The sequence below is a fragment of the Dyella acidiphila genome (genome assembly GCF_014863405.1).
GTDB lineage: Bacteria > Pseudomonadota > Gammaproteobacteria > Xanthomonadales > Rhodanobacteraceae > Dyella_B > Dyella_B acidiphila.
On record NZ_JACZZA010000001.1, the window covers coordinates 109,142 to 166,280 of the forward strand.

General features: G+C 64.8%; 50 protein-coding genes, 1 tRNA gene and 1 riboswitch (1 of these 52 only partly in view). Of the genes, 23 read left to right on the forward strand and 28 right to left on the reverse strand.

What is annotated here, in order from left to right; all coding sequences use genetic code 11:
* Window positions 1-2: 2 nt before the first annotated feature.
* The 4 genes from IGX34_RS00615 to ribD form a co-directional block, all read right to left on the reverse strand.
* Window positions 3-2,195, reverse strand: coding sequence for a beta-glucosidase family protein (locus IGX34_RS00615; protein ID WP_338015409.1), 2,193 nt, complete (start codon window positions 2,193-2,195; stop codon window positions 3-5).
* Window positions 2,196-2,456: 261 nt separating this feature from the next.
* A complete protein-coding gene (gene ribBA / locus IGX34_RS00620; RefSeq protein ID WP_192553731.1) occupies window positions 2,457-3,551 on the reverse strand; it encodes a bifunctional 3,4-dihydroxy-2-butanone-4-phosphate synthase/GTP cyclohydrolase II in 1,095 nt (364 codons plus the stop codon).
* Window positions 3,552-3,709: 158 nt separating this feature from the next.
* Window positions 3,710-4,351, reverse strand: a complete 642-nt coding sequence (locus IGX34_RS00625) for a riboflavin synthase (protein ID WP_192553732.1) — start codon at window positions 4,349-4,351, stop codon at window positions 3,710-3,712.
* 127 nt (window positions 4,352-4,478) lie between these two features.
* Window positions 4,479-4,654, reverse strand: a riboswitch (FMN riboswitch).
* A 54-nt stretch (window positions 4,655-4,708) separates the two neighbouring features.
* Window positions 4,709-5,767, reverse strand: a complete 1,059-nt coding sequence (gene ribD, locus IGX34_RS00630) for a bifunctional diaminohydroxyphosphoribosylaminopyrimidine deaminase/5-amino-6-(5-phosphoribosylamino)uracil reductase RibD (RefSeq protein ID WP_192554473.1) — start codon at window positions 5,765-5,767, stop codon at window positions 4,709-4,711.
* 155 nt (window positions 5,768-5,922) lie between these two features.
* On the opposite strand from ribD, the gene cysK reads away from it, so the two are divergent.
* Window positions 5,923-6,879: a cysteine synthase A gene (gene cysK / locus IGX34_RS00635; RefSeq protein ID WP_192553733.1), complete on the forward strand. Its 957-nt coding sequence runs from the start codon at window positions 5,923-5,925 to the stop codon at window positions 6,877-6,879.
* Window positions 6,880-7,000: 121 nt separating this feature from the next.
* Here the strand turns inward: cysK and nrdR are convergent, their stop codons facing one another.
* Window positions 7,001-7,540 (reverse strand): transcriptional regulator NrdR, encoded by a 540-nt coding sequence (gene nrdR, locus IGX34_RS00640; RefSeq protein WP_192553734.1) that lies wholly within the window; start codon window positions 7,538-7,540, stop codon window positions 7,001-7,003.
* Window positions 7,541-7,566: 26 nt separating this feature from the next.
* Window positions 7,567-8,820: a serine hydroxymethyltransferase gene (gene glyA / locus IGX34_RS00645; protein ID WP_192553735.1), complete on the reverse strand. Its 1,254-nt coding sequence runs from the start codon at window positions 8,818-8,820 to the stop codon at window positions 7,567-7,569.
* 144 nt (window positions 8,821-8,964) lie between these two features.
* Between glyA and IGX34_RS00650 the strand changes: the two genes are divergently transcribed.
* Together IGX34_RS00650 and IGX34_RS00655 are read left to right on the forward strand one after the other, a co-directional pair.
* Window positions 8,965-10,041, forward strand: coding sequence for an alpha/beta hydrolase family protein (locus IGX34_RS00650; RefSeq protein ID WP_192553736.1), 1,077 nt, complete (start codon window positions 8,965-8,967; stop codon window positions 10,039-10,041).
* Window positions 10,042-10,062: 21 nt separating this feature from the next.
* Window positions 10,063-10,662: a WHG domain-containing protein gene (locus IGX34_RS00655; protein ID WP_192553737.1), complete on the forward strand. Its 600-nt coding sequence runs from the start codon at window positions 10,063-10,065 to the stop codon at window positions 10,660-10,662.
* A gap of 64 nt (window positions 10,663-10,726) precedes the next feature.
* Here the strand turns inward: IGX34_RS00655 and IGX34_RS00660 are convergent, their stop codons facing one another.
* Window positions 10,727-11,590, reverse strand: a complete 864-nt coding sequence (locus IGX34_RS00660; protein WP_192553738.1) for a DUF817 domain-containing protein — start codon at window positions 11,588-11,590, stop codon at window positions 10,727-10,729.
* Between the two features lie 225 nt (window positions 11,591-11,815).
* On the opposite strand from IGX34_RS00660, the gene ettA reads away from it, so the two are divergent.
* Window positions 11,816-13,477, forward strand: a complete 1,662-nt coding sequence (gene ettA, locus IGX34_RS00665; protein ID WP_192553739.1) for an energy-dependent translational throttle protein EttA — start codon at window positions 11,816-11,818, stop codon at window positions 13,475-13,477.
* 145 nt (window positions 13,478-13,622) lie between these two features.
* On the opposite strand, the gene IGX34_RS00670 is transcribed toward ettA, so the two are convergent.
* On the reverse strand, window positions 13,623-15,155 hold the full coding sequence (locus IGX34_RS00670; RefSeq protein ID WP_192553740.1) for a glycosyl hydrolase family 79 C-terminal domain-containing protein: 1,533 nt from the start codon (window positions 15,153-15,155) through the stop codon (window positions 13,623-13,625).
* A 75-nt stretch (window positions 15,156-15,230) separates the two neighbouring features.
* Here IGX34_RS00670 and pyrF point away from each other — a divergent pair, with 75 nt between their 5' ends.
* The 3 genes from pyrF to IGX34_RS00685 all read left to right on the forward strand — a co-directional run bounded on the left by pyrF (window position 15,231) and on the right by IGX34_RS00685 (window position 18,854).
* Window positions 15,231-16,049 (forward strand): orotidine-5'-phosphate decarboxylase, encoded by an 819-nt coding sequence (gene pyrF / locus IGX34_RS00675; protein WP_192553741.1) that lies wholly within the window; start codon window positions 15,231-15,233, stop codon window positions 16,047-16,049.
* A 132-nt stretch (window positions 16,050-16,181) separates the two neighbouring features.
* Window positions 16,182-16,685 carry a hypothetical protein gene (locus IGX34_RS00680; RefSeq protein WP_192553742.1) on the forward strand — a complete coding sequence of 168 codons (504 nt, stop codon included), beginning with the start codon at window positions 16,182-16,184 and terminating at the stop codon, window positions 16,683-16,685.
* A gap of 201 nt (window positions 16,686-16,886) precedes the next feature.
* Window positions 16,887-18,854: a S1 family peptidase gene (locus tag IGX34_RS00685; protein ID WP_225737125.1), complete on the forward strand. Its 1,968-nt coding sequence runs from the start codon at window positions 16,887-16,889 to the stop codon at window positions 18,852-18,854.
* A gap of 39 nt (window positions 18,855-18,893) precedes the next feature.
* Here the strand turns inward: IGX34_RS00685 and IGX34_RS00690 are convergent, their stop codons facing one another.
* The gene (locus IGX34_RS00690) at window positions 18,894-20,063 is read right to left on the reverse strand and encodes an acyltransferase family protein (protein WP_192553744.1); all 1,170 of its coding nucleotides are present in this window, start codon (window positions 20,061-20,063) and stop codon (window positions 18,894-18,896) included.
* Between the two features lie 100 nt (window positions 20,064-20,163).
* On the opposite strand from IGX34_RS00690, the gene IGX34_RS00695 reads away from it, so the two are divergent.
* A complete protein-coding gene (locus IGX34_RS00695; protein WP_192553745.1) occupies window positions 20,164-20,994 on the forward strand; it encodes an undecaprenyl-diphosphate phosphatase in 831 nt (276 codons plus the stop codon).
* A 42-nt stretch (window positions 20,995-21,036) separates the two neighbouring features.
* Here IGX34_RS00695 and def read toward each other — a convergent pair whose 3' ends face one another.
* Window positions 21,037-21,576, reverse strand: coding sequence for a peptide deformylase (def, locus tag IGX34_RS00700; protein ID WP_192553746.1), 540 nt, complete (start codon window positions 21,574-21,576; stop codon window positions 21,037-21,039).
* 481 nt (window positions 21,577-22,057) lie between these two features.
* Here def and IGX34_RS00705 point away from each other — a divergent pair, with 481 nt between their 5' ends.
* The 3 genes from IGX34_RS00705 to IGX34_RS00715 all read left to right on the forward strand — a co-directional run bounded on the left by IGX34_RS00705 (window position 22,058) and on the right by IGX34_RS00715 (window position 24,938).
* Entirely contained in the window at window positions 22,058-24,115 is a 2,058-nt protein-coding gene (locus IGX34_RS00705; protein ID WP_425598770.1) for a carbon starvation CstA family protein, read from the forward strand.
* Entirely contained in the window at window positions 24,112-24,306 is a 195-nt protein-coding gene (locus tag IGX34_RS00710; RefSeq protein ID WP_192553748.1) for a YbdD/YjiX family protein, read from the forward strand. The genes IGX34_RS00705 and IGX34_RS00710 overlap by 4 nt, the downstream gene beginning before the upstream one ends.
* A gap of 119 nt (window positions 24,307-24,425) precedes the next feature.
* Entirely contained in the window at window positions 24,426-24,938 is a 513-nt protein-coding gene (locus tag IGX34_RS00715) for a DUF2127 domain-containing protein (RefSeq protein WP_192553749.1), read from the forward strand.
* Window positions 24,939-25,031: 93 nt separating this feature from the next.
* Here the strand turns inward: IGX34_RS00715 and IGX34_RS00720 are convergent, their stop codons facing one another.
* The 7 genes from IGX34_RS00720 to xerD all read right to left on the reverse strand — a co-directional run bounded on the left by IGX34_RS00720 (window position 25,032) and on the right by xerD (window position 34,312).
* The gene (locus tag IGX34_RS00720) at window positions 25,032-25,940 is read right to left on the reverse strand and encodes a DMT family transporter (protein ID WP_192553750.1); all 909 of its coding nucleotides are present in this window, start codon (window positions 25,938-25,940) and stop codon (window positions 25,032-25,034) included.
* Complete coding sequence (locus IGX34_RS00725; RefSeq protein WP_192553751.1) at window positions 25,937-26,803, reverse strand: glycosyltransferase family 2 protein; 867 nt, start codon at window positions 26,801-26,803, stop codon at window positions 25,937-25,939. The genes IGX34_RS00720 and IGX34_RS00725 overlap by 4 nt, the downstream gene beginning before the upstream one ends.
* Before the next feature lie 25 nt (window positions 26,804-26,828).
* Window positions 26,829-27,584, reverse strand: a complete 756-nt coding sequence (locus tag IGX34_RS00730; protein WP_338015390.1) for a hypothetical protein — start codon at window positions 27,582-27,584, stop codon at window positions 26,829-26,831.
* Window positions 27,572-31,432: a phosphoribosylformylglycinamidine synthase gene (purL, locus tag IGX34_RS00735; protein WP_192553752.1), complete on the reverse strand. Its 3,861-nt coding sequence runs from the start codon at window positions 31,430-31,432 to the stop codon at window positions 27,572-27,574. Before purL ends, IGX34_RS00730 begins: the two co-directional genes overlap by 13 nt.
* Before the next feature lie 108 nt (window positions 31,433-31,540).
* Complete coding sequence (locus IGX34_RS00740) at window positions 31,541-32,404, reverse strand: DNA ligase (RefSeq protein WP_192553753.1); 864 nt, start codon at window positions 32,402-32,404, stop codon at window positions 31,541-31,543.
* 65 nt (window positions 32,405-32,469) lie between these two features.
* The gene (locus IGX34_RS00745) at window positions 32,470-33,255 is read right to left on the reverse strand and encodes a thioredoxin fold domain-containing protein (RefSeq protein ID WP_192553754.1); all 786 of its coding nucleotides are present in this window, start codon (window positions 33,253-33,255) and stop codon (window positions 32,470-32,472) included.
* Between the two features lie 121 nt (window positions 33,256-33,376).
* Window positions 33,377-34,312 carry a site-specific tyrosine recombinase XerD gene (gene xerD, locus IGX34_RS00750; protein WP_225737126.1) on the reverse strand — a complete coding sequence of 312 codons (936 nt, stop codon included), beginning with the start codon at window positions 34,310-34,312 and terminating at the stop codon, window positions 33,377-33,379.
* Between the two features lie 44 nt (window positions 34,313-34,356).
* Between xerD and IGX34_RS00755 the strand changes: the two genes are divergently transcribed.
* Together IGX34_RS00755 and IGX34_RS00760 are read left to right on the forward strand one after the other, a co-directional pair.
* A complete protein-coding gene (locus IGX34_RS00755) occupies window positions 34,357-34,857 on the forward strand; it encodes an RDD family protein (RefSeq protein WP_192553756.1) in 501 nt (166 codons plus the stop codon).
* Window positions 34,858-34,997: 140 nt separating this feature from the next.
* Window positions 34,998-36,263: a polyhydroxyalkanoate depolymerase gene (locus tag IGX34_RS00760; protein WP_192553757.1), complete on the forward strand. Its 1,266-nt coding sequence runs from the start codon at window positions 34,998-35,000 to the stop codon at window positions 36,261-36,263.
* Between the two features lie 49 nt (window positions 36,264-36,312).
* Here the strand turns inward: IGX34_RS00760 and ltaE are convergent, their stop codons facing one another.
* From ltaE to lptF, 4 genes are all read right to left on the reverse strand, one after another.
* The gene (gene ltaE, locus IGX34_RS00765; protein ID WP_192553758.1) at window positions 36,313-37,329 is read right to left on the reverse strand and encodes a low-specificity L-threonine aldolase; all 1,017 of its coding nucleotides are present in this window, start codon (window positions 37,327-37,329) and stop codon (window positions 36,313-36,315) included.
* A 67-nt stretch (window positions 37,330-37,396) separates the two neighbouring features.
* The gene (locus tag IGX34_RS00770; protein WP_192553759.1) at window positions 37,397-37,873 is read right to left on the reverse strand and encodes a PIN domain-containing protein; all 477 of its coding nucleotides are present in this window, start codon (window positions 37,871-37,873) and stop codon (window positions 37,397-37,399) included.
* Complete coding sequence (gene lptG / locus IGX34_RS00775; protein WP_192553760.1) at window positions 37,866-38,969, reverse strand: LPS export ABC transporter permease LptG; 1,104 nt, start codon at window positions 38,967-38,969, stop codon at window positions 37,866-37,868. Before lptG ends, IGX34_RS00770 begins: the two co-directional genes overlap by 8 nt.
* Window positions 38,969-40,072 (reverse strand): LPS export ABC transporter permease LptF, encoded by a 1,104-nt coding sequence (gene lptF / locus IGX34_RS00780; protein ID WP_192553761.1) that lies wholly within the window; start codon window positions 40,070-40,072, stop codon window positions 38,969-38,971. The genes lptG and lptF overlap by 1 nt, the downstream gene beginning before the upstream one ends.
* A gap of 96 nt (window positions 40,073-40,168) precedes the next feature.
* Between lptF and IGX34_RS00785 the strand changes: the two genes are divergently transcribed.
* Together IGX34_RS00785 and IGX34_RS00790 are read left to right on the forward strand one after the other, a co-directional pair.
* Entirely contained in the window at window positions 40,169-41,656 is a 1,488-nt protein-coding gene (locus tag IGX34_RS00785; protein ID WP_192553762.1) for a leucyl aminopeptidase, read from the forward strand.
* A gap of 64 nt (window positions 41,657-41,720) precedes the next feature.
* Window positions 41,721-42,143, forward strand: coding sequence for a DNA polymerase III subunit chi (locus IGX34_RS00790; protein WP_192553763.1), 423 nt, complete (start codon window positions 41,721-41,723; stop codon window positions 42,141-42,143).
* Window positions 42,144-42,173: 30 nt separating this feature from the next.
* On the opposite strand, the gene IGX34_RS00795 is transcribed toward IGX34_RS00790, so the two are convergent.
* A complete protein-coding gene (locus IGX34_RS00795) occupies window positions 42,174-45,779 on the reverse strand; it encodes a hybrid sensor histidine kinase/response regulator (RefSeq protein ID WP_338015391.1) in 3,606 nt (1,201 codons plus the stop codon).
* 309 nt (window positions 45,780-46,088) lie between these two features.
* Here IGX34_RS00795 and IGX34_RS00800 point away from each other — a divergent pair, with 309 nt between their 5' ends.
* The 3 genes from IGX34_RS00800 to IGX34_RS00810 are packed head-to-tail and all read left to right on the forward strand — an operon-like array spanning window position 46,089 to window position 47,841.
* Complete coding sequence (locus IGX34_RS00800; RefSeq protein WP_338015392.1) at window positions 46,089-46,709, forward strand: YceI family protein; 621 nt, start codon at window positions 46,089-46,091, stop codon at window positions 46,707-46,709.
* Window positions 46,706-47,287 carry a cytochrome b gene (locus IGX34_RS00805; RefSeq protein WP_192553764.1) on the forward strand — a complete coding sequence of 194 codons (582 nt, stop codon included), beginning with the start codon at window positions 46,706-46,708 and terminating at the stop codon, window positions 47,285-47,287. Before IGX34_RS00800 ends, IGX34_RS00805 begins: the two co-directional genes overlap by 4 nt.
* Window positions 47,284-47,841, forward strand: coding sequence for a YceI family protein (locus tag IGX34_RS00810; RefSeq protein ID WP_192553765.1), 558 nt, complete (start codon window positions 47,284-47,286; stop codon window positions 47,839-47,841). The genes IGX34_RS00805 and IGX34_RS00810 overlap by 4 nt, the downstream gene beginning before the upstream one ends.
* A 204-nt stretch (window positions 47,842-48,045) precedes the next feature.
* On the opposite strand, the gene IGX34_RS00815 is transcribed toward IGX34_RS00810, so the two are convergent.
* On the reverse strand, window positions 48,046-48,282 hold the full coding sequence (locus tag IGX34_RS00815) for a glutaredoxin family protein (protein WP_192553766.1): 237 nt from the start codon (window positions 48,280-48,282) through the stop codon (window positions 48,046-48,048).
* A gap of 76 nt (window positions 48,283-48,358) precedes the next feature.
* On the opposite strand from IGX34_RS00815, the gene IGX34_RS00820 reads away from it, so the two are divergent.
* The gene (locus IGX34_RS00820; protein ID WP_192553767.1) at window positions 48,359-49,741 is read left to right on the forward strand and encodes an L-serine ammonia-lyase; all 1,383 of its coding nucleotides are present in this window, start codon (window positions 48,359-48,361) and stop codon (window positions 49,739-49,741) included.
* Window positions 49,742-49,858: 117 nt separating this feature from the next.
* On the opposite strand, the gene IGX34_RS00825 is transcribed toward IGX34_RS00820, so the two are convergent.
* The 5 genes from IGX34_RS00825 to IGX34_RS00845 form a co-directional block, all read right to left on the reverse strand.
* Window positions 49,859-51,154, reverse strand: coding sequence for a sensor histidine kinase (locus IGX34_RS00825; protein ID WP_192553768.1), 1,296 nt, complete (start codon window positions 51,152-51,154; stop codon window positions 49,859-49,861).
* Entirely contained in the window at window positions 51,138-51,824 is a 687-nt protein-coding gene (locus tag IGX34_RS00830) for a response regulator transcription factor (protein WP_192553769.1), read from the reverse strand. Before IGX34_RS00830 ends, IGX34_RS00825 begins: the two co-directional genes overlap by 17 nt.
* Before the next feature lie 327 nt (window positions 51,825-52,151).
* Entirely contained in the window at window positions 52,152-53,063 is a 912-nt protein-coding gene (rimK, locus tag IGX34_RS00835; protein WP_192553770.1) for a 30S ribosomal protein S6--L-glutamate ligase, read from the reverse strand.
* Window positions 53,060-53,512: an ATP-dependent zinc protease family protein gene (locus IGX34_RS00840; protein ID WP_192553771.1), complete on the reverse strand. Its 453-nt coding sequence runs from the start codon at window positions 53,510-53,512 to the stop codon at window positions 53,060-53,062. Before IGX34_RS00840 ends, rimK begins: the two co-directional genes overlap by 4 nt.
* Window positions 53,513-53,564: 52 nt before the next feature.
* A tRNA-Gly gene (locus IGX34_RS00845) sits at window positions 53,565-53,638 on the reverse strand.
* 219 nt (window positions 53,639-53,857) lie between these two features.
* On the opposite strand from IGX34_RS00845, the gene IGX34_RS00850 reads away from it, so the two are divergent.
* The 4 genes in view from IGX34_RS00850 to trmB are tightly spaced (at most 59 nt apart) and all read left to right on the forward strand, a layout consistent with a single transcriptional unit that may run on beyond the window.
* The gene (locus IGX34_RS00850; protein ID WP_192553772.1) at window positions 53,858-55,828 is read left to right on the forward strand and encodes a DUF6600 domain-containing protein; all 1,971 of its coding nucleotides are present in this window, start codon (window positions 53,858-53,860) and stop codon (window positions 55,826-55,828) included.
* Window positions 55,829-55,887: 59 nt separating this feature from the next.
* Entirely contained in the window at window positions 55,888-56,088 is a 201-nt protein-coding gene (gene thiS, locus IGX34_RS00855; protein ID WP_192553773.1) for a sulfur carrier protein ThiS, read from the forward strand.
* A 32-nt stretch (window positions 56,089-56,120) separates the two neighbouring features.
* Entirely contained in the window at window positions 56,121-56,921 is an 801-nt protein-coding gene (locus IGX34_RS00860; RefSeq protein WP_192553774.1) for a thiazole synthase, read from the forward strand.
* On the forward strand, window positions 56,921-57,139 hold the 5' end (the start) of the coding sequence (gene trmB, locus IGX34_RS00865; protein WP_192553775.1) for a tRNA (guanosine(46)-N7)-methyltransferase TrmB. It continues 486 nt past the right edge of the window; 219 of the gene's 705 nt are visible here — the first part of the coding sequence; the start codon lies at window positions 56,921-56,923; its stop codon lies beyond the right edge, outside the window. Before IGX34_RS00860 ends, trmB begins: the two co-directional genes overlap by 1 nt.

Sequence of the window (57,139 nt, forward strand, 5' to 3'; positions counted from 1 at the left end):
ACTCAGGGAGCGATGCTGGCGGCCGCCACCGTCGCGCTGCCGCTCAAGGCGAAATCGCGCGACGAGTGTCCGACCTGGAGCGGATACGAACCGGCCGCCACTTGCCAGCGATGCGCCTGCGGATCGAATACGGCGAGCAGGCGCGGATCGACGGTGAGCGTCACCGTGCGGCTCTGGCCCGGCTGCAGCGATACCTTCTCGAAGCCGGCCAGGCGACGGGGCGCCTCGCCGCTGCCTTGCGGCATGCCGACATACAGCTGCGGCGTATCCATACCGGCGCGGCTGCCGGTGTTGGTCACGGTGAAGCTCACCGTCACATGCGCGCCGTAGTTGTTCACATGCAGGTTGCTGTAGCCGAAGCTGCTGTAGGACAAGCCGAAGCCGAACGGGAACAGCGGCTCCAGCTGCTTCTTGTCGAACCACTTGTAGCCGACGGCGGCGCCTTCGATGTTGTAGTCGACCTGCTGCTCGTTGGTGATGACCGGACGCGGCAGCTGTGTTTCGTCCTTGGGGAAGGTGACCGGCAGGCGGCCGGAAGGATTGATCTTGCCGGTCAGCACATTGGCGATCGCCTCGCCACCGCGCGCACCCGGGAACCACGCTTCCACCACCGCGCTCACCTTGGACAGCCACGGCATCTTCACCGGGCCGCCGTTTTCCAGCACCACCACGCTATGCGGCGTGGCGGCGGCGATCGCGTCGATCAACGCGTCCTGCTTGTCGGGCAGCGCGAGATTCGGCACATCGACGCCTTCGCAGGTCCACTGCGTGGCGAACACCAGCGTCACGTCGGAGCTCTTGGCCAGTGCCGCCGCGCGCGTCGGATCACTGCCGTCGTCGTAGCTGATCTTCGCGTTCGGCAGCAGCTTCTGCAGCGCTTTCATCGGCGAGGACGGATCGTAGACCTTCCACTGCCAGTCCGGTCCCTTCACCGCCGGGATGGCAGGGCCGCCGATCGGCCACACCTGCGCCGAACCGCCGCCCGAAAGCACGCCCGCATCGGCATGGCCGCCAATGATCGCTACCGACTTGATGGCGCCCTGCAGCGGCAACTGCCCCTGCTCGTTCTTCAGCAGCACGATGCCCTGCTCGGCCGCACGCTGCGAAACCAGCGCATCGGCCTCGGCATCCAGCGCCTTGGTCACCGGCGGGAAGTCGAACAATCCCACCGCATACATCGAACGCAGGATCCGCCGCACCATGTCCTCCAGGCGACTGCGCGGAATGCTGCCTTTGGCGATCGCCTGCAGCAGCGGATCGCCGAAGCTGTTGCTGGTGCTGCCGATGCTGAGTCCAGTGCCGACATCGATGCCGGAGACCTGGTCGGTGCCGGACAGCGCATCCATCGGGCCGTGGTCGGCGCCCCAGTCGGTCATCACCCAGCCGGGATATTTCCAGTCGCCCTTGAGGATCTCGTTCAACAGGTGGTTGTTGGAGCAATCCCACACACCGTTGACCTTGTTGTAGCCGCACATCACCGAGCCGGGATGGCCGTCTTCGATGGCCAGCTCGAAGGCGAGCAGATCCGATTCGCGCATGGCGCGCTCGTCGATGTTGGAGCTGACGGTCAGGCGGTTGGTTTCCTGGTCGTTGACCGCGTAGTGCTTGATGGTGGAGATCACGTGCTGCGACTGGATGCCGCGAATCTCCGCGCCATCGATGCGCGCGGCCAGCAGCGGATCCTCGCCGAGGTATTCGAAGGTGCGGCCGTCGCGCGGCTCGCGCGTGAGATTGATGCCGCCAGCCAGCAGGATATTGATGCCCTGCGCGTGCGCTTCGCCGCCGATCATGCGGCCGCCGTCATAGGCGATCTGCGGATTCCAGCTGGCGGCCACGGCCAGCGTCGACGGCAGCGGCGTGGCATTGCCCTGCTCGCCACGCACATGGTTGGGCTGCTTGCCGGGACCGGCGTCGAGCGGATAGTTGTGCACGCCGATGCCGGCGTCGTTCTGCTGCTGGGCGGGAATGCCGAGCTTGTCCAGCGCCGGCACATAGCCGGCCGTACCGATGCCGCCGGGCGGCTGCTGACCCTGCATGGTGTTGTAGCTCTGCACCATGTGATGCATGTCCTTGAGCGACATCTGCTTGAGCATCTGCTCCGCACGTTCGTCCGCCGTCAGCGAGGGTGGCGTGGTGGGGGCCTGCTGCGCGAATGCACTGGATGCGCATGCAACGGCCAGCGCCGTCAGACCCATGGCGCGCAACTGCCTGCGCCCGAACGTCAGATCCTTGATATTCATCGCGACCTCGTTTCAGTGGAATCAGCCCCAGCAGGGTAACGGGAATCGCCGGCACGGCATAGGGAACCAGACCGAATACGACACGCCACCGTCAGCCCTGCAACCAAACACCGTCACCCCGGCGCAGGCCGGGGCCTAGTGACTTTTTCGCATTTCAAAGACGCCAGGTCCCGGCCTTCGCCGGGATGACGGGATGACGGGATTTACGCGAGCGCTTTATTCGGTGTGCTCGACTACTTCCAGGCCGAAACCGGCAAGGCCGACCAGCTTGCGCGGCGTGCCCAGCACGCGCAGCCGGCGCACGCCCAGATCGGTCAGTATCTGCGCACCAAGACCGTGCTGGCGCCATTCCTGCTGCTGCATTTCTTCCGGCGCCTGCGCCGGCGGCTGGCGGTTGAGGCGCTTGAGCAGGGCATCGGGGGTGTCTTCGCCGGAAAGCACCAACAGCACACCGCGATTTTCATCGGCAATGCGCCGCAACGCGGAGGTGACCGTAAGGCCCAGGTCGTCGCGCTGCAAATGCAGCACATCCGACAGCGTGTTGCGCACGTGCACGCGCGACAGCACCGGCGCGCCGTCGTCCACCGCACCGCGCACCAGCGCGAAATGCAGTCCATGCTTGATCGCATCGCGATAGGCCACCAGGCGGAACGGACCGAACTCGGTCTGCACTTCTTCTTCATACACGCGCTGGACGGTCTTTTCGGTTTCCAGGCGATAACGGATCAGGTCGGCGATCGAGCCGATCTTCAAGCCATGTTTGGCGGCGAATATTTCCAGTTCGGGACGACGAGCCATCGAGCCGTCTTCGTGCAGCACTTCGATCAGCACCGCGGCCGGTTCCAGTCCGGCCAGGGCGGCCAGATCGCAGCCGGCTTCGGTATGGCCGGCGCGCGTCAGCACGCCGCCGGGCTGAGCGGTCAGCGGAAAGATGTGGCCGGGCTGGGAAAGATCCTGCGGCTTGGCATCGCCCTTCACCGCCACCTGGATGGTGCGGGCGCGGTCATGCGCGGAGATGCCGGTGGTGACGCCTTCGGCCGCCTCGATCGAGACCGTGAAGTTGGTGTGATACGGCGAAGTGTTGTCGCTCACCATCGGACGCAGGCCGAGCTGGCGCGTGCGCTGTTCGGTCAGCGTAAGACAGACCAGGCCGCGTGCTTCGCGCACCATGAAGTTGATGTCTTCCGGCCGCACCATTTGTGCGGCCATGATCAGATCGCCTTCGTTCTCGCGATCTTCGTCGTCGAGGATCACCACCATGCGGCCGGCACGGATGTCTTCGAGGATTTCGGGGATGGTATTGAATGCCATGTTCTGTTCCTTTGATTAGGACTGGCTTTGGGTGGCTATGCGATGCATAAGTGCCGCATCTTCCTCAGCGCCGTCATTCCCGCGAATGCAGAAATGACGGCAACGGGGCGCGAGCTACCGTCGGCGCATACCGCGCACGCCAAAGCGATCACGATCAGTTACGCAAAGCCGTGCTGCTTGAGAAACGCCTCATCGATGCGCGAGCCTTCGCCGCCGCCGATCAGCCGCTCCACATAGCGCGCCACCACATCCACTTCGATGTTCACCGCATCACCCGCACGCCGTGCCTGGAAAGCCGTGTGTTCCACCGTATGGGGGATAAGGTTTACCCCGAAGCGGTTGCCGATCACTTCGTTGACCGTCAGGCTGGTGCCATCGATGCAGATCGAGCCCTTGGAGGCGATATAGCGGGCCAACTGGGCCGGCACCTCGAAGGTCCAGCGCTGCGAGCGGCCGTCGGGCGCGATCGAGACCACCTTGCCTACGCCATCGACGTGGCCGGAGACCAGGTGACCGCCGAGCCGGTCGGCCAGCCGCAGTGCCTTTTCCAGATTCACCGGATCGCCGGCCTGGTGCTTGCCCAGGGTGGTATGCGCCAGGGTTTCGTTGGACACATCGGCGGAAAATCCGCGCGCTTCCAGCGTGATCGCCGTCAGGCACACGCCGGAAACAGCAATGCTGTCGCCGAGCTGCACATCGGTCAGATCGAGATCGGCCGTATCGACATGCAGGCGTACATCGCCGCCGCGCGGTTCCAGCCGCAGGATGCGGCCCACGCTTTGCACAATACCGGTAAACATCAGCGCACCTCCGCAGCGGAAGGGGACGCAGCCAAGCAAGGACGAATAATCATGAACGTTCTCCACGCAAAGTCATGTGGGAACGCCCCAAGGCATGAGGCACACGCACCGCTTGCGCGATACATGCCGCCGTCTTCTTTCATCCGGACTCTGAGCAGCCCCGACAAACCGGGACTACGTGACCGTCGGCTCCGGCCTTGGACCGGATCTGCTGACCTTCCGGCACCGCCGGAAGCGCTCGCGGGCTCAGGTCTTGCGACCTCTACCGCCGGTGGGGAATTCCACCCCGCCCTGAAGACGTTTGTTGTGTTTGCCGGACCAGCCGGCCGGCGCATTCTAGCACCAAGCCCCGGCCGCTCAGGCCGGGCGCAGCTGCAGGCGCCAGTCGCCGCCCAGCTGGCGCTGGTCCACGGTGTGCAGCGACCAGCGCGAGGCCATCTCGGTCAACGCCGGCAGATGCAGCAGCGGGCGGGCCGCATCGCCCAGCAGCAATGGGGCGATATACAGCAGCAGCTCGTCCGCCAGGCCGGTGGCCAGCAGCGCGCCGCATAGCGTGGGGCCGGCTTCGACATGCACCTCGCTGCAACCGCGCTCGGCCAGCAGACGCAACACAGCGTGCAGGTCCAGCGATGAATCCGCGGAGGGAATGGCCATGCATTCGACGCGCTCGAAACGGTGATCGGGTTGGCCCGCCGTGTCCGCATGCAACACCAGCGTGGGTACCTGGCCATCCAGCACGTGGCTGCCTGCCGGCGTGCGCAGCTGGCGATCGAGGATCACACGCCACGGCGGCGTAAACGGCGTTTCGTCCAGGCGCACCGTAAGGCGCGGATTGTCGGCCAGCACGGTGCCGCTGCCGCTGAGAATGGCCGAGCTGCGCGCACGCCAATGCTGCACATCCGCACGCGCGGCCTCACCGGTGATCCATTTGGATTCGCCATTGGCCAGCGCCGTGCGGCCATCCAGGCTCATCGCCAACTTCACTCGCACCCAGGGACGTCCGCGTTCGATGCGACTGAAGAAACCGAGATTGAGTTCGCGCGCTGCATCGCGCAGCAAGCCCGCCTCCACCGCTACGCCGGCCATGCGCAACTTCTCAATGCCGCGTCCTGCCACCTGCGGAAACGGATCTTCCGCCGCGATCACCACCCGCCCGATGCCGGCCGCAAGCAACGCATCCGCGCACGGCGGCGTGCGTCCGTGATGCGCACAAGGTTCCAGCGTGACATAGGCCGTTGCGCCCAGTGCGCGCGGTCCCGCCTCGCGCAGTGCAAATACTTCCGCATGCGGCTGGCCGGCGCGTTCATGCCAGCCCTGCCCGACCACTTCTTCGCCGTGTGCGATCACGCAGCCTACGCGGGGGTTGGGCTGGGTGGTGTAAAGCCCACGTTCCGCCAGGCGTAACGCCTGTGCCATATGTGCAACATCGACGATGGAGAAACTCATGGAAGCGACTGAATATCCATATGCATGATTGTCAGTGTGCGCGATCGCACGGCGTTTGTCGCCTCACGACAATCGGGAGTAGCCTTGAGCTCTTGCGTCTCGCCCATCCGGCCCGGAGAACCGCCATGATCTACGACAATATCCTCGACACCATCGGCAATACGCCCATCGTTCGGCTGCATCGGGTGGCGCCGGCGCATGTCACGCTGTACGCCAAGGTGGAGGCGTTCAATCCCGGCGGTTCGGTGAAGGATCGCCTGGCCATCGCAGTGATCCTGGACGCGGAAAAGAAAGACCTGCTCAAGCCGGGCGATACCGTGGTGGAAGCCACCTCGGGCAATACCGGCGTGGCGCTGGCAATGGTCTGCGCAGCGCGCGGCTACCACTTCGTGGCGGTGATGACCGAAACCTTCTCGGTGGAGCGGCGCAAATTGATGCGCGCCTACGGGGCGAAGGTGCTGCTGACGGCAGCAGCCGAGCGCGGTACCGGCATGGTTCGCCGCGCCGAAGAACTGGCTGCCAAGCATGGCTGGTTCCTGCCGCGGCAGTTCCAGAATCCGGCCAATCCGGCCTATCACCGCAACACCACTGCCGCGGAAATCCTGCGCGATTTCGCCGGCAAGCGGCTGGACGCCTTCGTCACCGGTTGGGGCACGGGCGGCACGCTGACCGGCGTGGGCGAAGTGCTGAAGGTGGCGCGTCCCGACGTGAAGATCGTGGTGTCCGAGCCGGCCGGCGCATCGCTGCTCGGCGAACAGCCGTGGCAGCCGCACAAGATCCAGGGCTGGACGCCGGACTTCGTGCCCGAAGTGCTGAACCGCAAGATCTTCGATCTCGACCTGCCGGTGGACGACGTGCTGGCCCGCGATACCTCGCGCAGGCTGGCCAAGGAAGAAGGCATCTTCGTCGGCATCTCTGCCGGCGCCACGGTAGCGGCAGCACTGAAGTATGCGGAGAAAGCCGAAGCGGGCAGCGTGATCCTGGCGATGCTGCCGGATACCGGCGAACGCTATATCTCCACCTTCCTGTTCGAAGGCGTGGAGGAAGGTTCGGATGATGCGTGGCTGCAAAGCCTGGGCTGACAGCGCAGCAGGCGCAGATCGGCGCAGGTTGGGTTAGCGCAGCGTAACCCAACAAGGAATTCGTCGAAGCAATGGGACATTGTTGGGTTACGCTGCGCCAACCCAACCTACCCCAGCCGGCTCAGCCCTTGCGGTGATTGCGCTTGACCGCGGCCGCAGCGGCCGCTTCGCCCAGCAGCGACAGCTGCATGTTTTCCAGCCCCGGCGGCAGATCGCGCTCGAGTTTCTCGATCTCTTCGCGGAACGCATGCACGTCTTCGAACTTGCGATACACCGAGGCAAAGCGCACGTACGCCACCTGGTCGAGTTTCTTCAACTCGCGCATCACCAGCTCGCCGATATGGCGCGCCGGCACTTCCCGCTCGCCGCTGCGGCGCAGGTCGTTGACGATCTCGCGCACTGCGCTGTCGACATCGTGACTGGCCACCGGGCGCTTCTGCAGCGCACGTTCGAAGCTGATGCGCAGCTTGTGCTCGTCGAAGTTCTCCCGGCGCTCGCCACTCTTGACGATGGCCGGGAGCTTCAATTCTGCGGTTTCGAAGGTATTGAAACGCTCGCCGCACTGCGGGCATTCGCGGCGGCGACGCACGGTGGCGCCGTCGTCGGCGAGGCGTGAATCGATCACGCGCGTGTCTTCATGCTGACAGAATGGGCAATGCATCTAGCGAGTGAAAGCGCCTTGTACGATCAAGCGTAAACCGGGAATTTCTTGCACTGTGCCGAGACTTTCTCGCGCACGGTTTTAATCACGCTTTCGTCAGCCGGCGCATCCAGCACATCGCAGATCCACTGGGTGAGCTCGATCACGTCCGCTTCCTTGTAGCCGCGGGTGGTGACGGCGGGCGTGCCGACACGCAGGCCGGAGGTGACGAAAGGCGAGCGCGGATCGTTCGGCACGGCATTCTTGTTGACCGTGATATGCGCCTTGCCCAGCGCCGCTTCCGCATCCTTGCCGGTAACTTCGCGGCCGATCAGGTCGATCAGCATCAGATGGTTTTCGGTGCCGCCGGAGACGACCTTGTAGCCGCGCTCGATCAGCGTCTTGGCCATCGCCTTGGCGTTTTTCACCACCTGCGCCTGGTATTCCTTGAAGGACGGTTCCAGCGCTTCCTTGAAGGCCACCGCCTTGGCCGCGATCACGTGCATCAGCGGACCGCCCTGGATACCCGGGAACACGATCGACTGCAGCTTCTTTTCCAGCTCTTCGCCGGCGTCCTTGGCGATGACGAAACCGCCGCGCGGGCCGCGCAGGGTCTTGTGCGTGGTGGACGTCACCACGTGCGCATGCGGCACCGGGTTCGGGTACACGCCGGCCGCGATCAGGCCGGCCACGTGCGCCATGTCGACAAACAGATAGGCGCCGACCTTGTCGGCAATGGCGCGGAAGCGCGCCCAGTCCATCACCTGCGAATAAGCGCTGAAGCCGGCGACGATCATCTTCGGCTTGTGTTCGACCGCCAGGCGCTCGACTTCGTCGTAATCGACTAGGCCTTGCTCGTTCACACCGTACTGCACGGCGTTGAGCAGCTTGCCGGAGATGTTGACCTTGGCGCCGTGGGTGAGATGGCCGCCATGGGCCAGGCTCATGCCCAGGATGGTGTCGCCCGGATTGAGCAGCGCGAAATACACCGCCTGGTTGGCCTGCGAGCCGGAGTGCGGCTGCACGTTGGCGTAGGTGGCGCCGAACAGCTGCTTCAGACGTTCGATCGCCAGGCGCTCGGCCACGTCCACATATTCACAACCGCCGTAGTAGCGCTTGCCCGGATAACCCTCGGCGTACTTGTTGGTCAGCACCGACCCCTGGGCTTCCAGCACGCGCGGGCTGGCGTAGTTCTCGGAAGCGATCAGCTCGACATGGTCTTCCTGGCGCCGAGCTTCATCGGCAATCGCCTTGGCCAGTTCATCGTCATAGCCGGCAATCGTGTCGGTCTTCGGGAACATTCGAGCCTCTCGGGGGGTGAACGGGGGATTGAGTCTTGAAAGTGTAATGGTAGGGGGTGGTTGCGGCCACCGGCAGTACTTGCGCCAGGTGTTTCGTACAATGTACCGTACGACGTACGCAATCTATCGACTGGGGAAAACCGCATGCACGCCACCCGCTTCCGCTGGGCCCACACGCTACGCTGGCTAGTGCTTGCGTGGCTGCTCGCACCCGTTCTGCTATTTGCCCAGACCGCCACGGGAGTCGGCTTCCAGGCGATCACCATCCCTGACCCGGTCAATCAAGGCAGCATGCCGGGCTATGTGTTCTATCCCACCGCGCAGGCCGGCGGCGTCACCCAGGTCGGCCCTTACGACGTCGAAGCCACCCGCAATGCCCCGCCCTTGCCGGGCGCCAGGCCGCTGGTGGTGATTTCGCATGGCAACGGCGGTTCGGATCTGGGTCACAACGCACTGGCCACCTATCTGGCCAGCCACGGCTTTGTGGTGGCGACGCTGGAACATCCCAAGGACAATTTCCACGACACCAGCGGCGTCGGCCACGATGTGGTGCTGGCCGGACGGCCGATCCAGGTCAAGGCCACCATCGATGCGCTGCTCGGCGATGCGCACTGGAAAACCTTGATCGACGCGCAGCGCATCGGCGTAGCCGGCTTTTCTGCCGGCGGCTATACCAGCCTGCTGGTGGTGGGCGCGGTGCCGCAATTCGCCCGCTTTATCGACTACTGCCATCGCTATCCCAAGGATGAGGCGATCTGCCACGACGCCAGCAAGATCGAAGCGCAGGCACGCAGCCAGGGCATGAGCATGCAGCAATGGGCGGCAAACCTGCAGGGCAGCCTGTCGCACTGGGGCAGCACGGCCGATCCGCGTGTGAAAGCCGCTTTTGTGATGGCGCCGCTGAGCCTGATATTCGATCAGGCCGGCATCGAACAAATCGATCGCCCGGTATTTCTCTATTACGGCGATGCCGACCACATCCTGATACCGCCGGAAAACGCCGCGCATATCCGACCGTGGCTGAAAACCCTGGCCGGCGTGAAAGTGGTGCACAAGGCGGATCACTGGGTGTTTATCGATCCCTGCAGCACAACGTTGAAGCAGGATAATCCGGTCATTTGCAGCGACCCGCCCGGCGTCGATCGCATCGCAGTGCACCGCCAGCTCGATGCCGATGCGCTGGCGTTCTTCCGCAAGACGCTCAGCAGTCCCACGCACTGACGCGGCAACGTAGAGATCCACGTGCCCAAAGCACTCAGCGATACCGAAACCGAAGCCTTTCGCGCGCGCATCTGCCAGACGGCCGCGAAACTCTTCGTCGACGAAGGCCCGGCGGCGGTCACCATGCGCCGCCTGGCCGGCGAACTTGGCTGCGGCACCATGACGCCGTACCGCTATTACGCCAGCAAGGAAGAAATCATCACCGCCGTGCGCACGCGCGGCATGCACAGCCTGTCCGAAGCGCTGGAAAACGCACTGAATACGCCCCGCGACGGTCGCACCCGCAGCCGCAACGTGCGCGATGCGTACATCGACTTCGCGCGCAGGAACACCGCCAGCTACCGACTGATGTTCGAATACCCGGAAACCAACCGCGACGATGCCGACTATGCCCAAGCGCATGCACGTTTGTGGCGCTGCATCTCGGCTGATATGCAGGTGATGATCGACGAAGGCGTGATCGCGGCGGAAGCGGCAATCCTCGGGCATCAGATCTGGGCCGCGCTGCATGGGGCGGTAATGCTGGAGATCGCCGGCCTGCTGCCGGAAGGCTTCGATGCCGCCGCGCTGCATGCGCGCACCTTCGTCGCCGTGATGGAAGCAGCACGCCCGAAACCGTAGGTTGGGTTAGCGCAGCGCAACCCAACGATGCCGCTTCGTAGCCAATTCGTTGGGTTACGCTGCGCTAACCCAACCTACGTGGTTTTCGCAGTGCGACTGCGCTCACCATCACGTAGCTGATGATCATCAGCAGAAACCATGCACCCAGCTTCGACAGCGGCACCATCTGCCAGCCATGGTGCTGCGCCGGATAGCGCCATGCGGCGGTAAATGTGCCGATGTTTTCGGCAAACCAGATAAACGTCGCTACCAGCATGAAGCCCAGCAGCAGGGGCATGCGCCGATGTACCTGGCGGATCCGGAAATATACCCAGGTGCGACCGAACAGCAGCACCGTCGCCGCAAACAGCAGCAGGCGCAGATCAAGCAGAAAATGATGCGTGAAGAAATTCACGTAGATCGCCACCGACAGCCAGATCGTCGCCGCCAGCGGCGGATGCGCGCTGAAACGGAAATCGAACAGACGCCAGGCACGCGCGATATAGCTGCCGATCGAGCCGTACATAAATCCGGTAAACAGCGGCACGCCGCCGATATGCAGCAGTGCGGGGCCCGGATAGATCCACGAGCCCATCGCCGTCTTGAACACTTCCATCGCCGTGCCTATCGCGTGAAACAACAGGATCACCTTCGCTTCTTCGAAGGTTTCCAGCCGTGTCGCCAGCAGCAGGCACTGGATCGCCAGCGCCGCCAGCGTCAGGAAGTCATAGCGCGCCAGCGGCAGCCCCGGCGGATAAAACGCCCAGCTCAGGCCCAGCAGCAGCACCATGCAGCCGCCGAACAGGCAGGCCGACGCCTGTTTGGCGCCGAAGCACAGGAACTCGTGCAGCGCCACGCCGATGCGCCCCTGCGCCTGCGCCCAGCCGGCAACGCGCTGGTCCAATCGCCGCATCGCCGCGGGCAGGCTCAAGAAATTGCTGCGTACCATCGTCCGGCTCCCATGCATACCGCCGCAGAGCCTGGCAGGCACAAATGGCGGCGCCGGCGCGAAAGCTGGCCGATCCATGGCGATCGGCGTGCACCGGCGCGGCCGGCGGCGTCCGCGCCGTCACCGGGATTTACCCATAAGCCGCTATAATGCCGGGTTTGATACCCACGCCTTGCGCGCCCTCACCCATCCCCGGGCGGCCACGCGCATGCCTACGGAGCCAGCATGCAATACATCTACACCATGAACGGGGTCAGCAAGATCGTTCCCCCGAAGCGTCAGATCATCAAGGACATTTCGCTGAGCTTCTTCCCCGGCGCCAAGATCGGCCTGCTGGGCTTGAACGGCGCGGGCAAATCCACCGTGCTGCGCATCATGGCCGGCGTGGACACCGATTTTCAGGGCGAAGCCCGTCCGCAGCCGGGCATCAAGGTCGGCTACCTGGCGCAGGAACCGCAGCTGGACCCGGAAAAGACCGTGCGTGAAGCGGTCGAAGAAGGCGTGTCCGTGATTCTGGATGCGCAAAAGCGCCTCGACGAGGTGTACGCCGCCTATGCCGAGGAAGGCGCCGACTTCGACAAGCTCGCCAAAGAGCAGCAGGAACTGGAAAACATCCTGGCCGCGAACGACGCCCACGCGCTGGAACGCCAGCTCGAAGTGGCCGCCGACGCACTGCGCCTGCCGCCGTGGGATGCCAAGATCGGGCCGCTGTCCGGTGGTGAAAAGCGCCGCGTGGCGCTGTGCCGCCTGCTGCTGTCCAAGCCGGACATGCTGCTGCTGGACGAACCCACCAACCATCTGGACGCCGAATCGGTGGATTGGCTGGAGCAGTTCCTGCAGAACTACCCCGGCACCGTGGTGGCGGTCACCCATGATCGCTACTTCCTCGACAACGCCGCCGAGTGGATCCTGGAACTGGACCGCGGCCGCGGCATTCCGTGGAAGGGCAACTACACCGAATGGCTGGAGCAGAAGGACGCGCGCCTGAAGCAGGAAGCCAACCAGGAAAAGTCGCGCCAGAAGGCGATCGAAAAGGAACTGGAGTGGGTGCGCTCGGCCGCCAAGGGCCGTCAGTCCAAGGGCAAGGCGCGCTTGAACCGCTTCGAGGAACTCAACTCGGTCGAATACCAGCACCGCAACGAGACCAATGAAATCTTCATTCCGCCGGGCGAGCGTCTGGGCCAGGAAGTGATCGAATTCAAGAACGTCAGCAAGTCCTTCGGCGATCGCCTGCTGATCGACGACCTGTCGTTCAAGGTGCCGCCGGGCGCCATCGTTGGTGTGATCGGTCCGAACGGCGCGGGTAAATCCACGCTGATGAAGCTGATCATGGGCAAGGAGCAGCCCGATTCCGGCGAAGTGAAGCTCGGCCACACCGTGAAGCTGGCCTATGTGGACCAGTCGCGCGGCATGCTCGACGACAAGCACAATGTTTGGCAGGAAGTGTCCGGCGGCCTGGACATCCTCACCATCGGCAACTTCGAAATCCAGTCGCGCGCCTACATCGGCCGCTTCAATTTCAAGGGCACCGATCAGCAGAAGATCGTCGGCAACCTGTCCGGTGGTGAGCGCGGCCGCCTGCATCTGGCCAAGACCCTGCTGCAGGGCGGCAATGTGCTGATGCTCGACGAACCGTCGAACGACCTGGACGTGGAAACCCTGCGTGCGCTGGAAGATGCGCTGCTGGAATTCCCGGGCTGCGCGATGGTGATCTCGCATGACCGCTGGTTCCTCGACCGCATCGCCACGCACATCCTCGCCTTCGAAGGCGACTCGCATGTCGAGTTCTTCCCCGGCAACTACAACGAATACGAGGCGGACAAGAAGCGCCGCCTGGGCGATGAAGCGTCCAAGCCGCATCGCGTGAAGTACAAGAAGCTTGCTTGATGTAACAAAAACGCCCGGCCAAGCCGGGCGTTTTTTTGTAGGTTGGGTTAGCGCAGCGTAACCCAACAATGCCCCATCGCTTCGACGAATACCGTGTTGGGTTACGCTGCGCCAACCCAACCTACGCGCCTGCGTGCTGACGGGCCTAACCGCCCACCCATACCAGCGCTGCGCTGCCGCGCGGCACATGCAACGCAAACGCCGCATCGCGCACCGCCACGCTTTCCTGCTCGCGCGGCGACCACGCACCATCGCCACTCACCTGCGCACCCGCCAGGCTGACCCCATGCACGTCATCCAATGAAGCGCCACGCAAACGCCAGACGCGCGCATGCGCGCCAGCCGTGTCCAGGCTGATCCGCACCTCGGCATCGCGCACCATATCTTTGTTGAACACAGCGACCACGCGCTGCGTGTCGCGAATAGCGGCGTACGCCGTCAAGTTGATACCACCCGTCTGCAATGCCACCGGCATAAACCGCGCACCGCCAAACTGCTGCGCCAGCAACAGCCCGTAATACAGCGGACGCGCATAGAAGCCCGCATTGATATCGCCGGCAATCGGCGTATAGCGCCCGCTGATCGCATCCAGCCGCTGCTGCAGCGAACCACCCGCATCCAGCTTCGGCGCCACACTGTTATCCAGCGAAGTCTCCAGTACCGAGAGCACGCCGCCATGAAAATTCAGGCTTTCCACGCCTGCCTGCGCACAGGCCAGCGCGAAATCGCCGCCCCACAGCGCGGAAGCAAGCGTATTGCTCACGCCCAGCTTGCCCCCGCTCCAATACGAATTCACTTCGGTGAGGACAAACGGCGTATGCCGCGTGGCGGTGGCCGCTGCAACCTGCGGCAGCTCTGCAAAAAATCCGGGATCGCCCGCCAGCAGCTGGGCGGCACCGGCATCCGGCTCCTTCGCACCGCCGCGGTAGTAGTGGCGACTCAACAGCGCGGCATCCGGCACCTGTTCGGCAAAGCGCAGTACCCAATCGGTATTGGCGCCGGTATCCGGGCCGCCCAGCGGCACCTTCACGCGCTGGCGCACGGCCGCTGCCGTGCGTTGCCAGCGTTCGAAATACGCCTCGAAGCTGAGCAGGCGGCCGTGCTCGTCCTTGAAATCGTTCGGCTCATTGCCGATCTGGATCGCCAGCAGACGATCGCCCACTACACGCTGCACCGCCTCGGCCAGCTCGGCCGCCATCTCCGGCACGTCGCGTCCCAGATTCACGCCGAAGATCAGGCGCCAATCGGTGGCGTGCAGAAAATCCGCCAGCTTCGACAACTGCTCCGGCGTGATCAGATACGGCCGCTTGAACACCGCATGCGGCAACTGCGGAAACGGCGGCAGCTGACCGCGATAGCCGCTCCACGCTGCGTAATCGCTGGTATTGCCGCCCAGGCGCAGCACGCCATGCGGGTTGAGCCGGCGCAGCAGTCCGATCAAGGCCGCGTTATCGCGCGAGAAAAACGCCGGGTCATGCATCTGCAGGGTTTCGTAGCTCAGGCCGACCAGCCGTTCGGAGATCCGGCCGCCCTCGCCTGCCCGCAGCGCCAGCGTGACGGGTGCCGCGGCGGCATGCGCCCGCGCCGGCAGCAACGGCCCCAGCGTGGCGGTGGCGGCCAGGGTGCCGGCGGCACACAGAAAGCGGCGGCGTGCCGCATCGGTAGCGCGATCGTCCATCTCGATAGTCCTGGGTAGGGTCGGGGTGCGGGTTAAACTATTACGAATCGCATCCCACCCTATAGGAATGACGGCATGGTCTTTATCGACGCCTTGCGGCAGCGCTGGCAGCAGCACGACACCCTGGTGTGCGTGGGCCTGGATCCGGAGCCGGCCAAATTCCCGGCGCAGCTGCATGGGCGCCCGGATGCCGTGTTCGAGTTCTGCCGCGCCATCATCGACGCCACCGCGGACCTGGCCTGCAGCTTCAAGCCGCAGATCGCCCATTTCGCCGCACTGCGCGCCGACGATGCGCTGGAACGCCTGATCGCGCATATCCACGCGCAGCATCCGGGCATTCCGGTGATTCTCGACGCCAAGCGCGGCGATATCGGCAGCACCGCCCAGCACTACGTCAGCGAAGCCTTCGATCGTTATGCCGCCGATGCGGTCACACTCAATCCCTATCTCGGCCGCGACTCCGTGCAGCCGTTCCTGGATCGCGCCGACAAGGGCGTGATCCTGCTGTGCCACACCTCCAATCCCGGCGCTGCGGACCTGCAAGACCTCGACGTCGGCGGCAAGCCGCTGTACCAGCACGTGGCGCAGATCATCGCGCGCGACTGGAATACGCATGGCAATTGCGCGCTGGTCACCGGCGCCACCTGGCCGGAGCAGTTGGCCGAAGTGCGCAGCCTGGTCGGCGATCTGCCGCTGTTGGTGCCTGGCATCGGCGCTCAGGGCGGCGACGTGGAAGCGGTGATGCGCAACGGCCGCACGGCCGATGGCAACGGGCTGATGATCAGTTCTTCGCGCGCCATCCTGTATGCCGGCCAGGGCGAGGATTTTGCCGAAGCGGCGCGCAAGGCCGCGCTGGAGCTGCGTGATAGCATCAACCGCTATCGCAAACACTGATATCACGTCTGGAATCCGCCGCAGGGAGCGTGCGCCGATGCTGGATTTCTATCTGTTGATGCTGGTCGGCTTCGGCGTGCCGGGCGCGCTGATCTGCCTGTTCCACCGCTATCTCACGCGGACTTCGCGCTGATGTACATGGGCCATTACGCGATCGCGCTGGGCGCGCGGCGCTGGCTGCGGCCGCTGCCGATGGCATGGCTGCTGTTCGCCTCGATCGAGCCGGACCTGCACGACGTGCTCGGCGATCTGATCCCCGCACTCAGCATCGGCCCCGATACGCATACCGTAGCCGGCGCCATCGGCGCAGCCATCGTGGTTGCGCTGCTCGCTGCCGTGCTGTTCCGGCAAGCTGCGCTGGCCGTGGGCAGCGGCTTGCTGGTGCTGTCGCATGTTGCGGTCGACTATCTCACCAGCCGCTTGCCGCTATGGCGCCACGGTCCGGTGGTGGGGCTGCATCTGTACGCCGTGCCGTGGGCCGACTTTGTGCTGGAGGCGCTGGCCATAGCCATCGGCGTAAGCATCTATGCCACTTCGCCCGACCTGCGCAGGCCGGCGCGGGCCGGCCTGCTGGGCATGGCGCTGCTGATGCTGTGTATGCAGGCGGTGTGGAATTTCGGCTTCGGCAGCCACTGATACAAGCGGCCGCCGCGCGCCAAAAACTTGCGAACGGCGGCCGGCAAAACCAGTACTTACGGGCTCTCCCGCGCCTCTCGCCGCTATGTCAGTATCTGCCGCGGGGATCCGGCCCCAGGCCGGCAGACAATCAGGCGAAGGACACGTATGCGGGCGATGAACGGGCGGATGCGTAGCGCGAAGGCTGCCAGGTGCGGCTTCTTGTATGGGCTTTCCTGGGTGCTGTTGTTGGCGCTCACACTCGGCGGCACCGCTCCGGTACGGGCGGCCAGCCTCGATCCCGGCCTGATCGCGAATATCGACGCCGCCACCTTCGAAGTGGTGATACCCCGGGCGGTCGACGATCCGCTCAGCTACGAAAAGCCGCTGCCGCTGCAACTGCTGCCCTATCAGGAGCGCACCGACAAATATTTCTCGGTCGGCACCGCCTTCGCGCTCGGCAACAACCGCTATGTCACCGCCGGCCACGTGCTGATGGCGGCGGTAGGCGATCTCACCGGACCACCCGCGCTGCGCGATGCGGCCGGGCATGTCTACGCCATCGACAAGATCGAGAAGTTTTCGCTGCAGCAGGATTTCGTGCTGTTTTCGCTGAAGGAACAACCCGGCCACAGTGCGCTGGTCGCCAATACCAAGCCGGCCTTGAATACCGTGGTGTATGCCGTCGGCAATGCGCTCGGTACCGGCGTGGTGATCCGCGATGGGCTGTACACCTCCGATACGCCCGAAGAAGAAAACGGCCGCTGGAAATGGATGCGCTTTTCCGCCGCCGCTTCGCCCGGCAACAGCGGCGGTCCGCTGCTGGACCAGGACGGCAAGGTGATCGGCGTGGTGCTGATGAAATCGGCCAACGAGAATCTCAACTACGCGCTGCCGATCGGTGAAGTGCTCAACGCGCCTGACCACACTGCGGTGATCGACAAGCAGCTGACCTACCAGCTGGACGTGCTGGACGAAGACCAGAACGGCAACTTCAAGGCGCAGTTTCCGCTGCCGGCCAGCTATGCCGATTTCAGCACCACCTTCCAGAAGCTGCAGAACGATTTCAACGAACAACAACTGAAAGCCTTGCTGCAGCAGCAAAGCGCCGATCTGTTTCCGCGCGGCACCGGCTCCAACCGGATCCTGCACGAAGATCCCCAGCTGAGCTTTTTTCCCTCCCTGATCGTGCACAACCGCAGCGGCGACTGGGGCTACGCCGGGCGTGAACTCAATCGCGTACCGCTGAGCGGCAACGGCTATATCGCCAGCGGCTACGTCGGGCACAACTTTCTGATGCATCTGCGCCGGCCCGACGGCATGCAGGCCGATGCGTTCTACAACGATCCCAAGCAGATGATGGAGCTGGTGCTGAAAACCGGCTACTGGTACCGGCCGATCGGTCCGGAAAAGATCAAGATCACGTCGATGGGCAAGCCGGTCACCAGCAGCACCTACACCGATGCCTGGCAGCGGCCGTGGAAAGTGTTCGTGTGGTCCGAGCCGTATATCAACGCGCAGGTGGTGCTGTTCGCCCTGCCCGTGCCGGATGGCTACGCGCTGATGATGCGGCTCAATCCCGCGATGGTGACTCACGACAGCATGATCGACATGAAGGCGCTCACCGACTTCGTCAATGTCGACTACGGCGGTTCGCTGGCGCAGTGGAAAACCTTCCTCGCCGATAGCTCGCTGCTGCCGCAGGCGCTGAAAGACGGCCGCATCGACTTCGACTACGGCAAGCGTTTCAGCTACGCCTCCAGCCGCATTGCCTTCAGCTACCCGGACAGCCTGCAGACGGTGGCGCCGGACAATATGCTCGGCGTCGGCTTCGGCTACTTCAATCAAGATGGCAAAGTCACTCTGCAAACCAATTATCTGCAGATCCGCCTCAACATCACCGATCCGGATCGCATCAGCGTGCGCCGCCATCTCGCGCCGACACCGGATCTGGACGACAACTTCAAGCAGGCCTGGGGCAAGCTGCTGCACAAGCAGCATCCGTATGACGGCGTGCCCTATAACGACGGCGACGAGATGGATATCGCCAGCGTGATGAATCCGCATGCCAGCGCCACGCCGGCCGAACTTTATACGGTGTTCTACGCCACCCAGGGGACGCACAAGCCGGAAGACATGAAGACAAAGCTCGACCTGCTGACGCACAACTTTCAGCTCAAATCGCCTTGATCCCGAGTACGTAACGCCTGATCCCGGTGCAAGCCGGGATCAGGCCGCCGTCGGCACCATGCGTGGCGCCAACAGCTTTGCCTTCAGCCACGCCTCGCACGGCAGCGAAATCCAGCGCGCCACCGCCGCCCCCAGCAGCCAGCACAGCGGCACCGCCGGCAGATACCACAGCACGCCCCACTGCATATCGGCGCCATGGCTGCGGAACAGCCGCACCAGCGTGTAGACCACGAACATATGGCTGAGATAGATCTCGTAGCTGAGCCGGCCAAACGAACGCAGCCAGTCCAGCGCGCGCCATGGCCGCCATGCACCGAGCTGCTGGCGCCAGTGCAAGCCGGCCAGCATGCTCATCACCGACAGCGTCAGCAGCAACAGGCAGCCGTCGTGCAGCAGCGGCCATAGCCAGCGTTCGGCCAGCAGCACAGCGGCCAGTCCGCACGCTCCGGCGGCAATAAAAATTCTGGCGATCCAGACTGCGTGCGCTTGCCGATGCCTGACCAGCAAAGCACCGCACACGCCGGCGGCAATCGCGGCCATGCCCGGAAGATAGGCCTTTTCCTGCCATATCTCGTTATCGGCCAGCACGGCATGCGACCACGGCAGCGACAGCGCGAACAAGCCCAGCAACAAGGCCAACAACCATGTGCGGCGCACCAGCAGGCAAGCGATCGGGAAGCCCAGGTAAAACGTTTCCTCGATCGACAGCGACCACAGCACATCCCAGTTGCCGGGCAGATAGCCGTAATGCCCCTCATACCAGTTCAGATGCAGCCCCAGTGCCGCGACCAGTGCACGCGGCAGGCTCTGGCCGGCGCGGGTAATGACGTAGTCCTGCACGCCGCCCAGATGCAGCACGCTCAGCACCAGCAGCAAAGCCAGCAAACAGGGCGCGATGCGCGCAAAGCGGCGCGCATAGAAGGCGCGCGCATCGATGCGATCCAGGCCGCCCCAGCGTTGCAGCGAATGGCTGGTGATCAGAAAGCCGGAGATCACGAAGAACACGAACACCGACTCGTAGCCGTTGTAGTTGATCGCGCCCAGCACAAAACCCGGCAGCCATGCCGCCAGCACGCCGTGCTTGAGCGGAATGCGCAGACCGATGTGATGCAGCACCACCAGCAGGATCGACAAGCCGCGCAGCAGGTCGATGCCGGGATTGCGCCCCTGCACGGCCGCTGGCTTGCCGGAATCTGTCGTACCGTCCATTCGAGCTCCCCTCATCTTCCCATCGCGATAATGCGGGGCTGCCGGTGTGCGGGCAAGCCGGCTTGTACAATGGCCCGCCGATTCTTGCGAGGGTAGCTGCGTGAGCTTGTGGTTCCTGATCTTTCTAAGCGTGCTGCAGGGTGTGACCGAATTGTTTCCGGTCAGCAGCCTGGGCCATACCTTGCTGGTACCCGCGCTGTTCGGCATGCATATCGACAAGCACGCGCCGCAGCTGATTCCTTTTCTGGTCGCCCTGCATCTGGGTACCGCGCTGGCGCTGCTGGGTTATTTCCGCCAGCGCTGGATCGCCCTGGTGCGCGGCTTCGTCGCCTCGCTGGGTGGCCGCCGCAACGATGACGGCCACATGATGTGGGCGCTGATCATCGGCACCGTGCCGGCAGGCCTGGTCGGCGTGCTGCTGGAGAAAAAACTGGAGCTGGTATTCAAGGACCTGCGCATCGTGGCCATCGCACTGATCGCCAATGGCGTGCTGCTGTGGATCGGCGACCGGCTGGAACGTTCGCGCACGCACAAGCCGCCGGAGAAACTGAGCTTCCGCCAGGCCTTTCTGATCGGACTGGCCCAGGTCGGCGCACTGATCCCCGGCTTTTCGCGCAGCGGCCTCACCATGATCGCCGGCTCGGCCACCGGGCTGGACAAGGAAAAGGCTGCGGAATTTTCCTTCCTGCTCGGCACGCCGATCATCCTCGCCGCCGGCCTGCTGGAAATCCCCAAGCTCTTTCACGCTCCGGGCCAGCTGGCCGATGCGGCGCTGGGCGGTGTACTCACGGCGATTGCGGCTTGGCTGAGCCTGCGTTTCCTGATGCGTTACTTCGAAGGCCGCGGCCGGCTGGCGTCGTTCGGCGTATATTGCGTCATTGCCGGCGCCGTGTGCCTGGGCTGGTTCCTGCTGCATCCGCAGCCGGCCTGACGATGCGTGCCTGCCCACGGCGTGGGCAGGCACTGTGCGGGCTTATTCGTCGGCGTTCGGGTCCATGCCCGGGAACAGCACTTCGGTAAAACCGAACTTGGTGAAATCGGTGATGCGCGAGGGATACAGCCGCCCGATCAGGTGATCGCATTCGTGCTGCACCACGCGCGCATGAAAACCCTCGGCCGTGCGATCGATGCGCTCGCCCTTCGGATCGATGCCTTCGTAGCGGATCAGCGAATAGCGATTCACCGCGCCACGCAGGCCCGGCACTGACAGACAGCCTTCCCAGCCCTCTTCCATATCCTGTGACAAGGGCGTGATCACCGGATTGAGCAGGATCGTCTGCGGTACCGGCGGTGCATCCGGATAACGCTCGGATCGGTCGAAGCCGAAAATCACCAGTTGCAGGTCCACGCCGATCTGCGGTGCGGCCAGGCCGACACCGCCGGCATCGTGCATGGTGTCGAACATGTCGGCGATCAGCGCATCGAGCTCGGCGCTGCCGATCATCGCATCGGGCACGGGCGGCGCGACGCGCAGCAAGCGCGGGTCGCCCATCTTCAGAATCTCGCGAATCATGCCAACCTCACGCAGCTGAAACCTCGTGTTCGAACTGTGGACGGCAAGACACGAACTCAAGCCATCCCCGCATGTACTTTGAATTTTTTGGAGTCGGTCGACGCAGCGCGGCACGCTGTCGGAAGCGGCGTCCTCGCCTAGTCGTCGTTCCGGCGAAGGCCGCAATCCATGCGTCGCACTGGCCATGGATTGCGGCCTTCGCCGGAATGACGGCCTAAGAGCTCGCGTAGTCTGCCAGCTTCATCAGCATATCGACCAAAACCTAAAAATCGTGCGCACACTCTCGCCATCGGCCTGCCCATACATGCAGGCAGCCCGGTATTGACCCTTTCGGCCGACAGGACGACTCTAGGCACCTGTTCAAGGCCTTCGCGCGGCCAGGGAGGCCTGGGGACGCGCCAGGCTACGCGATGAGATTGAGCCGCCTCTCTTGTCGATCCGGAGACCATCCATGGAAACCCTCGCAACAAGACCCGCCAGCATGGCAAGCAAGCTCGCCTGGGCTGTCATCGCCGTGATCGGTGCCGCCTGCCTGGGCGTGATCACCTTGCGCCGCGGCGAACCGATCAACGCGATCTGGCTGGTGGCCGCAGCCGTAGCGGTATTCCTGATCGGCTACCGCTTCTACGGCCGCTTCATCGAGCTGCACGTGCTGCAGATGGATCCCGGCCGCGCGCCGCCCTCGATCCTGCGCAACGACGGCCTGGATTACGTGCCCACCGACAAATGGGTGGTGTTCGGCCATCACTTCGCCGCGATTGCCGGCGCCGGTCCGCTGGTCGGGCCGGTACTGGCGGCGCAGATGGGCTATCTGCCCGGTACGCTGTGGATCCTGTTCGGCGTGGTGCTGGGCGGCGCGGTGCAGGATTTCATGGTGCTGGGCCTGTCGGTGCGGCGCGATGCGCGGTCGCTGGGCCATATGCTGCGCGAGGAGCTCGGGCCGTTTGCCGGCGTCGTCGCCATGTTCGGCCTGCTGGCGCTGATGATGATCGTGCTGGCCGTGCTGGCGCTGGTGGTGGTGAAGGCGCTGACGCATAGTCCCTGGGGTACGTTCTCGGTGGCATGCACCATTCCGATCGCCTTGCTGATGGGCATTTATCTGCGCTGGCTGCGGCCCGGGCGCATTCTGGAAGTGTCGGTGATCGGCCTGGTGCTGATGCTCACGTCGATCGCTTACGGCGCGCATATCGCGGCTACGCCCGACCTTGCCAGCCTGTTCGACTTCGATGCCAAATCGCTGGCGTGGCTGCTGATCGGCTACGGCTTCTTCGCCTCGGTGCTGCCGGTGTGGTTGTTGCTGGCGCCACGCGATTACCTCTCCACCTTCCTGAAGATCGGCACCATCCTGCTGCTGGCAATCGCGATCATCTTTGCCGCGCCGGACCTGCAGTTGCCGGCGGTATCGCGCTTTGTCGACGGCACCGGCCCGGTATTCCAGGGTCAGCTGTTCCCGTTCCTGTTCATCACCATTGCCTGCGGCGCGGTATCGGGCTGGCATTCGATCATCGCCTCCGGCACCACGCCCAAGCTGCTGGCCAACGAAGGCGAGGCGCGCATGGTGGGTTACGGCGGCATGCTGATGGAGGCGTTCGTGGCGATCATGGCGCTGATCGCGGCGGCCTCGCTGCATCCGGGCGTGTACTTCTCGATGAACTCGCCCTCGGCGCTGATCGGCACCACGGTGGAGCATGCCGCCGCCACCATCAGCCAATGGGGCTTCGTGGTGACGCCGGATGAGTTGTCGCGCACTGCGCACGATATCGGCGAGACCAGCATTCTCAGCCGCGCCGGCGGCGCACCCACGCTGGCGGTGGGCATGGCGCAGCTGCTGCACAACATCCTGCCGGGCGAACGCATGATGGCGTTCTGGTATCACTACGCGATCCTGTTCGAAGCGCTGTTCATCCTCACCACGGTGGATGCGGGCACGCGCGTGGGCCGCTTCATGATCCAGGAGATTGCCGGACTGGTGCACGCGCCGCTGAAGAGCACCGAATCGTGGATCGGCAATGTGCTGGCCACCTCGATCTGCGTCGGCCTGTGGGGGTATTTCCTGTATCAGGGTGCGGTGGATCCGCTTGGCGGTATCAACACCTTGTGGCCGCTGTTCGGCATCGCCAACCAGATGCTGGCGGCGATCGCGCTGATGCTGGCCACGGTGGTAACGGTAAAGCTCAAGCGCGAACGCTATGTGTGGGTGCCGGGCATTCCCGCACTGTGGCTAGTGCTCTGCACGCTGACCGCGGGCTGGGAAAAACTGAGCGGTCCGATCAGTTTCACCAATGCGGCGCAGAACTACACCCAGGCCTTGCAGGCCGGCAAGCTGATGGCGCCGGCCAAGAGCCTGGCCGAGATGCAGCGCATCGTCACCAACAACAGCGTGGATGCCACGCTCACCGCCGTCTTCATGCTGTTGGTGCTGACCATGTGCGGCTTCAGCATCTACGCCATCATGAAGGCCTGGCGCAGCAATGTGCCCACCGCGCACGAAGCACCGCGCGTGGCGCTGGCCAGTGCCACGGCAGGCCAAAGGTCATGAAGACAGGACTCTCGTCGTGGTGGCATCGTCTGGTCCAGGCCGCGCGGCTGAGTTGCGGCGTTCCGGACTATGACGTCTATGTCGCCCACCTGCGCACCCATCACCCCGAGCGCCGCATCCCGACCTACGCCGAGTTCTTCCGCGAGCGGCAGACCGCACGCTACAAAGGTACCGGCGGTCGCTGTTGCTGAATGGCCGCCCTGCCCTGAGCTTGGAATTCCCAGGCCATGCCCGCATCCCGGGCATGGCCTTTCTGCAATGCCCTCCGGTTAAACTTTTCCCTTTTACGTAGGCTTAGCGTCCCATCACCATGTCTCCAGGCGACCGCCGCACCACCAAACCCAGCTCCGAAATCGAAGCGCGCCATAGCTTCGGTCTGCGGGTGATCGCCATCTACAAGGCGATCAAGACTGTCTGCCTGATCATCGTGGCTTTCGTCGCCTTCGGCCTGCACAAAGAACAGAACTTCGATCATCTGGTGCATATGCTGGAGCACCTGTCGCTGAGCGACAGCAACGGCCTGCGTTTGCAGCTGGTGCAGTTGCTGGAACAGATGGGCCCGGGCAAATTTGTCGCGATCGGCATTGTGGCGCTGTGCTATGCCGCCATCTTCGCCACCGAAGGCACCGGCCTGTGGCTGCGCAAACATTGGGCGGAATGGTTCACGGTGATCGCCACCGGCTCGTTGATCCCGTTCGAGGTCTACGAGGTGTTCCACAAGTTCAGTTGGCTGAAGGTCGGTGCCTTGCTGGCCAATGTGGCGATCGTGATTTATCTGGTACAGCTGGCGATGCAGCCGCATAAGCGTGCTGACGACGCGTAATACGCAGGTTGGGTTGGCGCAGCGTAACCCAACAAATCGGCATCGAGACGACCAGCGCTTGCTGGCTTATCCCGAACCCCATCCGGAGCAAAGCTACAGCTCGTGATGAATGGCTTCGGCAGGAGGCGCGTCCTTGCCCCCACGCCGTGGAGCCAGCTCCACCAGATACATCGCCGCCAGCACCAATCCCCCGCCCAGCAGCATGCGCCAGGTCAGCGCATCCACACCGAACGCCACGGCAAAACCCGCCGCAAATACCGGCTCGGTCGTCATCACGATCGCCGCGCGCGTCGCCGGCAGATGGGCTTGTGCCCAGGTCTGCATCAACATCGCACCGGCACCGGCAATCAAGGCCATATACAAAGTGGCCAGCCACGCATCGATATCGGGCGGCAAGCTCGGACCGCCATGGCCTGCGGTGGCAAGCAGGCAGACCAAGGCAATGACCGCCATCTGCACTGCGGAAAGACCAAAGGCTTCGTCGGCACGCGACCAATGCCCCAGCGCCACGATATGCAGCCCATATAGCAAGGCGGAAAGCAGGGTCAGCCACACGCCCTCGTCCACCGAAAAACCATTGAGCGACAACAAGCCCAGTCCAAACGTAGCCAGGCCCACTGCCAACCACACCACCGAAGGTGTCCGCTGGCGCAGCAGCACCGCCGCCAAAATCGGCGTAAATACCACGTACATGCCGGTGACAAAGCCGCTGACGCTGGGCGAGATCAGCGCCAGGCCCCAGGTCTGCAGCAGCTGCCCCGCTCCGTAGATCGCACCGAGCAACGCGCCGCGCCAAAGCTGCCGGCGTGAAAGGCGCGCCACGTGGCGATGAAACAGCGCAAACATCACGATCGCCGCGATGATGAAACGCACGGCGAGAAAATCCGCCACCGGCATGCGGTCGAGCACGCCCTTGATCAGCACGAAGGTGGAACCCCACACCGCCGTCATCACCAGCAGACCGACAGTCGCCAGCAGGCTTATGCGCGCAGCCGTGCTCATCGGCGCAGCAACCGCCACAGCTGGCCGGGAATTTTCACCAGGAAGTGTGCCCAGATGCCCAGCCACACGATCGCCGCCAGGTGCGGCTTATGCGCGGCCGGGTCGAACTTGCGGAACCAGCGCCACATGCCGCGATGTTTGTAATAGCTCACGAACACCGGGCGATGCCGGCTCGAGCCGCCCTTGCCGTGCAGCACATGCACATCGCCCGCCAGCAGCACGCGCCAGCCGCCATCGCGCACGCGCCGACACAGATCCAGGTCTTCGCAATGCAGGAAATAGTCTTCGTCGAAGCCGCTCAACCATTCGAATACACGGCGTGGCATCAGCATCACCGCGCCGGATACGGCTTCGGCCTCCACCACGTGATCGGGCATGCTGCCGATGAAATTCACGCCTTCGCCGCCACGCTTGAAGAATGTGTTCAGCGCGCGCTGCATCAGCGGATCACGCCGGTACGAGGCCGGATCCGGCACACCTTGGCGATCACAGACCACCGCGCCGACCAGACCCGCCTTCTGTTCCTGCTGCAGCACTTCGAGCAGGCGTTCCAGCGCCGGCTGCTCGAGCAGGCAGTCGGGATTGAGGATCAGCAGCGTGGCGCCGCGCGACTGCGCCACCGCGCGATTGACCGCCGGACCGAAGCCGAGATTGGCGTGGTTGTAGAGCACCTTCAGGCGCGGCTCGTTTTCGCGCGCGCGTGCGATCGCCTGCGGAATGCCATCGGCCGAGGCGTTGTCGATCAGCAGCAATTCCAGCGACGTGGCGCAGGCCAGCACGCTGTTCACGCAGTCGCGCAAGCTGGGGCCGCTATCGGCCGAAACCACGATCACGCTGAGTGCGGGGGTATCAAGCGCTGCCATGCTGATCCTGCTTGCGGTACGACATTTATTCCTCGCCTTGGTCCTGGCCCAGCACGTGCGACAGCGCCAGCGGCGGACGATCGTCGCCGCGGCTGAGCCACGCTTCGCCGCCATGCCAGCCATATAGTTGCCAGCCACGCAGCCGGTACTGTTTTGCGCGCGTGCGATCGTACAGCACCACGCCGCGCCCTGCGGTAATCGGCAGCACCAGCCAGCGCTGCCCCGGCGCGATCGACACCCGGGGCTCGACGTGCTCGAGGTAAACCTCACCGCCAACGCGGCAACGATGCCGTGTGTGCCAGGTGATGCCGACAGGGTTGTCCTGCACGGCATCATCGAGCTGCGTCCATGCCGGCAGCTGCAACTCGACGATCTCCGCAGCCGGGCCGACGGGCGCCAGCGCCAGCTCGCGCCACTCCGGCGCACTGGCCGCCAGCGCGCGATTGCGCACCGGCTTGTGTTTCAGCCACGACTCCAGCAAGACCAGCAGCGAAAAACCGCTGAGCGCTGCGAGCAAGCTCAACGTGAGCGCCAGCTGATGCCCTTGCAGGCTGCGATAGACGGCCAGCAGCAAACCGGCCAGGCCCCAGCGCAACGCCAAGCGCAGCTGATCGTCATGACCATGCAAACGTGCCGGCTGCACCAGCTGTACGGCAACCACCGCCAGCAGCAGCGGCAGATCGATCCACCATGGCAGCCATGCCAGCAGCAGCATCCACGCGATGGCCAGCAACCAGGCCGGCCATCCGCGCTTCAGGCCGCGGCTGCTCAGCCGCACCACACCCTGGCATTGCGGAACATGCGCATCCAGGGTGAATCTTCACCCCAGTTGTCCGGGCGCCAGCTCATCTGCACGCTGCGGAACACGCGTTCCGGATGCGGCATCATGATCGTCACGCGCCCATCCGCCGCCGTGAAGCCGGCCAGGCCGCCGGGCGAGCCGTTCGGATTGAGCGGGAAGTTTTCGGTCGGCTTGCCGCGGTTGTCGACAAAGCGCACCGCGCTGCCCGACTTCGCCGGACTGCAGGCCTGCGGAAAACTTACCCGCCCTTCGCCGTGCGCCACCACTACCGGAATGCGCGAACCGGACATGCCCTTGAAGAAGATGCTGGGCGAGTCGAGCACTTCCAGCGTGGCCAGGCGCGCTTCGTATTGCTCGGAGGCATTGCGCAGGAACTTCGGCCAATGCTGCGCACCGGGGATGATGTCCTTGAGCTGGCTCAGCATCTGGCAGCCGTTGCACACGCCCAGCGCGAACTTGCTCGGGTCGGCAAAGAAGGCGGTGAACTGCGCGCGCAGCATGTCGTTGTACAAAATCGAGGCAGCCCAGCCGCGGCCGGCGCCGAGCACGTCGCCGTAGGAGAAGCCGCCACAGGCCGCGAGGCCGCGGAAATCGGCAAGCTTGATGCGGCCGCTGGCGAGATCGGACATGTGCACGTCCACCGCATCGAAACCGGCGCGGGTAAATGCCGCCGCCATTTCGACCTGGCCGTTCACGCCCTGCTCGCGCAGGATCGCCACGCGCGGGCGCGGCGCTTGTTGCAGATACGCTGCGGCAATGTCCTTGGCCGGATCGAAGCTGAGCTTGGGGCTGATGCCGGCATCGGTATCGTCGATGCGCCATTCCAGTTCGGCGTCGGCGCTGGCCGGGTTGTCACGCAGACGCTGCATGGCGTGGCTGGTTTCGTTCCACGCCTTGAACAGCAGGGTCCAGTTCCACTTGGCCACGGTCTCGCCGTTGTGGAACAGCTTGATGCCGAGCTTTTCTTTCGGGCGGCCGATGCGACTGCTCATGCCGGCCAGGCCATATTTCACCAGCAAGGCTTCGAACGCCTCGCGATTGGCCACCGCCACCTGCATCACCGCGCCCAGTTCTTCATTGAACAGCGCGCGCAGGGCCGCTTCGGCCCAGCCATCCAGATGGACTTCCAGACCGCAATGGCCGGCAAACGCCATTTCCAGCAGGGTAACGATGGCGCCGCCGTCGGAGCGGTCGTGATAGGCCAGCAGCAGGCCGCTGCGATTGGCTTCCTGCACCAGGTCGAACAAGGCCTTCAGGCGCTTGGCATCGTCCAGATCCGGCGGCACGCCGCCGCCGCGATTGAACACCTGAGTCAGGCAGGAACCGCCGAGGCGCGAGCGTCCCGCACCCAGGTCGACCAGCCACAGATCCGAATCGCCGTGATCGAGGCGCAACTGCGGCGTGAGCGTGCGGCGCACATCGTCGACGCGCGCGAAGCCGGTGATCACCAGCGACACCGGCGCGACTGTGCGCTGCGGCGTGTCGCCGTCCTGCCACACGGTCTGCATGGACAGCGAGTCCTTGCCGACCGGAATGGAAATATCCAGCTCCGGGCACAGCTCCATGCCCACGGCTTTGACCGCGTCGAACAATGCGGCGTCTTCGCCCGGGTGATTGACGGCCGCCATCCAATTGGCGGAAAGACGCACTTCGCCCAGCGACGCGATCGGCGCCGCAGCGAGGTTGGTGATCGCTTCGCCGAGCGCAAGACGCGCCGCATCGGCGCTGTTGAGCAGCGCCACCGGCGCACGCTCGGCCATCGCCATCGCTTCGCCCTGGTAGCCGTCGAAGTCGAGCAAGGTCACTGCGCAATCGGCCACCGGCACCTGCCATGGGCCGACCATCGGATCGCGGGCGCACAAGCCGCCCACACTGCGGTCGCCGATAGTGATCAGGAAGTTCTTGCTGCCCACTGTCGGCAGGCGCAGCACGCGCATCAGCGCTTCGTCCAGGCCGATGCCGCTCAGATCCGGCACCAGATCGATGCGCGGCTTGATGCGATGCGCATCGCGATGCATGCGCGGCGCCTTGCCGAACAGCACATCCATCGGCAGATCGATCACGGTGAGCTGGCGGCGCGGATCGATGACGCGCAACACCCGCTCCTGCGTGGCCGTGCCGACCACGGCGTACGGGCAGCGTTCGCGCTGGCAATAGGCTTCGAATTCCGGCAGGTCGGCCTGCGCGATGCCTAGCACATAGCGTTCCTGCGATTCGTTGCTCCACACCTGCATCGGCGACAGCGAGGGATCGTCGCAAGGCACTTTGGACAAGTCGATGTCGCCGCCCACGCCAGCATCGTTGAGCAATTCCGGAATGGCGTTGGACAGACCGCCCGCGCCCACGTCGTGCACGCTGACGATCGGATTCTTGTCGCCGCGCGCCCAGCATGCGTCGATCACCTGCTGGCAGCGGCGCTCCATCTCGGCGTTGTCGCGCTGCACCGAGGCGAAGTCGAGTTCCGCACTGGAAGCACCGGAAGCCACCGACGAGGCGGCGCCGCCGCCCAGGCCGATCAGCATGGCCGGGCCGCCCAGCACGATCACCGCATGGCCGGGCTGCAGGTCGCGCTTCTGCACGTGGTCGTGGCGAATATTGGCCAGACCGCCGGCGATCATGATCGGCTTGTCATAGCCGCGGCGCACACCGGCTTCGCCGGTTTCGTGTTCGTAGGTGCGGAAATAGCCGCCCAGGCAGGGACGGCCGAATTCGTTGTTGAAAGCAGCAGCGCCGAGCGGGCCGTCGCGCATGATTTCAAAGGCGCTGGCCATGCGTGGCGGCAACGGGCGCTCCACTTCCCACGGCTGCGGATGGCCGGGGATGCGCAGGTCCGATACCGAGAAACCGCTGAGCCCGGCCTTGGGCTTGGCGCCGCGGCCGGTGGCGCCTTCGTCGCGGATCTCGCCGCCGGCGCCGGTGGCTGCGCCCGGCCAGGGGGCGATGGCGGTGGGATGGTTATGCGTTTCCACCTTGATCGCGTAATCGATCTGCTCTTCGCTGGCGCGCCACACACCGTCGCTGTCGCTGAAGAAGCGCTTGCCCTGGCTGCCCTCGATCACCGCCGCGTTGTCCTTGTACGCGGACAAGGTGTAGGCCGGCGCATGCTGGTGCGTGTTCTTGATCATGGCGAACAGGCTCTTGTCCTGCGCTTCGCCATCCAGCGTCCAGCTGGCGTTGAACACCTTGTGGCGGCAATGCTCGGAATTGGCCTGCGCGAACATGAAGAGTTCGGCATCGGTCGGATCGCGGCCCAGTTCGGCGTAGCGGGCAGCGAGGTAGTCGATCTCGTCGTCGGCCAGTGCAAGGCCCAGCTCGCGATTGGCCGTGGCCAGCGCGGCGCGTGCATCGCCACCCAGCGCGATATGCACCAGATCGCCCGGCTGGCCGGCCAGGAACAAGCCCTGCGCCTGCTCCAGGCTGGTGAGCACCGATTGCGTCATCGCATCGTGCAGCACGCCCAGCACATCGTTATAGGCGGCATTGGCAGGCGCCGGCAGGCCGCTGATCTGCCAGGCGGTGCCGCGCTCGACGCGGCGCACATTGAAACCGGCGCCATGCAGGATGTCGGTAGCCTTGCTCGACCACGGCGAAATGGTGCCCAGGCGCGGGCCCACCCATAGCGAAGCGGGCTGCGGCGTTCCGTCCCTGGCCTCCAGCGCTTCCAGCAGGCGCTTTCGCTGCTCGCCTTCGGGCATGGCCGCGGCGTCGATGAAATAGACGAACCAGGAGGCCTGCACGCGGGTCCCGCGATGCATGGCATCGAGGTGTGCGTTGAGACGTTCCAGGCGAAAAGGCGAGAGGGCGCTCTGCCCGTCGAGTGCGATCATGCGGGGGGAAAAGGCGCTAAGCAGTGGAGCTCCGTATTGTACCTTAGCGGCGCCAGCGCCGCCCGCTCCGTCGCGGCATGGGGCGTTCCAGCATGGACAGGCTGCCCCCTACCGCTCCTCGCGCACCCGCATGAAGCGGGCAAAACGCGGTTTGCCGCCGGCGGTGGTGCCCTGGTAGCGGAAGGTCACCAGGCTGCCTAGCGGCGGCGGGTGGCGGCGCTGCTCATCGCTAAGGCCGCTGCCGATGCGAAAGCGGGTGCCGTCCGGCAATTCCATCAGCAGCGAGCCCAGCATCCCGGCATATTTGCCCTTGCCGGGGGAATAGCCGACCACCCTGGCCTCGCCATCGTCGTAGGGCTTGAGCTTGAGCAGGTCGTCGTCGCGGCCGGCGTGATAGAGCGAGGTGCCGCGGTGCAGGACCAGACCTTCACCGCCGGCGCGCACTACCTCGTCCAGCCGGCGCTTGAGTTCCGCCTCATCGGCCACCTTGAATTGCCGCACGGCCTGCACCCAGGGCCGGTCCAGCCTGGCGACCAGCCGCTGCAATACCGGGATGCGCTGATCGAACGGACCCGGCTGCGCCGGCAGATCGAAGACCATATAGCGCACCTGCCGCCATGCATCGTCGCTGGGCGGCAGCTGGCGCACAGTGCCGGAAACCCGTTCGAACAGGCCATGACCGATCCACAGCTCGCCATCCATCGGCGTGTCGGGCCAGTGCGCGGTGAACCAGGCCGGCGCGGCAATCAACGCGCCGCTGCGGCTGAGCAGCCTGTTACCGTCCCAGTAAGCACGCACGCCGTCGTATTTCTCGCTGACCCAGTAATCGCGCACGGCCACGCCAGCGTGATAAACGTTGGCCAGCATCAACGGCGAAGACGGCAGGGCGACAGCAGTAACGGGATGAACCGCCAGTGCGATCAGCAACGGCAGCGCGCCAAGCACGCGCGATGAAAACGACCATTTCCGCATGACACTTCCCTGTGCACGAGTGACCTGCACGCATTGTGGGAAGGCCTAGCGGACGATGCGATCGGTCAACCGCCCGTCGCGGAGTGCTCCTGCACCGCTTGCAGCATCTCGGTGGGCGACAGATAGCCGCCGATCAGCGTACCGTCTTCGGCATATACCGACGGCGTGCCGGTCACGCCCAGCTTCAGGCCCAGGTCGAACTGATCCTTGACCGGATTCTTGCAGTCGACCTGCTTGGGCAGCTTGCCCTTCTTGGCGTCGGTGAAGGCATCGTTGCGATCGGCCGAGCACCAGATCGAGACCATCTCGTTGTAGGTCTGGGTGGGCTTGCCGTCATCGCCGGTGACGCCGGAGCGCGGCCACGCCAGATACTGCACCGCGATGCCTTCCTTGTTGAACGCATCGATCTGCTGATGCAGCACGCGGCAGTACGGGCAGGTGACGTCGGTGAATACGGTTACCGTGTACTTGGGATTTTTCGGCGCGAACACGATGCGGTCGGACACCGGCACCTTGGCCAGCTCCGTCTTGCGATAGCTGGCCCACGCATCGTCGGTAAGACTCTCGCCCTTGACGCCATCGATCAGGTCGCCGTTCATCACGTACTTGCCGTCGGCGCTGATGTAGACCAGATGGCCGGAAGCGATCACCTGGTAGAAACCCGGGATCGGCGCCGGTGTGATCTGGTCCACCTCGGCCTTCGGCACCAGCCGCAGCAGGGTCTGGCGCACGGTGTTTTCAGCACTGTTGGCGGGCGCCGCCGATACGGCCAGCGACGTCGAAGCCAGGGCGGCACCGGCATGCAACGCAAGCGCGCCAGCGCAAAGCATCAACCAGAACTTCTTCGACATCACGACCTCACTGCGTGCCGGCAGCGCGCGGAATGGCCTGCCGAGGGGAGGTCGCGAGTATCGCATACCGACCGCGAAAACTCTTGAAATCATCGACAATTTGCGTATATCAGGGTTTGTGTCAGCCGCGTGGATGATGCTGCGCGTGCAGGCGCTTGAGCCCTTCCTTGGCTACCAGCGTATAAATTTGCGTGGTGCTCAAGGCGCTGTGGCCGAGCAACATCTGCAGGGCGCGCAGATCCGCACCGTGGTTGAGCAGATGAGTGGCGAAGGAATGGCGCAGCACGTGCGGGGAAATGCGCTTGCTGTTGATGCCCACGCCCACCGCATAGCGTTTCACCAGGGTCCAGAACATCTGCCGGGTCATGCCCTCGCCGCGCTTGCTGAGAAACAGCGCCGCCGGCTGGCGGCCTTTCGCCAGCACCGGCCGCGCCTCGGCCAGATAGGCCTGGATGCGCTCCAGCGCCACTTCGCCCACCGGCACCAGCCGATCCTTGCCACCCTTGCCGGTAACGCGCAGCACGCCCTGGCGGGTGTTCAGCGCCGCCAGCGGCAGTTCCACCAGCTCGGAAACGCGCAGGCCGGAGGCATACATCAACTCGAACATGGCGCGATCGCGCAGACCCAGCGTGGTGCCGGCGTCCGGCGCATCGAGCAGCCCTTCGATCTCGCGCTCGGCCAGCGCCTTGGGCAGGCTGCGCGGCATTTTCGGGCGCTCGATCAGCAAGGTGGGATCGTCAAAACCCGGCTCGTCGCGCGCCAGCGACGCATAGAAGCGCCGGAATGCCGATTGCCGACGCGCCATCGAGCGCACGGCCACCGGCTGCGCGCCATGGAAGGCGGACAGATCCTCGCGCCGTGCCGTGCGCAGGTGGCGCTGGCGTGCATTGAGCCAGCGCGCCAGGGTTTCCAGATCCTGCCGGTAGGCCTCCAGCGTGCGCTGGGCCAGGCCATCTTCGGACCATACGCGCTCGACAAACGCGTCGATCTCCTGCACATCGGCCGCGGCGATTTCAGTTGCTTTACTGGCTGACTCTTTACGGGTGCTGGCTTTCATGCGCACGATGCTGGGCATTGCGCGAGCGCCTTGCAAGCTACCTCATGACCGAAGCGACAACCCACGACCTGATCTGCCCACTATGGCGACGGCTGCTCGCCCTGCTTTACGACGTGGTCGCGGTGCTGGCGATCGTGATGGTGGTGGGCCTGCTCTGCCAGTTGGCCACGCATGGCCAGCTAATCACTAACGGCGCGCAGGTGCGGATCGCCTGGTGGTACCAGCCGCTGCAGGCGCTGGTGGTCGCGGCGTATTTCGTGGTGTCGTGGCTGCGTGGCGGGCAAACGTTGGGCATGCGGCCCTGGCGCATACGGGTCACCAACGACCACGGCGCGGCGCTGACACTGCGCCAGACCCTCGTGCGCGTGCTGGTAGCCGCCCTGCCCTTGCTGCTGTTGCTGCTGGCGCCGGCTTTCGGCCTGCGCACGGCGCTGTGGGCAGTGGCCTGCGCCTGGGGCCTGTGGTTCGTGGCGGCCCTGTTCGGCAGCCGCGGCCAGGCGGTGCACGACCTGGCCGCGGGCAGCGAAGTCCGCCGGATCGGCTGAAAACACGATCTCACCGCTATGAGATCGTGTTAAAAACAGTAAGCCATTGATCTAAAAGGACATGAATTACTTCCGCATTGCAGCAATTCAGCCGCTAACCGGCTATCATGCAGCTTTGGAAGACTCCCGGTCCGCCCGCCATGCTTTATCAAATTCACGAATGGCAACGCGCCTTTCTCGGCCCGCTCAGCCACTACGCCGAGGCCAGCGCCCGGATGCTCACCGATCCCAGCAGCCCCCTGGCACAGATGCCGGGTGCGCAGCGCATGGCGGCCGGCTATGAGCTGATCCACCGCCTGGGCAAGGATTACGAGAAGCCGTCCTTCGATATCCACAGCATCGAGGCGCATGGCAACCAGATCGCCATCGTCGAGCGCATCGACCTGGAAACGCCGTTCTGCCAGCTGCGCCGCTTCAAGCGCTTCAGCGACGAACCGGATGCCATCGAAAAGATGAAGAACGAGCCGGCGGTGCTGGTGGTGGCGCCGCTGTCGGGTCATCACGCCACGCTGCTGCGCGACACCGTGCGCACCCTGCTGCAAGACCACAAGGTGTACATCACCGACTGGATCGATGCGCGCATGATTCCGGCCTCGGCCGGCCCGTTCCAGTTGGATGACTACGTCGCAACCATCGAGCAGTTCATCCGCCATATCGGCGCCCAGTCGCTGCACGTGATCTCGGTGTGCCAGCCGACCGTGCCGGTGCTGGCGGCGATTTCGCTGATGGCCGCGCGCGGCGAAGCCACGCCGCGCAGCATGACCATGATGGGCGGCCCGATCGATCCGCGCCGCAGCCCCACCCAGGTCAACAACCTGGCCACCACGCAGCCGCTGAGCTGGTTCAAGGGCAATGTGATCCACACCGTGCCGACCAACTATCCCGGTCATGGCCGCGAGGTGTATCCGGGCTTCCTGCAGCACGCCGGCTTTATCGCGATGAATCCGGGCCGCCACCTGAGTTCGCACTGGGATTTCTATCTCAACCTGCTGCGCGGCGACCTGGACGATGCGCAGACGCATCGCAAGTTCTACGACGAATACAACGCCGTGCTGGACATGCCGGCCGAGTACTACCTGGACACCATCAGCACCGTATTCCAGCAGTTCCTGCTGCCGCGCGGGCTGTGGGATGTGCATGGCGAGCGCGTAAATCCGGGTGCGATCAAGCGCACCAGCCTGCTGACCATCGAAGGCGAGCTGGACGATATTTCCGGCATCGGCCAGACCGAAGCCGCGCACGACCTGTGCACCGGCATTCCCGCTTCGCGCCGCGCACACAAGGTAATCGACGGCGCCGGCCACTACGGCATCTTCAGCGGCCGTCGCTGGCGCGAGATCGTGTATCCGCAAGTGCGCGATTTCATTCGCCGCTCGGAGCTCGCGCTGGTTTCCAAGCGCGCGTAATCGCTCTGCTCCCTCTCCCCGCCGGGGAGAGGGAGCGCACACGGCAACGTTACGCCGCAAAAAACGTCTTGAACGCCGCAATCACGCGTTCGACGCCCGCGTCATCCACATCCAGATGCGTCACCAGGCGCAGCGTCGGCAGGTAGCCGATGCTGATGCGCACCCCGGCCTCACGCAGATGCGCATCCAGTTCGCGCAAGCGCTCCTGCGGCACATCGACGAACACCATGTTGGTATGCAGCCCCAACAGCTTCACGCCGGGCAGTTCGCGCAAACCCTCGGCAAGCCGCGCTGCACGCGCGTGATCCTGCGCCAGCCGTTCCACCTGATGATCCAGCGCATGCAAACACGCCGCCGCCAGCATGCCGGCCTGACGCCAGCCGCCACCGGCGACCTTGCGCCAGCGGCGCGCCTTGTCGATCAAGGCCGCCGAACCGACCAGCACCGAACCCACCGGCGCACCCAGGCCCTTGGAAAGGCACACCGACACGCTGTCGAAATGACTGGCGATCGCACGCGCCGGCACACCATCGGTCACCGCTGCGTTGTATAGCCGCGCGCCATCAAGATGCAGGGCCAGGCCGCGCTCGCGCGCCAAATCCCGGGCTGCCTGCAGGTACGCCATCGGCAGCACACGGCCATGCCAGGTGTTTTCCAATGCCAGCAGACGCGTGCGGGCGAAGTGCGGATCGACCGGCTTGATGGCCGCCGCCACTTTATCCAGCGGCAGCGAACCATCCGTATCGTGCGCAATCGGCTGCGGCTGGATCGAGCCCAGCACGGCCGCACCGCCGCCCTCGAATTTATAGGTATGCGCATCGGCGCCGACGATGTATTCATCGCCGCGCTCGCAATGGGACATCAGCGCCAGCAGATTGGATTGCGTGCCGGAAGGCACGAACAACCCAGCCTCGAAACCGAGATCGCCGGCCAGGCGCTGTTGCAGCGCATTGACGGTGGGATCTTCGCCGTAGACGTCGTCGCCCACTTCGGCATCGAGCATGGCGGCGCGCATCGCCGGCGTCGGCCGGGTCACCGTATCGCTGCGCAGATCAACCCAGTCCATGACATGCCTCGTTGGATCGCGAAAGGAATGCGCCACTTTGCCGAGCATGACGGCGCTCGGCAAGTGATCACGCAGGACTTATCGCCGCTTGCCATAACGCCGGCGGCAGGATTCGGAACAGGCCTTCGCGTTGCGTGCGGCGGGCAAGCCGCAACAAGGCATCGTCGCGCGTAAGCAGGGCCGCGGCTGCGCATTGCTGCGCCAGCTCCAGGAATTTCTGATCGTCGCCATCACGGCAGCGCGGCAATACCACGCCGTCCGGCGGCAACGCCGATGCAGCAGGCATGCAGCGCACCCATGTATCGAATTGCACCGCGGCCGCAGCCTGGCGTTCCGGACTCAATTTCAATGCCTGATACGCCAGCACAGCCTGCCACTCGGCCCGGCAATCCTCGCGCGTGACCAGCTCGATCTCGCCGGCGCGCACGGCAGCGAACAGCGCCGCGCATTGCGGATCGTCGAATACGAACAAGTCCAGGCAGACGTTGGTGTCCGGCACCAGGCGCGGTGCAGCGGGCGACTTGGCGTCGCCCGGCTCAGGCATGCTTGCGGAAGTAGTACCAGCCGATGCCGGCCAGCAGCAGCGCAGGCAGGATGTTCGCCGCCAGCGGCGGAATGCCGTATACGGTGCCGAAGCTCACGATCGCCTTCTGCACGAAGTACCAGCTGATCGCCAGGATCATGCCCATGAAGATGCGCTTGCCCAGGCCGCCCGAACGCAGCGCGCCGAAGGCGAACGGCATCGAGCACAGCACCAGCACCAGCACGTTGGCCGGATACATCACGCGGCTCCACAGCGGGATCTCGTACGGACGGGTGTTTTCGCCGTTCTTTTTCTTGTAGTCGATGATGTGCTGCAGATCGCGCACAGCCAGATACTGCGGCTGCACCAGCGACTCCTGCAGTACTTCCGGATCGAGCTTGGAATCCCAGTGCAGGGTGTCGGAAACAGTGCTGTGCACGCCCTTGTCATCCAGCGTGGTACTGCGCACCTTGTTCAATACCCACTGGCGTCCGACCTGCTGCGCCGAAGCGGCCTGGTCGAAGCGGCTCAGCTGCTGGCCATCCTGCGTAAGCGTGAACACGCGTACGTCGAGCAACTGCACGTAGGAGTGATCGCCGGCATTGCGCAGGGCCTTGTCCTTGGCATTGATGATGCGGTCACCGTCGCGCGCCCACAGGCCGCTGCTGGTCTGCCCCAGATTGCCGCCCGAGCGCAGGCGCAACTGCAAGGCCTGCGCCTGCTGGTCGCCCCAGGGGCCGACCGTCTCGCCCATGATCACCACGCCGGTAACCAGCACCGCGACCACGCCCACTGCCGACACCGCAATGCGCAGGCGCGACATGCCCGATGCGCGCAAGGCGGTGAGTTCGCCGGTGGAGGCCAGGCCGCCCAGGCCAAGCAGGCCGCCGATCAGCGAGGCGAAGGTGAACATCTCGTACATGCGGCGCGGGATCGTCACCACGATGTAGAAGATCGCATTGCTCAGCGTGTAGCCGTTGCGCCCGATATAGCCGAGCTGGCGCACGAACTGCATCATCGCGTCCAGGCCGATCAGCACCAGCCAGACCAGCAGCATCGAGCCGAGCACGGTCACGCCGATCAGCCAGTCCACTCGCTTGATACGTAACGCCGCCATCAGGCGCTCGCCTTGCGCGGCTTGCGCGCGATGTAATGGTTACGGAACGCCATGGCAGCCACCGCAAACAGCGCGACGCTGATCACCCACATCGGCCACGCATGATGCCAATGGCCTTTGGCCAACTGGCCGCGGCACAGCAACAGCAGGTTGTAGTAAACGAAAAAGCCCAGCACCGCGATCATCATGCGCCCGTAGCGCGGCTCGCGCGGCGTCTGGCGCGACAGCGGCATCGCCAGCATCAGCAGGGCCAGCGTCATCACCGGCACCACCGTGCGCCAGGCGAATTCGGCGCGTGCATCCGGCGTGGGGGTTTTCATCAGGTCGATCATGTCCAGGTTGTGGATCGGATCCGCTTCGTCGTCGGACTGGATCGAGGACAGTGCGCTGTCGTTGCGGCGGTACTGCATGCGGCGCCAGTTGTCGGCGCCGAGCGGGATCTCGTACTGCCAGCCGGTATTCAAGGCGAGATAGCGGTCGCTGGAATCGCTGTTGGAATACAGGAAGCCGTTCTTGCCGGTGGCCATCTTCATGGTCAGGCTGCCGTCCTTGTTGATGCGTTCCTGCGCGATAAACGTGTTGCCGAGCTGCTGGCCATCGCGGCTGAGGTAATCGACCAGGATGATGCCGCCCTTGCCGGGCAGCTCGGTGAAGCGACCGGCATCGAGGCCGGCGGCGATGATCGAGCGGTTGGCGGCGGCGACCAGATCGTCCGAGGTGCGCGAGGCCAGCGGGCCCAGCCACATCGATACGGCGCTGACCCCGGCGATCATCAGGATGGCGACGATCGAGGTAGGACGCAGCAGCCCGGCCATGCCCATGCCCGACGATGCCAGCACGTGCATCTCGCTTTCACGGTACATGCGGCCGAATGACTGCAGCACGCCCAGGAAGCCCGCCAGCGGCAGCATGGTGGACAGGCTGTCGACCATGTTCAGGCCCAGCACCTGGAACATGACGCTGGCCGGGAAGCTGCCTTTGGCCACCTGTTCGAGCACGTGCGCAAAGGATGTGCCGGCCATGATCACCAGCAGCACGATCACGGTGGCGCCAACGGTCTGGCCCAGCTCGCGCAGGAAGTATCGGTCGAGGATGCTCAGCATGCGATAGAATCGGGGGTTCCATGCCCCTCCCACGTGGAAAGGCAAACCCTAAGTCTAGCCGGTTCGTTGCGCGCCGGCCTCCCGCAGGAAATGACGATGACGCTTCAATTCAGTCTGGCCTCCGCCGCCCCCGAAACCGTCGAAACCCCGTGCATCGTGGTCGGCGTCTACGAAAACGGCCTGCTCACCAGCGCCGCCGCGCGGGTGGACAGCGCCGCCGGCGGTGCGATCAAGCGCCAGGTGGAAAGCGGCGACATCAACGGCAAGGCGGGGTCGACCACGCTGCTGTTCGCACCGGAGGGGGTCAAGGCCAAGCGCGTGCTGGTGGTCGGCCTGGGCACGCAGAAGACCTTCGACGGCGCGCGCTTCCAGAAGATCAACCTGGAAGCCACGCGCGCAGTGGCGCGCCTGCCGATCGACAGCGCCGTGTCCTTCCTGGCCGACGTCGACGTGCCCGGCCGCGACAGCGCCTGGCGCACGCGCACCGCCGCGCTGGCCGCCGATCATGCAACCTATCGCTACACCGCCACGCTCAAGCCGCGCGACAAGAGCCAGCCGGAGCTGGGCAGCCTGGCATTTGCCGGCGACGACAATGCCCAGGTCGGCATCGAGCAGGCCACGGCCATCGCCGAAGGCGTGCGCTTTGCGCGCGACCTGGCCAACCTGCCGCCGAATATCTGCAATCCCGCCTACATCGCCGACCAGGCGGTGAAGTTCGCCGAGGGCCATGACAGCGTGAGCTGCCAGGTGCTCGACCACGAGGAAATGGCCCGGCTGGGCTTCGGTTCGCTGCTCGCGGTCGGCCGCGGCTCGACCAACAAGCCCAAGCTGGTAGTGCTCGAATACAAGGGCGGCGCGGCGGACGAAAAACCTTACGCCTTCGTCGGCAAGGGCATCACCTTCGATACCGGCGGCATCAGCCTCAAGCCCGGCCCGGGCATGGAAGAAATGAAATTCGACATGGGCGGCGCGGCCGGTGTGCTCGGCGCGTTCGTGTCGGCGGTGAAGATGGGCCTGAAGCTCAACCTGGTCTGCGTGGTGCCGGCGGTGGAAAACATGCCCGACGGCGACGCCTACCGCCCCAGCGACGTGCTGACCAGCCTGGCCGGCATCACCATCGAAGTGCTCAACACCGATGCCGAAGGCCGCCTGATCCTGTGCGATGCGCTCACCTACACCGCGCAGACCTTCCAGCCGAAAAGCATGATCGACGCCGCCACGCTGACCGGCGCCTGCGTGATCGCGCTGGGCAAGCACGCCAGCGGCCTGATGAGCAAGCATGACGATCTCGCCGAAGAGCTGCTCAGCGCCGGTGAAAACACGCTCGACCGCGCCTGGCGCCTGCCGCTGTGGGACGACTACCAGGCCCAGCTCGATTCCGGCTTCGCCGACGTTGCCAACATCGGCGGCAAGAATGCCGGTGCGATCACCGCGGGCTGCTTCCTGTCGCGCTTCACCGAAGGCCAGCGCTGGGCGCACCTGGATATCGCCGGCACCGCCTGGGACGAAGGCCGCAAGGGCCTGGCCACCGGCCGCCCGGTGCCGCTGCTGGCACAGTGGCTGATCGACCGGAGCGCGCAGTAAGCGCGCCGGGCGCGAGCGGCAGCCTGGTGCTGCGGCTCGCGCCACTCCATTGCCACGCACAGCCATGCCACGCGCCGACTTCTATCTGATCGCCAAGCCGCGCTTCAGCGAGCAGCCCCTGCTGCTGGTCTGCGAGCTGGCCCGCCGCGCGTTTGCCGCGCAGCAACCCACGCTGATCCTCACCCGCGATTTCGCCCAGGCCGAAGCGCTGGACGATCTGCTGTGGAGCTTCGACGAAGACGCCTACATTCCGCACCAGCTCGCCGGCGACGACGACGACGCGCATACCGCGGTGCTGATTGCGCCCCCCGGCGTCGAGGCCGCCGTGCGCCCGCTCACCATCAATCTGTGCGAACAGTGCCCGCAGAGCTACGGCGAGCGCATTCTCGAAGTGGTGGCCGCCGATCCGGCCGAGCGCGACGGTTCGCGTGTGCGCTGGCGCGAATACCAGCGGCTGGGCTTTGAAGTAAACAAGTTCGATATGTGACGCGCGCGGCTCGCCGCGGCGTCATCCAGTTCAAGTCGAATCCGCTTCCTGCTGCGTCACCGAACGCATCGACAAGGCGGTAACCAGCGCCGAGGAAAGCTGCACGCCGGTAAGCGGCTTGCGCAGGAAGCCGTCGATGCCCACCTGATGCCCGCGCGCCACTTCTTCCGCCCGCGTGCGCGTGCTCATCGCAATGATCGGCATATGCTCGCCGCCGTGCTCGCCCTGGCGGATCAGCTGGGTCAGCTGGAAGCCGTCGATACCGGGCAGATCCAGATCGAGCAGGATCACGTCGCAGGATTCCTGTGACAGCTCGGCCAGCGCGTTCAGGCCATGGCTGGCGCAGCGCACACGATGCCCCTGGTGTTCGAGCATGCCGCGGATGGCATTGGCGGCGGTGGCATCGCTTTCCACCAGCAACACATCCAGCGCGCGGTCCTGCCATTCCTCCGGCCGGGTCGGTTTTGCGCGCTTCACTTCGCGCGCCACCTGCAACGGCAGACGCACGCGGAAGCTGCTGCCCTTGCCCAGCGCCGATTCCAGCGTGAGATTGCCGCCCATCAGATTTACCAGCTCGCTGCAGATCGACAGGCCCAGGCCGCTGCCGACGCTGCGCTGCGGGCCTTCGTCCTGCTCGAAGCGGCGGAACAGGCGCACGCGGCTGTTTTCCGAAATGCCCGGACCGGTATCGCTGACATCCAGCCACAGATCGCCATCGAGCCAGCCGACCTGGATGGAAACACTGCCGTGCTCGGTGAACTTCACCGCGTTGTTGACCAGGTTGAACAACACCTGGCGGATCCGCAGCGCATCGCCGACCAGCGAGGCAGGCACGCTTTCGTCGACATGCACCTCGAACGCCAGCCCCTTGGCCTTGGCGCCGCTGCGCTGCAGGCGCTCCACATCCTGCACCAGCGAGCGCACATCGAACGGCGCCGGCTCCAGCACCAGCTTGCCGGCCTCGATGCGCGCCATGTCCAGCGCGTCGTTCAACAGCTTCAGCAGCACATTGCTGGCGCGCTGCATGGATTCGGCGTATTCGCGCTGGGTTTCGTTCAACGGTGTGCTGAGCAGCAATTCCGCCATGCCGATCACGCCGGTCATCGGCGTGCGGATTTCATGGCTGAGCGTGGCCAGGAACTGGCTCTTGGCCGCACTCGCCTGTTCGGCAATCTGGTGCCGTTGTTCGGCCAGCTGGATGCGGTGGCGATGCGCCAGCCGGCGGCGCCATGCCAGCAGCACCAGGCAGATCAGCGCCACCAGCAGGCACGCATACAACAGCCATGCCCACCAGCGCAGCCACGGCGGCGACTGCACATGGATGCGCAGCGGCGTATCCAGCGAGATCCAGCCGCCCGATGCACCGCGCGCCATCACCTCCAGCGTGTAGTCGCCGCTGCCCAGGCCGGTGAATTCGCGCTCGCCATGGTTGTCGCGGTCGACCCAGTCGCTGTCGAAGCCATTGAGGCGGAAGCGATAACGGTTGTTCCACGGATTGATGTAGGAAAACAGCCGTACCTGCACATGCAGCTGGCTGTCATGCCAACCCACCTTGATCGGCTGCGGACTCAGCGGCAGGTTCTGCGCCACGCCCTTGCGCACCACCGAGACCTGGGTCATCGACAACACCGGCGTCACCGGCTTGGCGTCGAGCTTGTCCGGATCGAAGCCGACCACGCCGCCCATCGTGGCGGCATACAGGTAACCGTTCGGCAGCAGCGCATAGCCGCGGCTGAATTCGCCGTTCGCCAGGCCGTTCTGCAGGCCCAGCTGATGGAAGCTGCCGTGCGCAGGATTGAAGCGCCACAAGCCGTCCACGCTGAAAAGCCACAGGCGGCCGAAGCAATCCACGTCCAGGTCCACTGCCTGCAGCGACGGCCAGCCCTTGGATGCATCCACCGTGCGGTCGAGCACCATGCCCTGGCCTTCGCGGTGGTAGTGGGTGAGCCCGTCTTCGGTCACCACCCAGATGCCGGTGCGATCGAAATCGAACGCATTGATGACCTGCCCGGTGGGCACGCCCGGCACCATGACAAAGCGGTCGCGCGCCTGGTCGAACCACATCAGGCCGCCATCGCTGGCATACCAGAAGGTGCCTTTGTAGAGCATCATCTCGCTGCCCCACATCACCTTCTCGGTCGGCTTGTCCATCGCCATCTCGGTTACCGCCAGGGTTTCCGGATCGATGCGGAACAGGCCGTAGCCGAAGGTGCGCGCATACATCTTGCCGTCCGGGCCGGGTTCTACTTCGCGCGGACGGTTGAGCTTGGTCATCTGCGGGTCGACCTGATCGAGCCGCTTGTGCACGTAGTCGTAGCGATACAGCGCACCCTGCACGGCGATCCACAGCCGTTGATGATCGTCTTCGGTCATGCCGGCCACATCACCGCGCAGGTCGCTGAGGATGTGCTCGACATTGCCGGTGACCGGGTCGAGCCGGTCGATGCGCCCGTCGCGCTCGCCGACCCAGATATGCCGGCCGTCGCGCCCGCGCGCCATGGTGATGGCCTGCGAATCGCGCAGGCTGGCCGGATCGTCGGGCACATGGGTGAACCGGCTGAAGCTGTTCCAGGCCGGCGCCAGATAGGCCACGCCGCCATCGAGCATGGCCACCCACATGCCGCCTTCGCGGTCCACGAAGGTCTGCCAGATCCAGCTGCCGGGAAGATTGCCGAACAGCAGCGGCTGGTCGATCACGCTGGTGACCGGACCGCCCGGGCGCAGTTGCAGATACATGCCGCGCTGGGTGCCGATCCACAAATGGCCGCCCGCGTCGCGCGTGCTGGTCATGACATTGAGTTCATGCGGGATGACCGGCGCGCCGAACAGCCGCGCCTGGTCGTCGGCACCCACGATCAGCAGGCCGCGCTCGGTCGACAGGCGCACTTCGTCGCCATTGCCGTCGATGCGCCACGCTTCCATCGACTGGTTCGGATCGGCCGGCTTGATGCGCACGAACTGCCCATCGGTATCGCGGCGGAAGACGCCGCGGTCCGAGCCCACCCACAGGCGCCCCTTGGGATCGGCGTAGACCGAATTGACCGCGCCGATATCGCGCGGGTAGAGGCCGAGCAGGGGATTGACGATGTGCTCGAAGCCGCGCCCGTCGGGCAGCATGCGTTCCAGCCCGTCATTGGTGCCGACCCAGATTTCGCCGTCCGGGGTCTGCGCGATCGTCCATACGCCATCGCTGGCCAGGCTGTTGGGATTGCCCGGATCGTGCCCCCAGTGTGCGAATTTGCCGGTGACCGGGTCGTAGCGGCTCAGCCCGCCGTCCAGGCCGCCGGCCCAGACCATGCCCTGCCGGTCGACCAGCAAGGCGGAAATGTTGTTGTTGTAGAGCGAATCCGGATCGTTCTCGATATGGCGGAACACCTGGAAATGCACGCCGTCGAAGCGGGCGATGCCGCTCTTGGTGCCGAACCACATCGCCCCGTCATGATCCTGCGCCACCGCATACACGCAGGTGCTCGGCAGGCCGTCGTCGATGCTGTAGCGACGGAACTGCGGCGTGGGCAGCGGAGCTGCTTCGGGCGCATGCAGGGCAGCCGGGGGCACGGGCGCGGAAGTAGCCGGCGCGGGAGCGCCGGATGCGGCCCCCAGCAGCAGGGCCAGCCCAAAGATGGAAACCGGCACTAATACCCTCCCGGAGCCCGTCTAGGATCGGTGTGTGGCCCACGTTGCATCGGAAACGTCCTCACTGATTCCCGCACGCGTGCAAACGGCTGCAGCGCACCAACACGTAGAGACACACTCGGGCTCCCTGGTATTTCAGGCGGGATGCACCCTTCACGCGTCCCACACAGACCCGATCATGCCAAATCCGTGAGTTAACCGCATGTCTTTTCCATCATGGCCTGGGGCAGAGCGCTGTCGCCGGCCCGGCAACAATCCGTTCCTCGTGCTGCGCTGGCGACGCCAGCGCCTTTCGTCCAGACTCCCGCCATGAACCGCGCGCCCACTTACGCAGCCCTGACATTCGCTTTCAGCGCGGCCGCCATGGCATTGCCCGCACATGCCGCCGCCGACACCTATCGCTACGACCCGGTACACAGCCAGATTGTTTTCAGCATCGATCACGACGGCTTCTCGCGGCCGCTGGGGCGATTGCATATCGCCAGCGGCTGGCTGCGTTTCGACCCCGACGACTGGACCCGCTCCGCCACCGAGCTGGATATCGACATGCGCAGCCTGGACATGGGCGACGCGGCCTGGAACGAGGCGGTGTGCAAGGCCTCCCTGCTCGACTGCAAGACCTATCCCAGCGCGCACTTCACCAGCACCTCGGTGCAGCGCACCGACGCCACCCACGGCGTGTTACACGGCACATTGCAGATGCATGGCAGCAGCCAGCCGGTGGATATCGCGTTCCGCGTCAACCGGGTGGGCAAGACCATCTACGGCCTGCATACCATCGCCGGCTTTTCTGCGACTGCCGCGCTCGACCGCACCGCCTTCGGCATCAACGGGTTTCCGAACGCGATCGGCCACAACGTGGCGATCTGGCTGGAACTGGAAGGCATTCGCGACAGTCAGACCTCCACCGTCAACAAGGAACATCCATGAGTTTGCGCAGTGACAGCCGGCAGTGGGGATCGGTGGCCAAGTTCTTCCATTGGGTGGTGGCCCTGGGCATTCTGGGCAACGGCATCTGGGGCCTGCTGATGACCGGCATGGCGCCCTCCATGAGCAAGATCAATATCTATGCGCTGCACAAGTCGATCGGCCTGACCGTGCTGGCGCTGTTTGCGCTGCGCGTGGCCTGGCGCCTGTACGATCGCGCCCCGCCGGACGAACCCGCGCCGCGCTGGCAGCGCTTCGCCGCGCACGCCGCGCACGTGCTGCTGTATGGCTTCATCCTCGCGCTGCCGCTGAGCGGCTGGTTCTACAACTCCGTACACGGCTATCCGCTGCAATGGTTCAAGCTGTTCAACCTGCCGGCGCTGGCGGCGAAGAACGACGATCTCGCGCATACCGCACACGCCGTGCACGAATATCTTTTCTATCTGTTGCTGCTGGTGCTGATCGGCCATGTGGGCGCGGCACTGAAGCATCACGTCTTCGACCAGGACAACGTCTTGCGCCGCATGCTGCCGTTCGGCCGCGTGCGTTCCGCCCAATCCACTGAAGGAAAACTGCCATGATCCGCCTCTCCTGTCGCTCGCTCGCCCTGTTGCTGGCCATCGCCGCGCCATTCGCCGCCAGCGCTGCCGACTACACCGTGCAGCCGGGCAGCAAGCTGGGCTTCACCAGCAGCTTCCAGGGCAGCAGTTTCGACGGCCAGTTCGGCAAGTGGACCGCCGCCATCAGCTATGACGCGGCCAAGCTCGCCGCTTCGAAATTCGATGTCACGGTGGATCTGTCCAGCGCCAAGACCGGCGACAACGATCGCGACAGCGCCCTGCCCGGCTCGGATTTCTTCGATGTCGCCAAGTATCCGCAGGCACACTTCGTCACCACCGGCTTCCGCCAGCAGGGCAGCCAGGTGATCGCCGACGGCACCTTGACCCTGCATGGCGTAACCAAGCCCGTGAGCCTCAACGTGACCTTCAAGCCGCAAGGCAACGGCGCCACGCTGGATGTTGCCGGCAGCCTCAAGCGCCTCGACTTCGGGGTCGGCGGCGGGCAGTACAAGGACACCTCGGTAATCGGCGCGGATGTGAAGGTGACGGCGCACCTGGTGCTCAGCGCAAAATAAAGCCCTGCATGCTCAAGGCCGCCATTCTACGAATGGCGGAATGCGCAACTGTAATTGGCAGGAATCTGCACTACCGCCGCACCGTCATCCCGGCGAAGGCCGGGACCTAGCGTCTTTCGCGGCACCAAGCCACTGGGTCCCGGCCTTCGCCGGGATGACGGTGCGGCGAGATGACGGTTTGCCGAGTGGCGTACCCGCGCAGCCCTACACCACCTCGGCCAGCCAGTGCGATACCTGCCCGGCATCGAACGGCCAATCCAGCTCCCGCCCATTGCGCAGATCGCGCAGCACCGGCACTCGCGTGCCGTAGCGCGCCGCCAGCTCGGCACTGTCATCCACCCATACGCTATCGAAATCCGGCGCGCGCGCCTGCGCCAGCACGGCCAGGGCCTGGTCGCACAGGTGGCAGTAATCGCGCTGATAGAGAACGAACTCGGCCATACGTCGGCGAATAGACTGCGGCAGGGGAAAGGCCCGCGTAGAATAGCCAGTTCATCCCCGTCAACGCAGTAGACCCATGGCTGTCAGCGCTTTCGACATCTTCAAGATCGGTATCGGTCCGTCGTCCTCCCATACGGTCGGCCCCATGCGCGCCGCGGCGCGCTTCTCCGAGCGCTGGCTGGAAGAGAAAGGCGTGCTGGAGCGAGTGGTGCGCGTGCGCGCCGAACTCTACGGTTCGCTGGCCATGACCGGGCGCGGGCACGGCACCGACAAGGCCGTACTGCTCGGCTTCGAAGGCGAACATCCCGATACGGTCGATCCGGATCACATCCCGGACATCCTCAAGCGCGTGCGCACCACCCATCGCATTCGCGTGCTGGGCAAGCACGAGATCGACTTCGAGGAAAAGCGCGACCTGATCTTCAACAAGCGCCAGAAGCTGCCGTTCCATACCAATGGCATGCGCTTCTCCGCCTACGACGCAGAAGGCAACGAGCTGGCCACGCGCGATTACTACTCGGTCGGCGGCGGCTTCGTGGTCAATCACGACGAGGCGGCGGAAGACCGCATCGTGGCCGACACCACCGAGCTGCCCTACCCGTTCGAAAGCGGCGAACAATTGCTGGCGCTGTGCGAACAGCACGGCCTGAGCATCGCCCAGCTGATGCTGGAAAACGAAAAGGTATGGCGCAGCGAAGCGGATATCCGCGCCGGCCTGCTGAGCATCTGGAAAGCAATGCAGGCTTGCGTCGAACGCGGCCTGCGTTCGCCGGGCGTGCTGCCGGGCGGCCTGAAAGTGACGCGCCGCGCGCCGGCCATGGCGGTGGAACTGCGCAACCAGCCGGAAGCCGCGCTGAGGGATCCGCTCACCATCCTGGACTGGGTGAATCTCTACGCATTGGCCGTCAACGAGGAAAATGCCGCCGGCGGCCGTGTGGTTACCGCACCGACCAATGGCGCGGCCGGTATCGTTCCGGCGGTGCTGCATTACTACCATCGCTTCTGCCCCAAATCCGACGAAAACGGCGTGATCGACTTCCTGCTGACCGCCGCTGCGGTCGGCATCCTCTACAAGGAAAACGCCTCGATTTCCGGTGCGGAAGTGGGTTGCCAGGGCGAAGTGGGCGTCGCCTGCTCGATGGCGGCCGGCGGCCTTACCGCCGCGCTGGGCGGCACCGTGTGGCAGATCGAGAACGCTGCCGAGATCGGCATGGAACACAACCTCGGCCTTACCTGCGATCCGATCGGCGGCCTGGTGCAGATCCCTTGCATCGAGCGCAACGCCATGGGTTCGGTAAAAGCGATCAACGCCAGCCGCATGGCGCTGAAGAGCGACGGCAAGCATCGCGTGTCGCTGGATAAGGTGATCAAGACCATGCGCGACACTGGTCGCGACATGAAGGACAAGTACAAGGAAACGTCGCGCGGCGGCCTGGCGGTCAATGTGATCGAGTGCTGAGGTGTGCGACCGCGGATTGAGTTACCCCCGGTTTGATCAGGGGTAACTCAACCCTATTCGCTACCGTGCAAATTGGTTGGGTTACGCTGCGCTAACCCAACCTACAGATGCTTCGGGTCAGCGTGCGCCGCGCTCGAACACGATGCAGGCGATCGCGCCGTTGGCATCGGTGCGTGGCCTGATCGACACGTCCCAGCCATACAGCTCGCACAGGCGCCGCACGATCGCCAGGCCAAGCCCGGCACCGCTGCCACCCGCACCCTCGCCGCGCACACCGCGCTGGAACAGACGCTCGGCGTCTTCCGGCTTGATGCCGGGGCCGGTGTCGATCACTTCGATGCGGCCTTTTTCCACCTGCACCGTCACGCGACCTTCCAGGGTGTACTTGATCGCGTTGCCGATCAGATTGGTCAGCGCCACCGACAGCACCGATGCCGGCGCGTTGACGCTCACCGAATCGTTTTCGATCAGCTCCACTTCCACCGGTTTGTCGCGCAATTGCGGACGCTGGCTTTCGATCACATCGCCGGCCACCTTCGCCACCTCGGTGGTTTCGCCGCGCGTGGGGCCACGGCGCTCGGCGCGCGAAAGCAGCAGCAAGGCTTCGATCAGCTCGGTAGCCTGGCGCGAAGCACGCTCGATGCGCTTGAGGCGTTCGCGCAGCTTGTCGGTCAGATCGGGCGAACCCTGCAGCAATTCGGTGGTGCTGGAAATCACCGCCAGCGGCGTGCGCAGCTCATGGCTGACGTCGGAATTGAATTCGCGGTCGCGCTCGACCATCGCGGTCAGGCGCGTGGAATATTCGTCGAGCGCCTGCGCCAGTTCGCCGACTTCGTCATCGGCAAAGTACGGCGCCAGCGGCTCGGCACGACCGGTCTTGCGGAAATCGCGCAGCCGCGTGGCAAGTTCGCTGACCGGCTTGAGCACCTTGCGCGACAGCCACAGACCGATCGCCAGCGACAGCAGGCTGAACAGCACCACCGAGGCCACCAGCGACGTAATCAGCTGGCGCTTGCCGAGGTCTTCGCGGCTGATGTCGTAGCTGATGAAACCGATCAGCCCGTATTTGCGCGCAACGGCAAGTTTGTAGTGGCGTACGCGGCCGTCCTTGTCCACGTCCTCCATGTCGTACACGCCGGTGGCCAGGTTCTGCCAGCCCAGCTGTGCCTTGTAGATGGTGCGGTCGCTGAACATCCAGGCATCGATCAGGCGCGAGCCGATCGGCTTGCTGGGGTCGGCGTGCGTGGCCTCCACCGCCTGGTCCACGTCGCTCTGCAAGCTGGCGTTGACGAGCTGGTTCTCGACCTTGGCTCGCACATACAGCGAGGCAATGGCAAACAGCGCGCTGAGGCCAAATCCAAACAGCGCGAACGATACGATCAGTCGAAACCGTAACTTACGCCTGGACTGCATCCGGATCGACCATGCGGTAACCGATGCCGTGCCTGGTGTGGATCAACGCCTTCTCGAACGGCTTGTCGATCGCGGCACGCAGGCCGTGGATGTGCACGCGCAGGCTGTCGCTGTCAGGCAGCTCCTCGCCCCACACTTTTTGTTCCAGATCCTGGCGCGTGACCACCGAGGGACTGGCCTCCATCAGCGCCTGCAGCAGCTTCAGGCCGATCGGGTTGAGCTGGATCGCCTTGCCCTCGCGGGTGACGGTGAGGGTGTCCAGGTTGTAGGTGAGGTCGGCCACCTTGAGCACCCGGCTCTGCGGACCCTTGCCGCGCCGCGCCAGCACTTCCAGGCGCGCAGCCAGTTCCTGCAGGGCGAACGGCTTGGTCATGTAGTCGTCGGCGCCGGACTCGAAGCCGACCAGCTTCTGCTCCAGCGCATCGCGCGCGGTCAGCATCAGCACCGGGGTCTGCTTGTGGGCCTCGTGGCGCAGCTTGCGAGCCACGTCCAGGCCATCCATGCCGGGGAGGGTGAGATCGAGCACGATCACGTCGAAGTCATGCACCACTGCCAGATGCAGGCCGGTGACGCCATCTCCGGCAAAATCCACTACATGGCCGCGATCTTCCAGGTAATCGCCAATATTGGTCGCGATATCGCTGTTATCTTCAATAACCAGAACGCGCATGCGTCTCTCCCGGTACGCGGCCGATGCATGGCCGCAGGAGTCCCCAGCTTAACGATTGCTCGCCGCAAATGTTAAGCGGAATGCTGAACGGACGCTGGCAGCAAGGAATACAGGCAAAGAAAAAGCCCGGAGCTACGACGTTTGTCGCTGCTTCCGGGCTGAAGCTACTGCCCCGATACCGTCGTCTGCTGTCACCGGACCTTGCGATTGAAGTGGCGAGCAAACAAACAGTGGGACCTTTATAGAGGCGGGGGGGTTACGTGACAGTTAACCCGTACTCACTGCGCAGTTAAAGCCTTGAAAGAACAGGGCGGATAGGGAAACGGTTCATCTTGTCCCGTTGGCCCGCTCGCGCTTCACCAGCTTCCCGGCATGCCGCTCCAGGTGCTTGATGATGCACTCGGACACGTTCACCTTGGTGGCTGCCTCGATCCCCTCCAGGCCCGGCGACGCGTTCACTTCCAGCACCAGCGGGCCGCGCTTGGAACGCAGCAGGTCGACACCGGCGATACCCAGGCCCAGCGCCTGGGCCGCGCTCACGGCAATGCGTTTTTCATCGGCAGTGAGCTTGGCCGCCACCGCGGTGCCACCGCGGTGCAGGTTGGCGCGGAACTCGCCGGGTTCGGCTTCGCGCTGCATGGCAGCCACCACCTGGCTACCGACCACGAAACAACGCAGGTCGCAGCCCTTCGCCTCGGCGATGAACTCCTGCACCAGGAAGTTCGCGTACAGCCCGCGGAACGCCTCGACCACGCTTTGCGAGGCGCTGCGCTTTTCGGCTAGCACCACGCCGGTGCCCTGGCTGCCCTCGTTGAGCTTGATCACGTGCGGGGCCGGTCCGAGCATGTCCAGCACGTCGGTGGTGTCGTCGGGGTTGTCGCCGAACACGGTCACCGGCATGTCCAGCCCCTGGGCGGACAGAATCTGCAGGCAGCGCAGCTTGTCGCGCGCACGCAGCACCGCGTCGGAGGAATTGGGGGTGTACACGCCCATCATTTCCAGCTGGCGCAGCACGGCGGTGCCGTAGAAGGTGCTGGACGTGCCGATGCGCGGAATGGCCGCGTCGATATCGTGCAGCGCCTTGCCCTTGTAGCGAATTTCCACTTCGCCCGGTGCGATCCGCACATAGCAGCGCAGCGGATCGAGCACGCGCACCACGTGGCCGCGTTCACGCGCCACTTCCACCAGGCGCTGGGTGGAATACAGGCGCGTGTTGCGAGAAAGGATGGCGATCTTCATGGTTTGTCCGTCAGCGGGTGCGCGGGTCGTGGCAACGTGTAGGAAAGGGCGGGGTTGACTACAAAGCGCCCGACCAACGCCGTACGCCCCAGCAGCATGGGGAATAGCATGTGCCGGCGATCAGTCAGATTTATGTCAACGTCGAAATACTGACCCGCAAGCATCACCTGCGTGCGGATAAACCAGCGATGGCTGCGCCCGCCGCCGGTGTCGACCACCACCCGCCGATCGCTGGCCTGCGCCTCGCAATGCACCGGCTGCGCGGAACGCCGCCCAGTGCCGACCACGAAGCGCAGCCAGGTATCGCCATCACGCGCAAATGTTTCCAGTTCGTCTACGTGCAATGAACTGCTGCGCGCACCGGTATCGAGTTTGACTTTGAGGGTGGCGATGCCGAACTGGGGCAATGCCAGTCGCTCCCGCCAACCGAGGGTAATCACGTCCGCCATGTCAGCTCACGCTGTGGGTTTGGAAGCTCTCGGTGGGGCGCCGGAAAGAGTCTGGAGCGGGTGAAGGGAATCGAACCCTCGTCAGTAGCTTGGGAAGCTACAGCTCTACCATTGAGCTACACCCGCAACGTCCGGCGATGGTAACCGGCTCATGGTGCTTTTGGAATCCTCGAAAGATGTCGCGGCAACGGCATGTGAACCGCGCATGGCGGGCGGCTGAATCGCGTTCCATGACAGTGCAAATGGCAGATGCCTGTCGCGACATCAAGCAACCATAATCGCTCCCGCAGGCACGGACGCTGACGGAAGCGCGACCGTTTCGCGCGACATCACAGGGAGCTCTCCATGCGTGTTCCCAATGCATTCCCCCACTCCAGCTGGCGGCTTCTGCTGACCCTGCTGTTGCTGACCGGCACCGGCGCGCTTCACGCCCAATCCACCGCAGCGCAAGGCAGCGATGCCAACGATCCACCCGCGCGTGTCGCACGCATCGATTTTGCAAACGGCGACCTCGGTCTGCTGCCGGCAGGCAGTACCAGTTGGACCGCGGCCGACATCAATCGGCCGTTGACCAACGGCGACAAGCTGTCCAGCGGGCCCGGCGCCAGAAGCGAGCTGGATCTGGGTGGCGCCGCGCTGCGCCTCGATGGCCAGAGCGATGTCGGCATCCTCAATCTAAACGGGCAGACCGGTCAGTTCGAACTGACCCAGGGCACGCTCAATCTCAGCGTGCGCACCCTCGACGAGGGAGCGACATATGAGATCGACACGCCCACCCTCGCCCTGGTGATCAGTCAGCCCGGCAGCTATCGCGTCGATGTACCGGCCGATGGCAGCTCCACGACGGTTGCGGTCAACGACGACCTGGCCACCGTATACGGCGAGAACAACGCTCAGCGGCAGGTATTCAACGGACGCCGCTATCAATTCACCGGCTCAGCCCTGACCGATGTGACAGTCACCGACATCACCGGCAGCGACGCCTTCGACCTGTGGTGCAGCACCCTGGATACCCGCCAGGGCAGCGACGCCAGTACGCAGTACGTATCCAACGACATGGTGGGCGCCGACGATCTCGACGGCTGGGGCAGTTGGGAAGAAGACGCCGATTACGGTGCGATCTGGTATCCGGTCAACGTCGTTGCCGGCTGGGCGCCCTACCGCTTCGGCCACTGGGTATGGATCGCCCCCTGGGGCTGGACCTGGGTGGACAACCTGCCCTGGGGCTTCGCGCCTTATCACTATGGTCGCTGGGTGTTCGTGCGCAACCACTGGGGCTGGATCCCGGGACCGCGGCAGGCGCGGCCAGTCTATGCACCTGCGCTGGTGGGCTTTGTGGGCGGTGGCGCGGGCCACCCGGTGGGCTGGTTCCCGCTCGGGCCGCACGATATCTATAACCCGTGGTATCACGCCTCGCGCAACTACTACGCCGGTGTGAACCTCGCCAACCTCGGCGCCGGGCGCTACGAGGATCGCGCCGCACTGCTCGATGCAATTCATCGTCAGTACGGCCAGTACCAGGCCGGGCACCCTGCGCCAGGCGCTGCCTACGCCTATCGCACTATGCCGGCAGCGCTTACCGCTGTATCCGCCCAGACCTTTGCCGGCGCCGGCAATGTGCGCAGCAACCAGGTTCACCTGAGCACCGAACAGATCGCCGCGGCGCCGGCGCTCGCACCGGCGAGTTTGCAGCATCCGGGTGGCGCCAGCTTCGGCCAGCCGCGGCTGCTGGATGCGCGTCCGCTGCCCTCGAGCGGATTCAATCGTCAGGTGGTAGCGGTGGGCCGCCCGTCCGGGGCGGTGATAAGCACAGCCTCGGCACGCACCGGCCAGCCGGCCTCCAACGTGCGCATCCTGACCATCAATCCGAACGCGCCGGTGGTCAGCCGGACGCCGAACGGCGGCAATGCCCAGGCGCTGCCGGCACCGCGTCCCGCCATGCCCACTCCCGCAACGCCGCCGGCAATGCTGCCGCAGGTGCCGCATTTCCAGTCGGCACAGCAAATGCAGCCGGCGCAAGCAGTCGAACAGGCCATGCGTTATCAGCCGACGACCCGCACGTATGCGCCGCGCGAGCAGGATCTGGAGCAGCAACGTGACGAAGCGATACAGCGCTCGCACCAATTCGTGCCGGAGCAGCGACTGAATCCGAACCCATCCTACGAGCCGTATGCGCGCCCGGACTTCGCCCGGCCGGCGCCGCAAGGGCATCCGTACACACCGGAAGGTCATCCGCAAAGCGGCTCGTCGCACAGCAGCAGTGGCAGCTCGCACAGCAGTGCGCCGGCCGCCGCGCACAATCAGAACGGGCATTGAGCGCGCTGTGCGGATTGCGGCCCGGCCAACCGCCGGGCCGCTGCCGCTACAATAGGCGGATGCACATCACCTTGAATGGCCATCCGCACGACTGCGGCCAGGGCAGCACCGTCTCCCAATTGCTCCTCGCCGCCGGTTATGCCGGCCGCCGCGTCGCGGTGGAGGTCAACCATGAAATCGTGCCGCGCAGCCAGCATGACGGGCATGCATTGCACGAGGGCGACCAAGTGGAAATCGTGCACGCCATCGGCGGCGGCTGAGCCCCCGCTCCCCTTCCCCGCGCAGGCACCCCATGAATATCAAGACGATCGACAGCACCGACTCCCTGGTTATCGCCGGCAAAAGCTACGGCTCGCGCCTGCTGACCGGTACCGGCAAATACAAGGATCTCGATGAAACCCGCCGCGCCAGTCTGGCCGCCGGTGCGCAGATCGTCACGGCCGCGATCCGCCGCGTGAATCTCGGCCAGGATCCAAACGCACCCAACCTGCTCGATGCACTGCCGCCGCACGAATTCACTCTGCTGCCCAATACCGCCGGCTGCTACAACGCGGTCGATGCCGTGCGCACCTGCAAGCTGGCGCGCGAACTGCTGGACGGCCACCAGCTGGTGAAGCTGGAAGTGCTGGGCGACGAGCGCACGCTGTTTCCCGATGTGGTGGAGACGCTGAAGGCCGCCGAGCAATTGGTGGCCGATGGTTTCGAGGTGATGGTCTACACCAGCGACGATCCGATCCTGGCGCGCAAGCTGGAGCAGATCGGCTGCGTGGCGGTGATGCCGCTGGCTGCACCGATCGGCTCGGGCCAGGGCATCCAGAACAAGTACAACCTGATGGAAATCATCGAGAACGCCAAGGTGCCGGTGATCGTCGATGCCGGCGTGGGCACGGCTTCCGATGCCGCCATTGCGATGGAACTCGGCTGCGACGGCGTGCTGATGAATACCGCCATTGCCGGCGCCAAGGATCCGGTCTTGATGGCGCACGCCATGAAGCTGGCGGTGGAAGCCGGTCGCGCGGCGTTCCGCGCCGGCCGTATTCCGCGCAAGCGCTTCGCCTCGGCATCCAGCCCGATCGACGGCACCATCGGCTGATGAACGACAGCACGGACCACGACACGCCCGAGTACATGCGCCGCATCCGCAGCTTCGTGCTGCGCGAAGGGCGCATGACGCCGGCCCAGCAGCGCGCCTTTGACGAGCATTGGGCGCGCTTCGGCATCGACTACGGCGGCACTGCGCAGGATTTCGATGCGCGTTACGACCGGCAGGCGCCGCGCGTGCTGGAAATCGGCTTTGGCAACGGCGAAGCC

Excerpts from the sequence above, each read along its gene's own strand:
- IGX34_RS00830 (WP_192553769.1), bottom strand. The coding sequence starts at position 51,824 with ATGCGCGTTCTGGTTATTGAAGATAACAGCGATATCGCGACCAATATT.
- purL (WP_192553752.1), bottom strand. The coding sequence starts at position 31,432 with ATGATCGCACTCGACGGGCAGAGCGCCCTCTCGCCTTTTCGCCTGGAA.
- IGX34_RS00690 (WP_192553744.1), bottom strand. The coding sequence starts at position 20,063 with ATGGACGGTACGACAGATTCCGGCAAGCCAGCGGCCGTGCAGGGGCGC.
- cysK (WP_192553733.1), top strand. The coding sequence starts at position 5,923 with ATGATCTACGACAATATCCTCGACACCATCGGCAATACGCCCATCGTT.
- IGX34_RS00760 (WP_192553757.1), top strand. The coding sequence starts at position 34,998 with ATGCTTTATCAAATTCACGAATGGCAACGCGCCTTTCTCGGCCCGCTC.
- IGX34_RS00785 (WP_192553762.1), top strand. The coding sequence starts at position 40,169 with ATGACGCTTCAATTCAGTCTGGCCTCCGCCGCCCCCGAAACCGTCGAA.
- lptF (WP_192553761.1), bottom strand. The coding sequence starts at position 40,072 with ATGCTGAGCATCCTCGACCGATACTTCCTGCGCGAGCTGGGCCAGACC.
- IGX34_RS00825 (WP_192553768.1), bottom strand. The coding sequence starts at position 51,154 with ATGCAGTCCAGGCGTAAGTTACGGTTTCGACTGATCGTATCGTTCGCG.
- IGX34_RS00800 (WP_338015392.1), top strand. The coding sequence starts at position 46,089 with ATGAACCGCGCGCCCACTTACGCAGCCCTGACATTCGCTTTCAGCGCG.
- nrdR (WP_192553734.1), bottom strand. The coding sequence starts at position 7,540 with ATGCATTGCCCATTCTGTCAGCATGAAGACACGCGCGTGATCGATTCA.
- IGX34_RS00715 (WP_192553749.1), top strand. The coding sequence starts at position 24,426 with ATGTCTCCAGGCGACCGCCGCACCACCAAACCCAGCTCCGAAATCGAA.
- ettA (WP_192553739.1), top strand. The coding sequence starts at position 11,816 with ATGCAATACATCTACACCATGAACGGGGTCAGCAAGATCGTTCCCCCG.
- IGX34_RS00805 (WP_192553764.1), top strand. The coding sequence starts at position 46,706 with ATGAGTTTGCGCAGTGACAGCCGGCAGTGGGGATCGGTGGCCAAGTTC.
- def (WP_192553746.1), bottom strand. The coding sequence starts at position 21,576 with ATGATTCGCGAGATTCTGAAGATGGGCGACCCGCGCTTGCTGCGCGTC.
- ribD (WP_192554473.1), bottom strand. The coding sequence starts at position 5,767 with ATGGCACAGGCGTTACGCCTGGCGGAACGTGGGCTTTACACCACCCAG.
- IGX34_RS00705 (WP_425598770.1), top strand. The coding sequence starts at position 22,058 with ATGGCAAGCAAGCTCGCCTGGGCTGTCATCGCCGTGATCGGTGCCGCC.
- IGX34_RS00710 (WP_192553748.1), top strand. The coding sequence starts at position 24,112 with ATGAAGACAGGACTCTCGTCGTGGTGGCATCGTCTGGTCCAGGCCGCG.
- IGX34_RS00670 (WP_192553740.1), bottom strand. The coding sequence starts at position 15,155 with ATGGACGATCGCGCTACCGATGCGGCACGCCGCCGCTTTCTGTGTGCC.
- IGX34_RS00660 (WP_192553738.1), bottom strand. The coding sequence starts at position 11,590 with ATGGTACGCAGCAATTTCTTGAGCCTGCCCGCGGCGATGCGGCGATTG.
- IGX34_RS00720 (WP_192553750.1), bottom strand. The coding sequence starts at position 25,940 with ATGAGCACGGCTGCGCGCATAAGCCTGCTGGCGACTGTCGGTCTGCTG.
- IGX34_RS00680 (WP_192553742.1), top strand. The coding sequence starts at position 16,182 with ATGTACATGGGCCATTACGCGATCGCGCTGGGCGCGCGGCGCTGGCTG.
- thiS (WP_192553773.1), top strand. The coding sequence starts at position 55,888 with ATGCACATCACCTTGAATGGCCATCCGCACGACTGCGGCCAGGGCAGC.
- IGX34_RS00755 (WP_192553756.1), top strand. The coding sequence starts at position 34,357 with ATGACCGAAGCGACAACCCACGACCTGATCTGCCCACTATGGCGACGG.
- IGX34_RS00745 (WP_192553754.1), bottom strand. The coding sequence starts at position 33,255 with ATGTCGAAGAAGTTCTGGTTGATGCTTTGCGCTGGCGCGCTTGCGTTG.
- rimK (WP_192553770.1), bottom strand. The coding sequence starts at position 53,063 with ATGAAGATCGCCATCCTTTCTCGCAACACGCGCCTGTATTCCACCCAG.
- IGX34_RS00615 (WP_338015409.1), bottom strand. The coding sequence starts at position 2,195 with ATGGGTCTGACGGCGCTGGCCGTTGCATGCGCATCCAGTGCATTCGCG.
- IGX34_RS00790 (WP_192553763.1), top strand. The coding sequence starts at position 41,721 with ATGCCACGCGCCGACTTCTATCTGATCGCCAAGCCGCGCTTCAGCGAG.
- IGX34_RS00820 (WP_192553767.1), top strand. The coding sequence starts at position 48,359 with ATGGCTGTCAGCGCTTTCGACATCTTCAAGATCGGTATCGGTCCGTCG.
- ribBA (WP_192553731.1), bottom strand. The coding sequence starts at position 3,551 with ATGGCATTCAATACCATCCCCGAAATCCTCGAAGACATCCGTGCCGGC.
- pyrF (WP_192553741.1), top strand. The coding sequence starts at position 15,231 with ATGGTCTTTATCGACGCCTTGCGGCAGCGCTGGCAGCAGCACGACACC.
- IGX34_RS00840 (WP_192553771.1), bottom strand. The coding sequence starts at position 53,512 with ATGGCGGACGTGATTACCCTCGGTTGGCGGGAGCGACTGGCATTGCCC.
- IGX34_RS00725 (WP_192553751.1), bottom strand. The coding sequence starts at position 26,803 with ATGGCAGCGCTTGATACCCCCGCACTCAGCGTGATCGTGGTTTCGGCC.
- lptG (WP_192553760.1), bottom strand. The coding sequence starts at position 38,969 with ATGGCGGCGTTACGTATCAAGCGAGTGGACTGGCTGATCGGCGTGACC.
- IGX34_RS00815 (WP_192553766.1), bottom strand. The coding sequence starts at position 48,282 with ATGGCCGAGTTCGTTCTCTATCAGCGCGATTACTGCCACCTGTGCGAC.
- IGX34_RS00625 (WP_192553732.1), bottom strand. The coding sequence starts at position 4,351 with ATGTTTACCGGTATTGTGCAAAGCGTGGGCCGCATCCTGCGGCTGGAA.
- IGX34_RS00810 (WP_192553765.1), top strand. The coding sequence starts at position 47,284 with ATGATCCGCCTCTCCTGTCGCTCGCTCGCCCTGTTGCTGGCCATCGCC.
- xerD (WP_225737126.1), bottom strand. The coding sequence starts at position 34,312 with ATGAAAGCCAGCACCCGTAAAGAGTCAGCCAGTAAAGCAACTGAAATC.
- IGX34_RS00860 (WP_192553774.1), top strand. The coding sequence starts at position 56,121 with ATGAATATCAAGACGATCGACAGCACCGACTCCCTGGTTATCGCCGGC.
- IGX34_RS00850 (WP_192553772.1), top strand. The coding sequence starts at position 53,858 with ATGCGTGTTCCCAATGCATTCCCCCACTCCAGCTGGCGGCTTCTGCTG.
- IGX34_RS00650 (WP_192553736.1), top strand. The coding sequence starts at position 8,965 with ATGCACGCCACCCGCTTCCGCTGGGCCCACACGCTACGCTGGCTAGTG.
- IGX34_RS00770 (WP_192553759.1), bottom strand. The coding sequence starts at position 37,873 with ATGCCTGAGCCGGGCGACGCCAAGTCGCCCGCTGCACCGCGCCTGGTG.
- IGX34_RS00740 (WP_192553753.1), bottom strand. The coding sequence starts at position 32,404 with ATGCGGAAATGGTCGTTTTCATCGCGCGTGCTTGGCGCGCTGCCGTTG.
- glyA (WP_192553735.1), bottom strand. The coding sequence starts at position 8,820 with ATGTTCCCGAAGACCGACACGATTGCCGGCTATGACGATGAACTGGCC.
- ltaE (WP_192553758.1), bottom strand. The coding sequence starts at position 37,329 with ATGGACTGGGTTGATCTGCGCAGCGATACGGTGACCCGGCCGACGCCG.